General features: G+C 64.5%; 59 protein-coding genes and 1 other RNA gene (1 of these 60 cut by a window edge). 36 read left to right on the top strand and 24 right to left on the bottom strand.

Features of this window, described 5'->3' with window-relative positions; translation table 11 throughout:
• Positions 1–973, top strand: the 3' portion of a protein-coding gene (locus BST27_RS04325; RefSeq protein ID WP_069419131.1) for an amidohydrolase family protein. It extends 323 nt beyond the left edge of the window; the window shows 973 of its 1,296 coding nt (coding positions 324–1,296); its start codon lies beyond the left edge, outside the window; its stop codon occupies positions 971–973.
• Between the two features lie 4 nt (positions 974–977).
• Here the strand turns inward: BST27_RS04325 and BST27_RS04320 are convergent, their stop codons facing one another.
• Both BST27_RS04320 and BST27_RS04315 read right to left on the bottom strand, forming a co-directional pair.
• Entirely contained in the window at positions 978–1,910 is a 933-nt protein-coding gene (locus tag BST27_RS04320) for an SMP-30/gluconolactonase/LRE family protein (protein ID WP_069419130.1), read from the bottom strand.
• Positions 1,907–2,479, bottom strand: coding sequence for a nuclear transport factor 2 family protein (locus BST27_RS04315; RefSeq protein WP_232007267.1), 573 nt, complete (start codon positions 2,477–2,479; stop codon positions 1,907–1,909). The genes BST27_RS04320 and BST27_RS04315 overlap by 4 nt, the downstream gene beginning before the upstream one ends.
• A 106-nt stretch (positions 2,480–2,585) precedes the next feature.
• Here BST27_RS04315 and BST27_RS04310 point away from each other — a divergent pair, with 106 nt between their 5' ends.
• On the top strand, positions 2,586–3,443 hold the full coding sequence (locus BST27_RS04310; protein ID WP_069419129.1) for a mycofactocin-coupled SDR family oxidoreductase: 858 nt from the start codon (positions 2,586–2,588) through the stop codon (positions 3,441–3,443).
• A 23-nt stretch (positions 3,444–3,466) separates the two neighbouring features.
• Here the strand turns inward: BST27_RS04310 and BST27_RS04305 are convergent, their stop codons facing one another.
• The gene (locus tag BST27_RS04305) at positions 3,467–4,228 is read right to left on the bottom strand and encodes an enoyl-CoA hydratase/isomerase family protein (protein ID WP_069419209.1); all 762 of its coding nucleotides are present in this window, start codon (positions 4,226–4,228) and stop codon (positions 3,467–3,469) included.
• A 35-nt stretch (positions 4,229–4,263) separates the two neighbouring features.
• Positions 4,264–5,460 (bottom strand): cytochrome P450, encoded by a 1,197-nt coding sequence (locus tag BST27_RS04300; RefSeq protein ID WP_069419208.1) that lies wholly within the window; start codon positions 5,458–5,460, stop codon positions 4,264–4,266.
• Positions 5,461–5,561: 101 nt separating this feature from the next.
• Here BST27_RS04300 and BST27_RS04295 point away from each other — a divergent pair, with 101 nt between their 5' ends.
• Both BST27_RS04295 and BST27_RS04290 read left to right on the top strand, forming a co-directional pair.
• The gene (locus BST27_RS04295; RefSeq protein WP_069419128.1) at positions 5,562–6,374 is read left to right on the top strand and encodes an enoyl-CoA hydratase-related protein; all 813 of its coding nucleotides are present in this window, start codon (positions 5,562–5,564) and stop codon (positions 6,372–6,374) included.
• A 2-nt stretch (positions 6,375–6,376) separates the two neighbouring features.
• Complete coding sequence (locus BST27_RS04290; protein WP_069419127.1) at positions 6,377–7,579, top strand: acyl-CoA dehydrogenase family protein; 1,203 nt, start codon at positions 6,377–6,379, stop codon at positions 7,577–7,579.
• Between the two features lie 30 nt (positions 7,580–7,609).
• Here the strand turns inward: BST27_RS04290 and BST27_RS04285 are convergent, their stop codons facing one another.
• From BST27_RS04285 to BST27_RS04240, 10 genes are all read right to left on the bottom strand, one after another.
• Positions 7,610–8,374 (bottom strand): enoyl-CoA hydratase/isomerase family protein, encoded by a 765-nt coding sequence (locus tag BST27_RS04285; RefSeq protein ID WP_069419126.1) that lies wholly within the window; start codon positions 8,372–8,374, stop codon positions 7,610–7,612.
• A gap of 10 nt (positions 8,375–8,384) precedes the next feature.
• Complete coding sequence (locus BST27_RS04280; RefSeq protein ID WP_069419207.1) at positions 8,385–9,182, bottom strand: enoyl-CoA hydratase/isomerase family protein; 798 nt, start codon at positions 9,180–9,182, stop codon at positions 8,385–8,387.
• Between the two features lie 69 nt (positions 9,183–9,251).
• Positions 9,252–10,103 (bottom strand): enoyl-CoA hydratase/isomerase family protein, encoded by an 852-nt coding sequence (locus BST27_RS04275; protein ID WP_069419125.1) that lies wholly within the window; start codon positions 10,101–10,103, stop codon positions 9,252–9,254.
• Positions 10,100–10,333, bottom strand: a complete 234-nt coding sequence (locus tag BST27_RS04270; protein WP_079219596.1) for a biotin/lipoyl-containing protein — start codon at positions 10,331–10,333, stop codon at positions 10,100–10,102. Before BST27_RS04270 ends, BST27_RS04275 begins: the two co-directional genes overlap by 4 nt.
• Entirely contained in the window at positions 10,330–12,348 is a 2,019-nt protein-coding gene (locus BST27_RS04265) for an alpha-ketoacid dehydrogenase subunit alpha/beta (RefSeq protein ID WP_079219604.1), read from the bottom strand. The genes BST27_RS04270 and BST27_RS04265 overlap by 4 nt, the downstream gene beginning before the upstream one ends.
• A 44-nt stretch (positions 12,349–12,392) precedes the next feature.
• On the bottom strand, positions 12,393–12,806 hold the full coding sequence (locus tag BST27_RS04260) for a nuclear transport factor 2 family protein (RefSeq protein WP_079219597.1): 414 nt from the start codon (positions 12,804–12,806) through the stop codon (positions 12,393–12,395).
• The gene (locus BST27_RS04255) at positions 12,803–13,201 is read right to left on the bottom strand and encodes a Zn-ribbon domain-containing OB-fold protein (protein WP_069419123.1); all 399 of its coding nucleotides are present in this window, start codon (positions 13,199–13,201) and stop codon (positions 12,803–12,805) included. The genes BST27_RS04260 and BST27_RS04255 overlap by 4 nt, the downstream gene beginning before the upstream one ends.
• Positions 13,198–14,370: an acetyl-CoA acetyltransferase gene (locus tag BST27_RS04250; protein ID WP_069419122.1), complete on the bottom strand. Its 1,173-nt coding sequence runs from the start codon at positions 14,368–14,370 to the stop codon at positions 13,198–13,200. The genes BST27_RS04255 and BST27_RS04250 overlap by 4 nt, the downstream gene beginning before the upstream one ends.
• A gap of 13 nt (positions 14,371–14,383) precedes the next feature.
• Complete coding sequence (locus BST27_RS04245; protein WP_069419121.1) at positions 14,384–15,886, bottom strand: class I adenylate-forming enzyme family protein; 1,503 nt, start codon at positions 15,884–15,886, stop codon at positions 14,384–14,386.
• Complete coding sequence (locus BST27_RS04240) at positions 15,883–16,953, bottom strand: LLM class flavin-dependent oxidoreductase (protein WP_069419120.1); 1,071 nt, start codon at positions 16,951–16,953, stop codon at positions 15,883–15,885. Before BST27_RS04240 ends, BST27_RS04245 begins: the two co-directional genes overlap by 4 nt.
• Positions 16,954–17,018: 65 nt before the next feature.
• Here BST27_RS04240 and BST27_RS04235 point away from each other — a divergent pair, with 65 nt between their 5' ends.
• Genes BST27_RS04235 through BST27_RS04205 form a run of 7 tightly spaced genes read left to right on the top strand, consistent with a single transcriptional unit; the run spans position 17,019 to position 23,538 of the window.
• Positions 17,019–17,900, top strand: coding sequence for a MaoC/PaaZ C-terminal domain-containing protein (locus tag BST27_RS04235; RefSeq protein ID WP_079219598.1), 882 nt, complete (start codon positions 17,019–17,021; stop codon positions 17,898–17,900).
• A gap of 2 nt (positions 17,901–17,902) precedes the next feature.
• Positions 17,903–18,535 carry a TetR/AcrR family transcriptional regulator gene (locus BST27_RS04230; RefSeq protein ID WP_069419204.1) on the top strand — a complete coding sequence of 211 codons (633 nt, stop codon included), beginning with the start codon at positions 17,903–17,905 and terminating at the stop codon, positions 18,533–18,535.
• Positions 18,516–19,274: an SDR family NAD(P)-dependent oxidoreductase gene (locus BST27_RS04225; RefSeq protein WP_232007266.1), complete on the top strand. Its 759-nt coding sequence runs from the start codon at positions 18,516–18,518 to the stop codon at positions 19,272–19,274. Before BST27_RS04230 ends, BST27_RS04225 begins: the two co-directional genes overlap by 20 nt.
• A gap of 44 nt (positions 19,275–19,318) precedes the next feature.
• Positions 19,319–20,086 (top strand): enoyl-CoA hydratase/isomerase family protein, encoded by a 768-nt coding sequence (locus tag BST27_RS04220; protein WP_069419202.1) that lies wholly within the window; start codon positions 19,319–19,321, stop codon positions 20,084–20,086.
• Entirely contained in the window at positions 20,083–21,759 is a 1,677-nt protein-coding gene (locus tag BST27_RS04215) for a class I adenylate-forming enzyme family protein (RefSeq protein ID WP_079219599.1), read from the top strand. Before BST27_RS04220 ends, BST27_RS04215 begins: the two co-directional genes overlap by 4 nt.
• Positions 21,756–22,418, top strand: a complete 663-nt coding sequence (locus BST27_RS04210) for a nuclear transport factor 2 family protein (RefSeq protein ID WP_069419118.1) — start codon at positions 21,756–21,758, stop codon at positions 22,416–22,418. Before BST27_RS04215 ends, BST27_RS04210 begins: the two co-directional genes overlap by 4 nt.
• Complete coding sequence (locus BST27_RS04205) at positions 22,411–23,538, top strand: acyl-CoA dehydrogenase family protein (RefSeq protein ID WP_069419117.1); 1,128 nt, start codon at positions 22,411–22,413, stop codon at positions 23,536–23,538. The genes BST27_RS04210 and BST27_RS04205 overlap by 8 nt, the downstream gene beginning before the upstream one ends.
• Positions 23,539–23,541: 3 nt before the next feature.
• Here BST27_RS04205 and BST27_RS04200 read toward each other — a convergent pair whose 3' ends face one another.
• Positions 23,542–24,351, bottom strand: coding sequence for an SDR family NAD(P)-dependent oxidoreductase (locus BST27_RS04200; protein WP_069419116.1), 810 nt, complete (start codon positions 24,349–24,351; stop codon positions 23,542–23,544).
• A gap of 184 nt (positions 24,352–24,535) precedes the next feature.
• Here BST27_RS04200 and BST27_RS04195 point away from each other — a divergent pair, with 184 nt between their 5' ends.
• The 5 genes from BST27_RS04195 to BST27_RS04175 all read left to right on the top strand — a co-directional run bounded on the left by BST27_RS04195 (position 24,536) and on the right by BST27_RS04175 (position 28,956).
• Entirely contained in the window at positions 24,536–25,165 is a 630-nt protein-coding gene (locus tag BST27_RS04195; RefSeq protein WP_249025692.1) for a TetR/AcrR family transcriptional regulator, read from the top strand.
• 8 nt (positions 25,166–25,173) lie between these two features.
• Positions 25,174–25,941: an SDR family NAD(P)-dependent oxidoreductase gene (locus BST27_RS04190; protein WP_069419200.1), complete on the top strand. Its 768-nt coding sequence runs from the start codon at positions 25,174–25,176 to the stop codon at positions 25,939–25,941.
• A 10-nt stretch (positions 25,942–25,951) separates the two neighbouring features.
• On the top strand, positions 25,952–27,232 hold the full coding sequence (locus tag BST27_RS04185) for a DUF427 domain-containing protein (RefSeq protein WP_069419114.1): 1,281 nt from the start codon (positions 25,952–25,954) through the stop codon (positions 27,230–27,232).
• 70 nt (positions 27,233–27,302) lie between these two features.
• On the top strand, positions 27,303–28,616 hold the full coding sequence (locus BST27_RS04180) for a cytochrome P450 (protein ID WP_232007265.1): 1,314 nt from the start codon (positions 27,303–27,305) through the stop codon (positions 28,614–28,616).
• 31 nt (positions 28,617–28,647) lie between these two features.
• On the top strand, positions 28,648–28,956 hold the full coding sequence (locus tag BST27_RS04175; protein WP_069419112.1) for a hypothetical protein: 309 nt from the start codon (positions 28,648–28,650) through the stop codon (positions 28,954–28,956).
• On the opposite strand, the gene BST27_RS04170 is transcribed toward BST27_RS04175, so the two are convergent.
• Positions 28,940–29,548, bottom strand: a complete 609-nt coding sequence (locus BST27_RS04170; RefSeq protein ID WP_069419111.1) for a TetR/AcrR family transcriptional regulator — start codon at positions 29,546–29,548, stop codon at positions 28,940–28,942. The two genes, BST27_RS04175 and BST27_RS04170, sit on opposite strands and share 17 nt — an antisense overlap.
• Before the next feature lie 264 nt (positions 29,549–29,812).
• Here BST27_RS04170 and BST27_RS04165 point away from each other — a divergent pair, with 264 nt between their 5' ends.
• From BST27_RS04165 to BST27_RS04155, 4 genes are all read left to right on the top strand, one after another.
• On the top strand, positions 29,813–30,568 hold the full coding sequence (locus tag BST27_RS04165; RefSeq protein ID WP_249025691.1) for an SDR family NAD(P)-dependent oxidoreductase: 756 nt from the start codon (positions 29,813–29,815) through the stop codon (positions 30,566–30,568).
• Between the two features lie 105 nt (positions 30,569–30,673).
• On the top strand, positions 30,674–31,501 hold the full coding sequence (locus BST27_RS04160) for an SDR family NAD(P)-dependent oxidoreductase (protein ID WP_232007264.1): 828 nt from the start codon (positions 30,674–30,676) through the stop codon (positions 31,499–31,501).
• A gap of 14 nt (positions 31,502–31,515) precedes the next feature.
• Positions 31,516–31,944: a Zn-ribbon domain-containing OB-fold protein gene (locus BST27_RS31210; RefSeq protein WP_069419109.1), complete on the top strand. Its 429-nt coding sequence runs from the start codon at positions 31,516–31,518 to the stop codon at positions 31,942–31,944.
• Positions 31,941–33,116 (top strand): thiolase family protein, encoded by a 1,176-nt coding sequence (locus BST27_RS04155; RefSeq protein ID WP_069419108.1) that lies wholly within the window; start codon positions 31,941–31,943, stop codon positions 33,114–33,116. The genes BST27_RS31210 and BST27_RS04155 overlap by 4 nt, the downstream gene beginning before the upstream one ends.
• 23 nt (positions 33,117–33,139) lie before the next feature.
• Here the strand turns inward: BST27_RS04155 and BST27_RS04150 are convergent, their stop codons facing one another.
• Genes BST27_RS04150 through BST27_RS04140 form a run of 3 tightly spaced genes read right to left on the bottom strand, consistent with a single transcriptional unit; the run spans position 33,140 to position 36,909 of the window.
• Positions 33,140–33,937: a slipin family protein gene (locus BST27_RS04150; protein WP_069419107.1), complete on the bottom strand. Its 798-nt coding sequence runs from the start codon at positions 33,935–33,937 to the stop codon at positions 33,140–33,142.
• Positions 33,934–34,560: a hypothetical protein gene (locus BST27_RS04145; protein ID WP_069419106.1), complete on the bottom strand. Its 627-nt coding sequence runs from the start codon at positions 34,558–34,560 to the stop codon at positions 33,934–33,936. The genes BST27_RS04150 and BST27_RS04145 overlap by 4 nt, the downstream gene beginning before the upstream one ends.
• A 3-nt stretch (positions 34,561–34,563) precedes the next feature.
• Complete coding sequence (locus BST27_RS04140) at positions 34,564–36,909, bottom strand: nitric-oxide reductase large subunit (protein WP_069419105.1); 2,346 nt, start codon at positions 36,907–36,909, stop codon at positions 34,564–34,566.
• 237 nt (positions 36,910–37,146) lie between these two features.
• Between BST27_RS04140 and BST27_RS04135 the strand changes: the two genes are divergently transcribed.
• Genes BST27_RS04135 through BST27_RS04125 form a run of 3 tightly spaced genes read left to right on the top strand, consistent with a single transcriptional unit; the run spans position 37,147 to position 40,339 of the window.
• A complete protein-coding gene (locus BST27_RS04135; RefSeq protein ID WP_069419104.1) occupies positions 37,147–37,953 on the top strand; it encodes a universal stress protein in 807 nt (268 codons plus the stop codon).
• 30 nt (positions 37,954–37,983) lie between these two features.
• Positions 37,984–38,634 carry a hypoxia response regulator transcription factor DosR/DevR gene (gene dosR / locus BST27_RS04130; RefSeq protein WP_069419103.1) on the top strand — a complete coding sequence of 217 codons (651 nt, stop codon included), beginning with the start codon at positions 37,984–37,986 and terminating at the stop codon, positions 38,632–38,634.
• Positions 38,627–40,339, top strand: a complete 1,713-nt coding sequence (locus BST27_RS04125) for a GAF domain-containing sensor histidine kinase (protein ID WP_069419102.1) — start codon at positions 38,627–38,629, stop codon at positions 40,337–40,339. The genes dosR and BST27_RS04125 overlap by 8 nt, the downstream gene beginning before the upstream one ends.
• Here the strand turns inward: BST27_RS04125 and BST27_RS04120 are convergent.
• A complete protein-coding gene (locus tag BST27_RS04120; RefSeq protein WP_069419101.1) occupies positions 40,319–41,326 on the bottom strand; it encodes an Acg family FMN-binding oxidoreductase in 1,008 nt (335 codons plus the stop codon). The two genes, BST27_RS04125 and BST27_RS04120, sit on opposite strands and share 21 nt — an antisense overlap.
• Positions 41,327–41,526: 200 nt before the next feature.
• Here BST27_RS04120 and BST27_RS04115 point away from each other — a divergent pair, with 200 nt between their 5' ends.
• A complete protein-coding gene (locus BST27_RS04115) occupies positions 41,527–42,918 on the top strand; it encodes a WS/DGAT/MGAT family O-acyltransferase (RefSeq protein ID WP_069419100.1) in 1,392 nt (463 codons plus the stop codon).
• A gap of 3 nt (positions 42,919–42,921) precedes the next feature.
• On the top strand, positions 42,922–43,332 hold the full coding sequence (locus BST27_RS04110) for a group III truncated hemoglobin (protein ID WP_069419099.1): 411 nt from the start codon (positions 42,922–42,924) through the stop codon (positions 43,330–43,332).
• Here BST27_RS04110 and BST27_RS04105 read toward each other — a convergent pair.
• Both BST27_RS04105 and BST27_RS04100 read right to left on the bottom strand, forming a co-directional pair.
• Positions 43,329–43,757 carry a pyridoxamine 5'-phosphate oxidase family protein gene (locus BST27_RS04105; RefSeq protein ID WP_069419098.1) on the bottom strand — a complete coding sequence of 143 codons (429 nt, stop codon included), beginning with the start codon at positions 43,755–43,757 and terminating at the stop codon, positions 43,329–43,331. The two genes, BST27_RS04110 and BST27_RS04105, sit on opposite strands and share 4 nt — an antisense overlap.
• A complete protein-coding gene (locus BST27_RS04100; protein ID WP_069419097.1) occupies positions 43,754–44,734 on the bottom strand; it encodes an Acg family FMN-binding oxidoreductase in 981 nt (326 codons plus the stop codon). Before BST27_RS04100 ends, BST27_RS04105 begins: the two co-directional genes overlap by 4 nt.
• A gap of 203 nt (positions 44,735–44,937) precedes the next feature.
• Between BST27_RS04100 and BST27_RS04095 the strand changes: the two genes are divergently transcribed.
• Positions 44,938–45,138: a hypothetical protein gene (locus BST27_RS04095; protein ID WP_069419096.1), complete on the top strand. Its 201-nt coding sequence runs from the start codon at positions 44,938–44,940 to the stop codon at positions 45,136–45,138.
• 5 nt (positions 45,139–45,143) lie between these two features.
• Positions 45,144–46,730, top strand: coding sequence for an FAD-binding oxidoreductase (locus BST27_RS04090; protein WP_069419095.1), 1,587 nt, complete (start codon positions 45,144–45,146; stop codon positions 46,728–46,730).
• Here the strand turns inward: BST27_RS04090 and BST27_RS04085 are convergent, their stop codons facing one another.
• Positions 46,731–48,092 carry an FAD-dependent oxidoreductase gene (locus BST27_RS04085; protein ID WP_069419094.1) on the bottom strand — a complete coding sequence of 454 codons (1,362 nt, stop codon included), beginning with the start codon at positions 48,090–48,092 and terminating at the stop codon, positions 46,731–46,733.
• Positions 48,093–48,214: 122 nt separating this feature from the next.
• On the opposite strand from BST27_RS04085, the gene prfB reads away from it, so the two are divergent.
• The 9 genes from prfB to BST27_RS04035 all read left to right on the top strand — a co-directional run bounded on the left by prfB (position 48,215) and on the right by BST27_RS04035 (position 55,677).
• The gene (gene prfB / locus BST27_RS04080) at positions 48,215–49,333 is read left to right on the top strand and encodes a peptide chain release factor 2 (protein ID WP_069419197.1); all 1,119 of its coding nucleotides are present in this window, start codon (positions 48,215–48,217) and stop codon (positions 49,331–49,333) included.
• Positions 49,320–50,300 (top strand): mechanosensitive ion channel family protein, encoded by a 981-nt coding sequence (locus BST27_RS04075; protein ID WP_232007263.1) that lies wholly within the window; start codon positions 49,320–49,322, stop codon positions 50,298–50,300. Before prfB ends, BST27_RS04075 begins: the two co-directional genes overlap by 14 nt.
• 8 nt (positions 50,301–50,308) lie before the next feature.
• The gene (locus tag BST27_RS04070; RefSeq protein ID WP_211285305.1) at positions 50,309–50,713 is read left to right on the top strand and encodes an Rv3103c family proline-rich protein; all 405 of its coding nucleotides are present in this window, start codon (positions 50,309–50,311) and stop codon (positions 50,711–50,713) included.
• Between the two features lie 43 nt (positions 50,714–50,756).
• Positions 50,757–51,449, top strand: coding sequence for a cell division ATP-binding protein FtsE (gene ftsE, locus BST27_RS04065; protein ID WP_069419196.1), 693 nt, complete (start codon positions 50,757–50,759; stop codon positions 51,447–51,449).
• Positions 51,450–52,346: a permease-like cell division protein FtsX gene (gene ftsX / locus BST27_RS04060; RefSeq protein WP_069419092.1), complete on the top strand. Its 897-nt coding sequence runs from the start codon at positions 51,450–51,452 to the stop codon at positions 52,344–52,346.
• 2 nt (positions 52,347–52,348) lie between these two features.
• Positions 52,349–52,831 (top strand): SsrA-binding protein SmpB, encoded by a 483-nt coding sequence (gene smpB, locus BST27_RS04055; RefSeq protein WP_069419091.1) that lies wholly within the window; start codon positions 52,349–52,351, stop codon positions 52,829–52,831.
• Between the two features lie 424 nt (positions 52,832–53,255).
• Positions 53,256–54,098 (top strand): maleylpyruvate isomerase family mycothiol-dependent enzyme, encoded by an 843-nt coding sequence (locus BST27_RS04045; RefSeq protein WP_069419195.1) that lies wholly within the window; start codon positions 53,256–53,258, stop codon positions 54,096–54,098.
• A gap of 370 nt (positions 54,099–54,468) precedes the next feature.
• Positions 54,469–54,836: a transfer-messenger RNA gene (gene ssrA / locus BST27_RS04040) on the top strand.
• 466 nt (positions 54,837–55,302) lie between these two features.
• Positions 55,303–55,677 (top strand): FKBP-type peptidyl-prolyl cis-trans isomerase, encoded by a 375-nt coding sequence (locus BST27_RS04035; RefSeq protein ID WP_069419090.1) that lies wholly within the window; start codon positions 55,303–55,305, stop codon positions 55,675–55,677.
• Positions 55,678–56,144: 467 nt separating this feature from the next.
• On the opposite strand, the gene BST27_RS04030 is transcribed toward BST27_RS04035, so the two are convergent.
• A partial coding sequence (locus BST27_RS04030; protein WP_139805007.1) for a response regulator transcription factor occupies positions 56,145–56,395 on the bottom strand: 251 nt, incomplete at its 5' end.

Raw genomic sequence — 56,395 nt, 5'->3', positions numbered from 1 at the left:
GTGCTTTCCGTCATTTCCGCGGTTCTGCGGCACAGTGTTCCTCGAGGGTGAGGACAAGGAACTGGCCCTGCTCAGCGTCAAGGCGTGGAACGACTTCTCGCTCGACGAGTGGTGCGCCACCGACCCAGCCCGGTTCATCCCGATGGCCATCACGCCGCTGTGGGATGCGTCGCTCATCGTCGCAGAGATCGAGCGGGTGGCCGCCAAGGGTGCGCGCGCGATCGGCCTGCCCGACAACCCGACCAACCTGAAACTACCCAGCTACCACACCGCTTATTGGGAGCCGGTGTGGTCGGCGTTGGAGGAGACCAACCTGACGGCGGTAATGCATTTCGGCAGTGGCGGATTCCCGCCCCAGACCGCGCCCGAGGCGCCGTTCGCGGTGATGATCACATTGATGGGCACCACCTCGATGGCGGCGGCCACCGAGCTCATCTTCTCGCCCGTGTTTCACAAGCATCCGAACCTCAAGGTCGCGTTCTCCGAGGGTGGTGTCGGCTGGATGCCCTACCTCGTCGAACGCGCCGACTACGTCTGGCGCAAACACAAGTACTATCAGAACATCCACCCGACCGTCGCGCCGTCAGAACTGTTCCGCCGCAACATCTCCGGATGTTTCATCGAAGACGAGGTCGGGATGGGGATGCGCCACCAGATCGGGATTGACAACATCACCTGGGAATGCGATTACCCGCACTCCGACTCGTTCTGGCCGAAGAGCCGTGCGCGCGCCGAGGAGATGCTGGCCGATGTCCCCGACGAGGAGGCCGCCAAGATCGTCGAACTGAACGCCCGTCGGTGGTACGCCTTCCCAGAAGAGGGATTCAAGTCCTGTACCGCAGACTCCGGCTGGCGTCCGAACGGCGGCAACCCGCCCGAGTACGACTATGACGAGATCATGGCAGCGCACGGCGGGATAGGCTTTGAGGCCTTCATCAACAAGATGGAGGAGCAGAAGGCTCAGAAAGCCTGACGGGTCAACCGGCCAAACCCGCTGCCTGCAACCAATTCTCGACTGCCATGAGACGGCCCGTCGACGCGAGGGTCATGAACAACGTCTTTCCGTCGCTGCTCAATGTCACGTTGGTTGTCATGGGGTCGTCGGCCGGGAGGGAGCCCAACAGCTCACCGGTGGGGGAGAAGACCGTGACACCGCCCGTCCCGAGCGTGGCGACCAGGACGCGACCGGCTTCGTCGACGCAGACTCCGTCCGCCCCGCCGATGTTGAGCGGGCCGCCACTGGGCACCGTCGTCAGTCCGCGGGCCGCGGCAACGACTCCGGGACGCTCGAGTTCGAACTCCCAGATGCGTCGCGTCCGTGTCTCCGCCACATACAGCACCGCGCCGTCGGCCGAAAGCGCCACGCCGTTGGGCATTTCCAGCGGATAGACGATTTCGCGCAGGCCATCCTCGACGGTGCCGTAAAGCAGCCCGGTCATGCTGCGCATGCGGCCTCGCGTGGTTCCGCCGTCGGTCACATAGAAGCCGCCTTGGCCGTCAATACAGATATCGCTGGGTCGCACCAGCGGCAGCACCTTCCCCGAGCGCGTGGTGAATTCTGTGACCAGCGTGCTGACGTGACCATCTGGGGCGACGATTTGCAATGCGGGCGGTACCGGGTGATCGGGCGGACCTACCGGGCGGTAAAGCCGCACGCACCCCTCGAACTCATACGGCCACGGCCCGAGGCCGAACCGCGATCCTCCGTTCTGGCACACCACCAGTCGCCCGTCGGGGAGCCTACCGACCCCGTTTGGTCCGCCTCCGGTGACGGCGACAGTCTCGGTTGCCCCGTCGGGGAGAACCCGGGTGATGCGGCCGGCCGCCATCTCCGACACGATGACCGAGCCATCCCCGTAGGCTATCGGGCTCTCGGGAAAAGCCAAGCCCTCGGATATGCACCGGATCATCGCGATGGCTCGTTGTGCTGCGGCGGCGCAACAACTTTGGTCGCGTCGTGCCAGGCGAGGAAAAGTGGATCGGACAGCGGCAGATCTCCCACGCCGATTTGGTTTGCTGGCCACCCGGCGGCCCGTTGCGTCAGCGGCGATGTCTCTCGGCGGGCACCGTAGTAGAGGCGGTGCCTGCGGTGCAGGAAACACCACCGCCCCGCATGCTTCTCGTAGCGGTCGTCGTACCTGATGAGTTGTTCGACGAACCCCTCGGAGCGGGTCTGTGCGAAGCACTGTGCCCAGACCTGCCCGTGTCCGCGGTCCTCACCGTCGAGCTCGATGAGGTGGTTGGCGACGAGAATGACCGCGAAGACACTTTCCTCGAGGCTTCGTGTCATCAGCAACCGCAGCCCGTCACGGCCCCCGCCGTACTCGCCGAACCGGGCGTGCGGAACGAACAGATCAGCCATCGCCTCAACATCGCGGGTCTCGATCGCGGCGGCGTAGCGATAGGCAAGCTGGCGAATCTCCTCGCGTGCCAACATGTCCCGCACCGCTGCTGCGCCGAGCACCCCTTCCTCTGGCAAGGTGCGACCTCGAATCACGTAAGCTGGCGTAAGTGACAGATTAACACTGAGTGTTCTATCATCCAATGAGTTCGCGGGGTTTGCGCATCCGCAGATGGAGGAGCATATGCAGCGTCTGAGCGGCAAGGTGGCCGTGATCACGGGAGCGGCGCGAGGACAGGGGCGAAGCCACGCCGTGCACCTTGCGGATGAGGGCGCCGACATCATCGCGCTGGACATCTGCGCCGACATCGAGACCAATCAGTATCCACTGGCTACCCGCGAGGATCTGGACGAGACCGTCAAGCTCGTCGAAAAGTCAGGTCGGAGGGCGATATCTGCTGTCGTCGATGTACGTGATCGCGTTTCGTTGAAGAAGGCGATCGACGAAGCTGTCGCGGAGTTGGGCGGCCTGCACGTTGTCGTGGCGAACGCGGGAATTTGCCCACTGGGCAACAATGTTCCGTCGCGGGGATTCGCGGACGCGTTCGACGTCGACTTTGTCGGTGTCGTGAATACGGTGCACGCGAGCATCGACCACTTGCGGGCGGGTGCCTCGATCATCGTGACCGGTTCGGTGGCGGGGCTTGTCCCGCAAAAGGATCTGGCCACTGGGGGTGGGCCACAGGGGCCCGGCGGCGCCGGCTACGGGCTCGCCAAGAAGATGCTGGGGGAGTACACCAAGGGGCTTGCCCTGACATTGGCGCCCGAGCAGATTCGCATCAACACCGTTCACCCGACCAACGTCAACACCGGGATGTTGCACAACTCGGCGATGTACCGGACATTTCGTCCGGACCTGCCTGAACCGAGCAAAGAGGACGCCGAAATCGTCTTCCCGCTGCTGCAGCTCATGCCCGTCCCGTGGGTAGAGCCCGAGGACGTCTCCCACATGGTGGTCTACCTGGCCTCCAACGAATCCCGCTATGTCACCGGTCAGCAGCTGTTCATCGACGCGGGCGCGGGCCTGAAAATGGGCATTTAACAGCCGAACTCGTCAAAAGCCCGTCAGCGGCCGCGGAATTCGGGGTCGCGTCGTTCGACAAAGGCTGCCATTCCTTCGGCAACATCGTCGGTGGCGGCGACCTGTTCCACGAGCAGCGCCTCGGTTCGAAAGGCCGCATCACGATCGACGTCCAGTGCGTGATTGAGCATCGCCTTGGCGGCAGCGAAAGCGCGCGTCGGTCCTTGCGCGAGGCGTTGTGCCCAGGCGGTCGCCTCGCTAGGGAGATCGCCGTCGGGCACCACTTTGTTGACCAGGCCGATTCGGTAGGCTTCGGGCGCGGTCAGTGTTTCGCCGAAAAACAGCAGTTGTTTGGCGACGTTAAAGGGCACCTTGCGGGCCAGCAGATAGGCGGCGCCGCCGTCGGGCGCCAGACCGCGGCGCGTGAAAAGCGCCATCAGACGGGCGCTTTCGGTGGCAACTATGAGGTCGCAGGCCAGCGCCATACTGGCGCCGATTCCGGCGGCGACGCCATTGAGCGCGCAGAGCACCGGCTTCTCGCAATCGAGCAGTGCCGAGACCACCGCTTGTGAACCCGAACGCAAGATGCGCGCCGCGTCGCCGGCGATGCGGTCTTTCCTCGGTTGCATCCCAGGGTCGCGCAAATTTGGTCCAGTACAGAAGTGTTTGTCTCCGGTGCCGGTGAGCACCACGGCCCGCACGTCGGGATTCTCGGTGGCATCAGCGAGATTTTCGATCAGGCTGCGCTGCATGGCACGCGTGACCGAGTTGCCGACGTCTGGCCGGTCGAGGATCAGCCAACGCACCCCATCCTCGGTGCGTACGACCACATCGGGAGTGATCACAGTCGGATGGGCACGCTGGCCGGGCCGCGCACCGAATTGGTGTGCACATATCGCACCGCATCTTCGTCGACGTCCCACGTGGGAAACCGCGCAAGCGTCTCCTCCAGCGCCACTCGGGCTTCCAGGCGCGCAAGTGCGGCACCCAGGCAGAAATGTGACCCGTGGCCGAAGCTGATGTGGCGGATTCCGGTTCGTTCAACATCGAAAACATCCGGGTTCTCGTACTGGCGCTCGTCGCGACCGGCCGACCCGGTCAGTAACGCCACCCGCGAGCCCTTGGGTATGAGCTGACCATGGAAGGTGACGTCGCGTTCGGTGTAACGGCCTTGTACCGGCGACGGCGCGTCATAACGAAGCAGTTCCTCGACGGCGTTGCCGATCAACTGGGGATTGTCGACCAGCTTGACCCGCTGCTCTGGATTGCGCCAGAGCGTCAGAGCCGCCCAGCCCAGTAGCCGCGCCACCGTCTCGTTACCCGCGACGTTGATCATGGCGATGAACATCAACAACTCGGTGTCGTCCAGGCGACGAGTCTCGCGGTCGGGCTGGACCAGGTCGGAAACCATCAGATTGCCGACGATATCGTCGGTCGGGTTGCCCCGGCGTTGCTGGATCTGGGCGGTGTAATAGCTGAACAGCTTGACGTTGGCCTCCCGGCCCGCCTCGCTGAGCTGCGGCGAGCCGTCATCGCGGTGGACCTGGGCATCCGACCATTCCCGGAGGTTGTCGTGATCCTCCTCGGGAAATCCTAGTAGGGAGCTGATCACCATCACCGGCAACTTCATCGAGAAATCGCGCACGTAGTCGAAGCCGCCGCTCCCGACGAAGGGGTCCAGGTAGCCGCGACACAGCCCGCGGATATGCTCCTCGAGTTCTGCGATCTTGGTCCGAAAGAACGTGCGGTTGACCATCTTTCGCAACGCGGTGTGATCGGGGGGATCCATCATGATCATCGCTCTGGGCGATGGCCAGGGTTCATCAGTGATGGCGTCCAACGTGATGCCGTGCTGCGAGGAGAAGGTCTCGGTGTCCAGTGACGCCTCCAGGACGTCGGAGAACCTGCTCAACGCGTAGAAGTTGTATTCCTCGTTGCGATACACCGGCGCTTCGTCGCGCAATCGTTTCCACACCGCGTACGGGTCAACATGCAGGGCACGGTCGAAAGGATCCCAACGCAAGTCCGTCGTGGTCATCAGCACCGCCCTTCCGCAAAGAACAGTAATACATTATATGTGTAGTTGCACTATCGTGGTGCTAAGGGCTCCCCGCCCTGTCGAGAGGACGAACAGATAACGTGGAAACGCAAGAGCTCGAGCATGTCGTCTACGAAAAAGACGGTCCCATCGCGCGGATCATTCTGAACAATCCGGATGCCGCCAATGCCCAGACCTCCGAAATGGTCCACAGCGTCAACCACGCCTTAGACGATGCGCAGTACGACTACAACATCAAGGTTGTCATCATCAAGGCCAACGGCAGGGGCTTCTGCTCGGGTCACGTGCCCACTGGCGCCTACCCCGAGTTCAAGGCCGAGTTCGAAGCATCGGGGAAAATTTGGCGATCGGCCGCGCAGTTGTTTTTGTGGCCGGTCCTCAAGCTTTGGGAGTTCCCCAAGCCGGTGATCGCTCAGGTGCACGGTTACGCGATCGGCGGAGGCACCACCTGGGCGCTGATCCCCGAGATCACCGTGTGCTCGGAGGACGCCTGGTTCCAGATGCCACTGGTTCCCGGATTCGGACTGCCGGGCGCCGAAACGATGTTCGAGCCATGGGTATTCATGAACTACAAACGTGCTGCGGAGTACCTCTACACCGCACAGCGGTTGACCGCCGCCGAGGCGCTGGAGTTTGGTTTGGTCAACAGGGTGGTTCCCGCTGATGAACTCGAAAGCACCGTCGAGGAATTGGCCGCGCAGATCGCCAAGGCCCCGCTGATCACGTTGCAAGCGGTCAAGTCCGGCGTCATCCGGGCCTGGGAAACCATGGGCTTCCGCACCCATCAGCAGGCCAGTAATGATCTGCAGGCAATGGTGACCGGTAGCGCGGAGTTCCAGCAATTCCTGGCACAACTGATGAAGAAGGGCTCGAAACCCACTGATCGGATCTGAGCATGCCCCTTAAGCCGATCATCCGTTTTGGCGGGGACGAGAAGACCGAATCGCTGCGAGCTTCGGTCCGGGAATGGCTTGCCCGTAACCTGCCCGACGAATTCCGCCGTACCGCAGCCAATCCCGACTACCTACCGCGCGACGCGCACGAACGCGCCGTCTCGTTCTGCCGGGAACTACACGCGCAAGGATGGTTCGTGCCGCACTGGCCGGCCGAATACGGCGGGGGCGGGCGAGGCGTCGTCGAACAGGTCGTCATCCGCGAGGAACTCGCCTATGCGGGGGCGCCGCTGGTGAATACCAACGGCGTGAACATGCTGGCGCCCATATTGTTCAGATACGGTACGGCCGAACAGAAGGCGGAACACCTGCCGGCCATCGCGCGCTCGGAACGTATGTGGGCACAAGGGTATTCCGAACCCGAGGCCGGATCGGATCTGGCGGCGCTGCGTATGACCGCCCGACGTGATGGCGACCATTACATCCTCGATGGGCAGAAGACGTGGACCAGCAACGGGGTTCTCGCCGATTGGATTTTCGTGCTGGCCCGCACAACGCCGGTCGGCGAAAAGCGCCAGGCGGGCATCTCCTTCTTCTTGGTCGACCTGAACACTCCCGGTATCACCCGCCGGCCGATCAGGTCGATGACCGGCTATCCCACTTTTGCCGAGGAGTTTTTCGACGGCGTCCGGGTACCGGCTGCCAATCTCGTTGGGGCCGAGGGACAGGGTTGGACGGTTGGCAAAGCGCTGCTGGACGTGGAGCGATCGAATATCACCCGGGCCGCGCAGGCGCAGCGCTATCTCGACGAACTGATCGACTGGTGTCACGCGCAACGAGGCGCGCCGCACGATCCGCTCGCTGATCCGAACACCCGCATCGCACTGGCCCGGGCCTTCGAACGTGTCGAAGTTGGTCGCGCGCTGTCCTATCGGGTGGCGACCCTGCAAGCCGCGGGCGCCCTGGATCCCGCCCTGCCGTCCCTGTCCAAGCTGTACCACTCCGAACTGACCGCCGAACTTCGCTCGCTCGGAGCCCAGATACTCGGTCCCGCAGGCGAACTCCTGCCCGATGATCCGGACGCCCTGCTCCACGGCCACTTCTCCGAGGGACTGTTGCTGTCGTTGCTGCACTCGATCGGTGGGGGGACCAGCGAGATCCAGCGCGATTTGATCTCGACGTCCGGCTTGGGCCTGCCCCGCTGAGGCCCCTGAGGCCCCTGAGGCCCCCTGAGGCTAGGAGAAGGCGGTTCGCGCGTCTGCCGCGGCCGAGCGTTGCTGTGCCACGGTCGCCATCGCCAGTTCGAGCGGCAGGAACGATGCCAGTTGAGCGCTTTCGGCCGAATTGATAAGCCTCTTGGTCATTTCCACCGCACCGGGGTCGGCCTTCATCAACTCGATGGCGATGTCACGCGCACGGTCGATTGCCGTCCCTGGTTCCACCAAATCGGTAACTAGTCCGATCCGTTCGGCTTCGACGGCAGGCAATCTGCCACCGCGAAGCAACAGCGATGCCGCGCGGTGGCGACCCAGTTGCTCCGTGAGACGCCAGGCCAGTCCGCCGTCGGGCACCACCGCGCGTGCCACGAACGGCGCGGCGAAGAACGCGTCGGAGGCACACACCACGAGGTCGCACGACAGGGCCAGGCTCCAACCGAGGCCGACCGCGGCGCCCTCGACCGCAGCGATCGTCGGCACTGGAAGTGCCCTGAGTTGCGCCATGACCCGTTGTGCGTGTTCGACGCGGCCGGCGGGCGCCAAAGGTCCATCACCGTGTGCCGGGCCGGTTTTCAAATCCCCACCGGCGCAGAAGAATCCATTTGATCCGGCGAGAACCACGGCGCGGCTGCGGTCTTCGACGGCAGCGCCGAGCAGCGCCGACAGCTCGGTCCACGACTCGTAGCGCAAAGCGTTGCGCTGGCGGGGCCGGTTGAGCAACAGTGTCGTGACACCGTCGTGGTCCTCGCGCAGGATTAATGCAGCGTCCGCGGTGTCGTCCATGGCCTGTGCGTTACCGGTTGAGGAACTTGTCGATCGCGGCGCGGTGCTCGGGAGTGGTGAAACACTCCGTCTCGGCCGATATTCCGTACTCAAGAATGCCGGTAATTGCGCGCTGCGCATGTAGATTCAAGGTCCGCTTGGTGTCCTGAACCGCCCGCGCGGGTAGCGCCGCAAGGCGGTGTGCCACCGCGAGGCCCTCTTGCTTGATCTCGGCGTGCGGCACCACCCGGTTGGCCAGGCCCAACTCGACGGCCTTCTCCGCCTTGATGCGCTCGCCGAGCATCAGGTACTCCTTGGCCTTGATCAGGCTCATCAACAATGGCCACAGCACCGACCCGCCGTCGCCGGCGACCAGGCCGCTCGCGACGTGGGTATCGGCGAAGAATGCCCGGTCGGAGATCAGCACGATGTCACACAACACGGCGATGCTGCAGCCGAATCCGACCGCCGGCCCGTTCACTGCAGCGACAACGGGCAGCGGAAAGTCGATCATGTCACGCACAATTCGCCGAGCGTCACGCATCCCGGCGCGGCGAGTGACCGGGTTGTTGACATGAGTTTCCAGCCACTCCACCAGGTTTCCGCCCGCGGAGAAGTAGTCTCCCGTGCCGGTGATCAGGACCGCGCGGGCGTCGGGGTCCTCGGCGAGCGAGGCCCACAGTCGGGTGAACGCGGTGTGCATCGTGTTGTTGACCGCGTTGGCGTTGTCCGGGTTGTTCAGCGTCACGATCCGGACTGGCCCGTCCGCAGCAACCAGGATTTCGTTGCATCCGGTCAGTTCCGAGGTGCCGCGCGGTATGTCCGTCATCATGCTGAATGATAGAACAAATAGTGTCTATTTGTCATGCAGGCCATGTTGATTCACGTCGATGTGACGTCAGTCGGGCTGGGGTGGCAGGTAGATCGGACGACGTGTCTGCACGAAGGCGGCACGGTCATCATTGGCCGGCGGCCATTCCGGTGATCTCTTCTGCAGGAACGCGGTAAAGGCTTCGATCTGCTCGGCGGTGCCGATGGACGACCAGTAACCGGTGACGTCGACGGGGGGTAAGGCGCGGGCCATCTCGCGTTTCATTGCTGCCCGTGCGGCGGGGCCGGTCTTGCGAACTCGATCGAGCAGAGTGTCGACCTCGGAAAGCAGCGTGTCGTGCGGCACGACCTTGCCGACCAGACCGAGTCGCTCCGCCTCGACCGCATCGATCCAATCATTGCCGTAAATAAGGTGATTGGCCCGTAGCGTGCCCAGTCGCTGTGGCAGCCGTGCGGCAACGAAGGCCTCGTACACGCCGCGGGTGAGGTCTGGCACGCGGAATCGAGCTTTGTCGGAGGCGATAACCAGATCCGCGAACAACGTCATGACCAGACCCCCACCGAGCGCGATGCCGTTGACGGCGCATACGACGAGTTTGGGGATCTTGCCCAACGTTTCGAACGGCGTCCCGTCATAGGACTCGGTGAAGGCATCCCACCGCCGGTCCGGGTTATGGTCGGCGTTCATATCTCCGCCGGCGCAAAAGGTTTCGCCAACGCCGGTGATTACCAGGAAATTCAAGGCGGGCTCGTCGGCGACGATCATGGCTGCCCGTTTGATTCCGTGATAGCCGTCCGCGGTGACGGCGTTCTTCTTTTCGGGCCGGTTGATCGTGACGGTCAACGTGTCGCCCTCGATCCGTCCGACGAGCTCAGGCGCGGCCAGGTCCACCTCGGTCGAATGCGGTAGCGCGGTCATTTGTCGTCGATTACCGCGAGGAGGGTACCTACGTCGTAGGACTGGCCGACGTCGACCTTCCAGCCAACCACGCCGCTGGCCGGAGCTTCGATGTCCATCTCGACCTTGTCCGTGGCAATTTGATAAAGCAAGTCGCCCTCCGCAACTCGCGCGCCGTCGGCCACGTAGCGCTCGATCAATTCGGCTTCGGTGATCGCGTCACCCGGCTTGGGCATACGCACCTCTATCACACGATCCTCCTGACGGCGTCGACGACCCGGGCGGCGTCCGGGCGGCAAGCGGCTTCCAGGGTGGCCGCCCGCGGCACCGGTGTGTAGCTGCCGGCCACCCGTTGAATGGGTCTTTCGAGAACGCCGAACAATTCGGCCCCCACCGCGGCTGCGATCTCAGCGCCGGGTCCGCAGAACCCCACCGACTCGTGTGTTACGACCAGGCGGCGCGTCTTGCGGACCGATTCGAGCACTGTGGTCAGATCCAACGGCACGAGGGTCCGCAAGTCGACCACCTCGACCGAGACACCCTCGGCCGCAAGGCGATCAGCCGCATCCAACGCCGCGTGCACCATAGATCCGTAGGTGCAGATGGTCGCGTCGCTGCCGACGCGCTTGATGTCGGCCTGCCCCAACGGGATCACATAGTCGGCGGTCGGCACCGGTCCTTTTCCGCCTCCGTAAAACAGCTTCATCGACTCGACGAACAGGCAAGGATCGTCCTCTGCGAGACACGCATTGAGCAGCCCGGCGGCGTCTGCGGCGGTACTGGGCCAGACGACCTTGATGCCCGGGGTGTGCATCGCCCAGGCTTCGAATGCTTGCGAGTGCTGCGGGCCCGCGGCGGTGCCCACCATGACGCGGATGATCATCGGCGCGCCCTGCCGGCCGCCGGACATGTATCGAATCTTGGCCGCATGGTTGGCGATTTGGTCCATGGCGACTCCGAGGAAGTCCATGAACATCAGCTCCGCGACCGGCCGCAGTCCGCCGAGGGCTGCCCCGATTGCGGCGCCGATGATCGAACTCTCGGCGATCGGGGTGTCGCGGACCCGGTCGGCACCGTACTTCGTCGATAGCCCTGCGGTGATTTTGAACATGCCACCCGCTGGGTCGGCGATGTCTTCCCCGAGCAGCACGATCGATTCGTCCGCGGCCATGGCGCGGTCCAGCGTGCGGTGAATCGCTTGCACCAGGCCGAGATTCTCGGTGTCGCCGTCCGGCAGGCTGGCGCGCTGGGCCACGGGTGGGGCCAATTCGGTGCCGTCCGCGGCGAAGACGTCGCGGTCGAGTTCGTCGACCGCTGTCGGTTCGGCGTCGCGCGCAGCGGCGAAGGCCGCATCGATCTCGGCTATCAGCTCGGCATCGACGCGGTCCAGTTCGGCCTCAGTGGCCGAACCGTTGTCGATGAGATGTCGCCGGTACCGCGCGAATGGGGGGTCGGCGCGCTTGGCCGCAAGCTCTTCGGGGTCGGCATAGGTCATCTGGTCGCCGAAGTAATGCCCCTGGAGGCGGTAGGCGACGGCCTCGACGAAGGACGGGCCGCCACCAGAGCGCGCACGCTCGACGGCCTGCGCCACCGCCTGGTAGACGGCGTGCGGATCGGTGCCATCGACGGTCACGCCCGGCATCTGGTAGCCCGCGGCGCGATCGGACAGTCGCGTCGAACGCGTATAGCCAGCCACGGGGGTGCATTCGGCCCACGCGTTGTTCTGGCAAAAGAACACCACGGGTAGCGCCCACAACGCCGCCATGTTCATCGCTTCGTGGACGTAGCCGATACTGGTCGCGCCGTCTCCGAAGCTCACCAGCACGATTCGTCCGGTGGATTGCATGGCTTGGGCCAGGGCAATTCCGTTGGCGATCAGGGGTCCCGCGCCGACGATGCCGGTGGTCCAAGCGATTCCGTGGTCAGGGTCGAAGATGCCCATCGCCCCGGCCTTGCCTTTCGACAAGCCGGTGCTGCGCCCGAGAATCTCGGCAAAATATTTCGGCAGGTCGATCCCTTTGGCAACCACGTCGCCGAGGCCTCGATAAGTGGTGACCAGCTGATCGTCGTGTGCGAGGGCCAAAGCCGCGCCCGCCGACATCGCTTCCTGGCCCTCCACGGGCCAGTAACTCATCGCGATCTCGCCCGATGACAGCCCTTTTCGGACCCGTCGGTCACTGTGGTGCACCTTGCTCATCAGCCGGTACAACTCCAGAGCTGGGTCGCTGCTCAACGATGGAATCCCGGCATCTACCTGCGTGGCCACCACTTGCTCCTTCGCGATGTGCGCTCAGCGGCGAGTTTACAATATTACGAAGTTTGTTCATTCGTCCGACCGGCTGCCGCCAGTTGCTCTGCCAGCAACATCCGGTCGAAATAGCAGCGCTCGAGGATCAGGTCGGGTCCGGCGAAACCGAACAAATTCACACTCAACATGTCGATCGAAGTGCCGGGTGCGGTTGTTCGGGTCTCCACGATCAGTCCGTGTTCGCCGTGATAGATCGCCTCGGCGGTGTAGTGCAGCGACGGCAGGTCTTCCCACTGCTTCAACAGCATGGCGCGCACCGCGTCATGTCCGTCGAAAACCACGCCGGTAGGGATGATCTCGTAGCGCGGTCGGGTGAAGGTGGCCAGCGCCGCGTCCGCGTCCCGCGCATTCTCGGCGGCGACGTGGCGTAGCACCAGGTCCTCGCGAACCCGTTGCAGACCGGCATCCGGAATCATCGCTGCCGCTCGAACACCGCAAGATTGCGACCGTCATCCAGCGGTACCCACGCCAGTCCGACGCGCTCGCCCACCGCAGGCGGCGGGCCAAACACATTGGACATCAGCCGAACTCCCTCGTCGAGATCCACCAAGACCACCGAGTAGGGGACCTTGTCGGCGAGCGCGGGTAGCGCCGCGCGGTGGTGCACGCTCACCGCGTACACGACACCGCCTCCGCTCAGTCTTTCCCACTGTAGCGACGATCCCCCGCAGTGCGGGCAGACGAACCGTGGGTACCACACCAGGCGACTGCATGATTCGCACCGCTGCATCGTCAATTCGTGTCGTCGGGTGGCGTCCCAGAACGGTGCCGAAACAGCACTCGGTTCGGGGACCGGCAGTGCAGCGCTCACAGTGTGTCCTCCGTTCCGAGAATCACGGTCGAGGTCGCCGACAACACCCCGCCGGTGCCGTGTGCTACCGCGGTCTTCGCGTTGGGCACCTGTCGTTCGCCGCACTCACCCCGCAGTTGCCGGGCGGCCTCGACGAGCAGGAAGGCGCCGAACGCGCCCGGGTGGGTGTAGGCGAGTCCGCCGCCGGTCGTCTGGCCGGGCAGTGTCCCCCCGGGCGCCAAAGCACCGTCGCCGACGAATGCTCCACCTTCGCCCTTGGGGCAGAAGCCAAGGTCTTCGAGGGCGAGCAGGACCGTGATGGTGAACGAGTCATAGAGTTCGACGACGTCGATGTCACCGGGATCGAGCCGGGCGGTCTGGAAGGCGGCCGGGCCGGAGACCGCCCCGGGGGTGACCGTCAGATCCGGCATCTGCGAGATCATCGCGTGCGACGCGCTAGAGGCCGCGCCCAGAACGAACGCCGGCGGCCTGGCCAGGTCGCGGGCGCGTGCTGCGCTGGTGAGCACGATCGCCGCGGCGCCGTCGGTCACCAGGCAGCATTCCAGCTTGTGCAGCGGTTCGGCGATGAACCCGGAAGCCAGGACATCGTCCACGGTGATCGGGTCGCGCAGGTAGGCGCGTGGGTTCAGGGCGGCCCACCGTCTGGTGTCGACGGCGATCTGAGCCAGCTGCTCGGCGGTGGTTCCGTAGGTTGCCATGTGGCGGTTGGCGGCCAGGGCGTAGGCGCTGATCGGCAGCATCACTCCGAATGGCGTCTCCCACTCGAGGCGCTCCGGGGTGGCGAAGACGCCGAGTCCCTTCTCGCCCCGTTTCCGGGCCGCGCGCGGCGTGGATGCGTACACGATCACGACCGTCTCGGCCGCACCGGCCGCGATCGCGGCCGCGGCGTGTTCGACGTAGAGTCCGTAACTGGCACCACCGGTCTGGGTGGCGTCGGTGAATCGCGGTGTGATTCCCAGGTATTCGGCTAACTCGACGGAATGCATAAGCGTTCCCCCGGTGCAGGTGCACAGCCCGTCGACATCGCGCAGTGACAGGCCCGCGTCGGCCAGCGCGGCAGTGACCACGCGTGCCTCGAGCTCCCGCAGCGCAACGTCGATCACACCCGTCGGCGAAACCTCGTCGGCCACACCGACGATGGCGGCAGCGCCGCGGACGTCAGCAGTCACGTACGCACCCCTTTCATCCGGACAACCCACCAAACAATTCGCGGATACCAGGCTGGCTGACCTTCAGCGACGGTGTGCGGGGTAACTCGTCGACGATGATCAATTGGGCCGGAACCTGGTAGCTGCTGAGCCGTGCGCGCAGATATGCCAGGAGATCGTCCGACGTCGCCTGGCCGCCGTGGGCCAATTCGACCGCCGCCACCGGGACTTGGCCCAGGCGTTCATCGGGTAGGCCGGTGACGCCGGCGTCGCGGACCGCCGGATGCGTACGCAGGACGTTGACGATATCGGCCGGCGTGATCTTGAAGCCGCCACGAATGATGACGTCATCGCTGCGCCCGTCGATGAACACGAAACCGTCGGCATCCACCCGACCGATATCGGTGGTACGCACCCAGTCCCCGCCGGTGGTGCGCACTTCGATTCGGCCCTGCGCCCCGGGGGGCACCTCGGTGCCGTCATCGATGGAGACGACACGAATCTCGCGCCCCTGCTGCGGCCGTCCCACGCTTCCCCGCTTGGTGGACGCCCACTGCCGGTGCAGCGCGAGGTTCCAACCGGCGACGCCGCCGGCGAATTCGGTTGCCCCGTATGACGGTAAGACCGCGACGTCGTAACGCTCCTCGAACGCTGTCTGCACGTCTACCGGCAGATGTGCGGTGCCCGACGTCACCACCTCGACGCTGGAGAACACTTCCGGCGGCACGTCGGCGTCCAGCACCATCGCGAGCGCGGACGGCACCAGACTCACCGCGCGCGGGCGGTGTCGGACTACCAGGTCTGCGAAGTCGCTCACCCGAAATCGCGGTAACAGCGCAATCTTTCGGCCTTCGCAGAGGTTGTGCAGGGTCCGGAACAGGCCGGACATGTGCACCAGGGGTGCCGATACTATCGCCACACCCGAACGCAATTTGAGGTCAGGCGTTCGGTGTTTGCTGTAATGCGTGCCCGCCGCGGTCAACGTGTGCTCGAACGCGCTGTAGGACAGTGGAATCCGCTTGGGTGGACCGGTGGTGCCACTGGTCAGCATCAAGACCGCTGTGGGATCGGTGCCGACGGCGATGTTCTGGTCTGGCCGCGCTGTCGGACCTTCGAGTCCGGCGACGGGTGCTACGCGGGCCGGATGGAGCATGACCTGCAACCCCAGCGAACCGGCCGCGGCGTCGACGACGCCGGTGCGTTGCCAGTCGGTCTCCAGCGCTACCAGCGCGGCCGGTCGCAGCCCGCGGATGTCTGACGTCAGTCCGGTGTCCCCGTGCGCCGGGTTGATCGTGACGACGCAGGCACCCGCCTGCAGCACACCGAGCATTGCGCCGATCGTGGCAGGGTGGTTTCGCAATATCAAGCCGATGGGGGATCCCTCGCCCAAACCGGCTGCAGCGAGGTGTCTTTCGACGCCGGAAGCGACATCCGCCAGCGACTGCCAGGTCGACCACTCACCCTCGTACTCGATCGCGGGTGCCTCGGGGTCGAGTGCCAGAACCGCGCGGATGCGGTCGGCCAGCCGCTGGCTCAAACCGCAGCTGCCGCGAGTTCGGAGGCCGCCGGGATCACCTCTTGGGCGAACAACTTCATCGAGTCGTACACCTTGGAGCGTTCCATCGCCCCGCCGCGCGACATACGAAGAATGATGTTGCGCCAACCCATGTCGATGACGGTGCGCATCTTGCCGATGATGCGTTCCGGGTTGCCCATCAGCGTCAGGTGTGAGTTCAGCACCTGTTCGTAGCTCTGCTTGTCGTGCTTCTCAAACCAGTCCGCGTAGGCCTTGTAGTCGGCCGGTATCTCCCCGCCGCGTTCGAATGGGTTCGAATACTTGCGATGCGTCTCGATCGACAACTCCACACTCTGGCGGGGATAGCTGCGGGCGAACCCGTCGTCTTCGTGGCAGAACGCGTTCAGCAACGCCCAGACGTTGCCGGTGGCCGCGTCGAGTCCCTTCCTGGACTGCACATCCAGGTAGATGTCCAGTGCTCCCTTCAGATCCGGGTCGACCTGATAGGGGTTGCCGATGATCGCACCGTAGCCCTTGTCGGCAAGCCATTCGAAGCTCGACGGCGTCTTCATCACCGTGCCCCACACGGGAATCTTCCGCCCCGGTCGCGGATAGATGGTCACGTCCTCAATCTGGAAGTACTTGCCGTGGTAGCTGACGTTCTCCTCGGTCAGCAGGCGGTCGACGATCTCGACGCACTCCTGGTACCTGCCGGTGGCCTCATCCATCGAAATGCCGAAGCCCTTGAACTCGTGCGACTGGTAACCACGGCCAAACCCGGCGTCGAACCGGCCACCCGACAGGACGTCGACGACAGCGATCCGTTCGGCCAGTTGGATCGGGTCGTGGAAGGGCGCGACCATGCATGCGGTCCCGATCCGGATGCGCTCGGTCTGTGCGGCGATGGCCGTGGCCACCTGCGGAAGGTCGGGCAGCATGCCGTACGGAGAGAAGTGGTGCTCGGCCAGCCATACCTCGTCGTAACCGAGTTCTTCTGCCCAGCGTGCCTCCTGCAACACGTTGGCCAGCACCTCACGTTCACTGAGGTGATTGGGCTTGTCGCCGAGGATGAACACACCGAACTTCATGTTGGTCCTTCCCGCAAGATAGACCTGGCAAAACTAGTTGCAGTTACTGCCACTATATTGCACGATTGAACAAACAACGTCAATTCGTACATACCCTGGGAGACGCCGTGGGCCTGTCCGACTCCGTGGTCGGAACCGCGTTGGAATCGACGACCTTTCAGTGGGATCAGACCGATGTGATCCTCTACGCGCTAGGGGTCGGTGCTCGCCCGCCAACCGAGCTGGCCCTGCTGAACGAGGCGTTGGGTCCGGCGGTGCTGCCGACCTTTGCGCTCATTGCCAACTGGTGGGCCGTCAAGGATCTGCGGACCGTCCTTGACCTCGGTACGTTTCCGATCGTGCACTCCGCGCAGTCGCTGGAACTGCACCGGCCGATCGGGCCGCGCGGTGAACTGAGCGTGCAGGCCACGGTGTCGGCGGTGTGGGACACGGGCAAGCATGCCGTGGTGGAGCTGACCGGCCGCGGGACCGACGCGGACGGCACCGTCTTCGTCACCCGATCACAGACGATGGTGTTGGGCGCAGGCGGTTTCGGCGGTACCCGCGGACCCGCGGCGGAGCCGGATCCGGACGTCGCGCCGGACACATTCTTCGAGGACGTCATCCGTCCGGAGCAGGCAGCGATCTATCGGCTGTCCGGTGACCGCAATCAACTGCACATCGACCCAGAGGTGGCCCGCAAGTACGGCTTCGACGACGTCTTCCTGCACGGCCTGTGCACGCTGGGATTCGCCGCGCGTGCCGTCATCAACACGGTTGGCGGCGGTGACCCGCAAGCCTTGACGTCCGTGAGCTGCCGGTTCGCCAAGCCGGTCAAGCTGGATGCCCCGCTGCGCACCGAGATCTGGCAAACCGGAGACTCCGTGCGTTTCCGTACCCTGCAGGGTGATGTCGTGGCGTTGAGTTCGGGCACCGCTGTGGTAGCGGGCGTCGCGGCAGCGGGGTGATCGTGGATCAACGACGGGCACGTGGACTGCGCAACCGCCAGGCGCTGATACATGCTGCGCTGGAACTGTTTACCTTGCATGGCTACGAGGCGACCACCGTCGAACAGATTTCCGCGGCCGCGGGTGTGGCTCCGCGCACGTTCTTCCGTCACTTCGCCACCAAAGATGACATCCTGTTTGACGGATATGTCGAACGGCTCCGCGAGGCCACCCGCAGGTTTCGCGCCTCGCACTCGAGCTCGTTGTGGGGAGCGCTCTTCGAGGCGTCTTCGGCTGTTGCAGAGGCGATTATGAACCAGCCGGAGATCTTCGTGGTTCGCGCGCGGATGTACCACAGCGTGCCGCCATTGCGCGCGACCATGTTGCGGATCAACGAGGACTGGATTGACCAGCTCACCGCCGAGGTTGCCCGGTGGCTGAACAGCGATGCGGATTCAGACCTGTGGCCCCGACTGGCGGCGGCGTTGATCAACGGCGCGAATCGCGCTGCCATTGATGCCTGGGTCGCAGGTGGCGGGGAGGGCGATCTGTGCGAATTGATGGCCGAGTCCGTGGAACTGGTGCGGCCGTCCATCGAGGCGATCGAGCGCTGCGCATCGACCGGAGGACATGGGGATGGACAGCGTGTCGGCTGAAGCCCGTCCGCTCGCGGTCGTCACCGGAGGGGCGCGGGGAATTGGGGAGGCGATTGTCGCGGAGTTGATATCCGCCGGTCACCGGGTGATCGCCATGGATATCAATGCGAAAGCCATTGCACGGGCTGGTGACTCCGATGTCGCCCGATCGGGCTTGCTCATCCCGCTGGAGTTGTCCATCACCGACCGTGCCGCGGTGGAAGATGCGCTGTCCGGCCTGGCCGAACAACATGGGCCTGTCAGTGCGCTGGTCAACAACGCCGGGATGACGCTACCGGGATCGTTTCTCGATCAGACCGATGAGGACTGGGACCGCATCGTCGACGTCAACCTCAAAGGCACATTCGTCGTCTCGCAGGTTGCCGCCCGACAGATGGTGGCCGACGGCGGCGGGTCGATCGTCAACATCAGTTCGGTGTCGGCCCACGGGGTGCGGACCGGCCCGCCGGCTTACGCGGCCGCCAAGGCCGGAGTGGAAGGCCTGAGCCGACTGATGGCTGTGCAGTTGGGGGAGCACGGCATTCGGGTGAACACCGTGGTTGTTGGGACCACGGCGACACCGTGGCTGTTGTCGCGCAAGAGCGAGGAAGAATTGGCGAGGATGCGTCAGAGCACCCTGACCGGGCAGATCGGCGATCCGGGTGATGTGGCCGCAGTGGTGGCATTCTTGTGTTCACCCGCAGCAAAACACGTTACCGGTCAGTTGATTTCGGTGTCAGGGGGCCAATGGATGCCGTGAACGCCAAGCCAAACGGTCGCTACGAGTCGAGGTCAGGGGATGCCGTGGAACTGAAGAGAATCCTGTTCGAGGTCAGCGAGCACGTCGCAACGATCACCATCAACCGTCCGGAGCGACTCAACGCCACCGACGACCTGACCCGTACCGAACTCGGCACGGCTTGGGCGCGGGTGCGTGATGACCCGGACATCCGGGTCGCCATCATCACGGGCGCCGGCGACCGCGCCTTCTCCGCGGGGCAAGACATCCGCGCCACCGCGGAAAGCGGTATCCGCAACAAGGTTCCAGGTTCGCGGCTGCACCACAACGTCTGGAAACCGGTCATCTGCGCGCTCAACGGAATGGCGGTCGGCGGCGGTTTACATCAGGTCGCCGACTCCGACTTGATCATCGCCGCCGAACACGCGGAGCTGATCGACACGCACCTTGCGGTCGGCAACGTATTCGCGCTCGAGGCAGCCGTGTTGCTGCGCAGGATGCCGCTTTCGATGGTCATGCAGCTTGCGCTGATGACCAAGAAGGGGCGCATCAGCGCCCAACGCGCCCACGAGATCGGTTTGATCAACGAAGTCGTACCGGCCGATCGCCTGCAGGAGCGGGCACGCGAAATCGCCCTCGACATCGCCAAGCTTTCGCCGGCCACGGTGCAGGCGTCTGTCAAGGCGATGTGGGCCACCCTCGACGTCGGACTACATGCGGCCAACGACGTGGCGTACCGCTATGTGCTGCAGCACCAGCTGACTCATCCCGACTATCGGGAAGGGATGCTGGCCTTCGCCGAGAAACGTGAACCGCGGTGGGTCGTTGAATGACCGGCGCAAGTCAGCCAAGTCAGCCCAGCCGGCCGCGGCGAACGTTCAGCTACGACCCGCTGCCGTACCCGGCGGTTGTTCCGGCAATGCTGGCCGCCGTGGTTGCCGCCCACGGTGGTAACGACTTCATCGTCTCCGCGGCGGGTGACGGCAATGTCGAGCGGATCACCTATGCGCAGGCCGATTTCCAATCCGCAGTCATGGCCCGTCAACTGATCGCCGCGGGCGTTACCAAGGGCGTTCGGGTGGGAGTGATCGCGCCGAACGGGCCCCAGTTCGTCGTGGCTCTTCTTGCCGCGACCCGAATCGGTGCGGTGGCGGTGCCGATCAACACGTTCTTTCAGCCGCAAGAGCTGCGGTGGGTACTCCGCGACGCCGACATCCACACTTTGCTGTCCGTGGATTCGCTGTTGGGCAAGGATATGTTGGCGCGGGTGTCCGATGCCGTCGGGCCCGCAGAGAGGCTTCCGACCCCGGGTGGGCAGCTGGCGGTGGCGCTACTCCCGCAGTTACGCAACATTTTACCGCTCGGTGAAACCGACCGAAGCTGGCCGACGAGCTGGCCCCAGCCAGTGCCCGAAGCCTTCCTGCGGGCATGCGAAGCCACTGTGCGCCCGTCCGACGATCTCGTCATCATCTACACATCGGGCAGTACGTCGGATCCCAAGGGCATCATTCACACTCACGCGACCGTGATCACCCATTCGCGTTTCATCGCCACTCAGCACGAGTGGAAGCCGCATGACCGGGTCTACATTCCGATGACCTTCTTCTGGGTCGCCGGGCTGGTCTTCGGCCTGTTGGGACCCATGCAAACCGGGTTGACGATTCTCACCGAGCACAGATTCGACGCCGGCGAAGCGTTACGTCTGCTCGAATCCGAACGGGCCACCTACGCAACGGGTTTCCCGCATGTCGGGACGGCACTGGCCAACCACCCCGACTTCGCGTCCACCGATCTGTCCAGCTTGCGCGAGGGATACCATCAGGTGCTGTTACCGCCAGAATCGCGTGCTGCAGATCCTTCGCTGCGGGTAACACAACTCGGTATGACCGAAACGTGCAGTTCGCACACCTGGTGGCCGCCGCACGAACCGGTTCCGGAGGCAAAGCGCGGCTCGCTCGGCATATCCGGACCTGGCTACGAGCACCGCGTCGTCGACGAAAGCGGTGCGGTGGTGCCAAACGGCACTGTCGGTGAGATCTGCGTGCGGGGTGCTGCGATGATGCGCGGCATGGTCGGACGTCAACATGCGGAACTGTTCGACGCCGACGGCTGGTATCACACCAAGGATGCCGGGTACCTCGATGACGACGGGTTCCTGTACTTCACCGGGCGTGCGGACGAGATGATCAAGACATCAGGAGCCAATGTCGCGCCGCTTGAGGTAGAAGCGGTGCTCGGCCGTATCGACGGGGTCCGGATCGCTTACGTCGTAGGCGTTCCCGACGCCGACAAGGGCGCTTTGGTTTGCGGCGTCGTCGTGCTCAACCAGGGACGCCAAGCGTCGGCGGAAGAATTCACGGCGGCATGCCGAAAAGAACTGGCAGCGTACAAAATCCCGAAAAAGTGGGTCATTCTTCCCGACGCCGAACGGTTGCCCTACACCACCACGAACAAGATCGACAAAAATCGGCTGGTGCAGCGGCTCGCGTCTGGAGAGCTGACGTGACCGAGGGGGAGACGCTGGCCGAACTGCAGGCCCGTGTCGCGCGACTGGAGGCCCTTGACGAGATCCGACAGCTGGCGGCCAAATACGCGGTGGCCCTGGACATGCGCGACTTCGACAGCTTGGCCAATCTTTTCGTCGACGACGTCGGCGTGCCGGGCAAGCGCCGAGGCCGTGCGGCGATGCGAGAGTGGTACGACACCGAGATTCGGCGCTCGCTGATAGGCAGCGCCCACGGAATTCTCGGCCATGTGATCGACATCCACGACGCCGACACCGCCAGCGGGCTCGTTTACTCCCGCAATGACCTCGAGACCGAGTCGGCCTGGGTCATCGAACTGCTGGCATATCTGGACTCATACGTGCGGCGCGACGGTCATTGGTACTTTCTGCGACGCACACCGCTGTTCTGGTATCAGAGCGACATCACCGATCCACCAGTGGGGCCGCACAAGATCCGCTGGCCGGGCGCCGTGCGTCATGACGGTGCATTCCACGATGCATTCCCGTCCTGGGAGGCGTTCTGGAACGCCGACCCGGGACGCTTTGACGCACCCGTGCCCGCTCCGGCTGCCGTAGGGGAGTGGTTACGCACCCTGCGTCGCGGCGCCGACGTACCGCGGGTTAACCCCACCGGTAGAGCCGGAGATCCGAATGACTGACACTAACTTGAATTCCGCCTTCTCCGACGAGCAGAACGAGTTACGTCGAACGGTGCGTTCGTTCCTGGAGGCCAAGGCCAGCGAACCGCAGGTTCGTCGGCACATGGAATTGCCGCTCGGTTACGACCCGGCCCTGTGGGCTCAACTGTCCGACGAGTTGGGCCTGACCGGGCTGGCCATCCCGGAAGAATTCGGGGGGCACGGTTTCACCTTTGTCGAACTCGGCATTGTCGTGGAGGAAATGGGCCGGGCCCTGCTGCCGTCGCCGTATTTCGCATCCATAGTGCTGGGCGCCAACCTGCTCATCCATTGCGGCGATGACGCGGCCCGCCAGCGTTACCTGCCGGGAATCGCATCGGGCACCACCGTCGCGACCCTGGCGGTCACCGAGGAATCCGGCCGTTGGACGCCCGACGCTATCCAGGTGCGGGCGCGCAGGGAAGGCGACGAGTGGTTGTTGGACGGCGCCAAGACGTATGTCGTTGACGGTTGCGCCGCCGACGTACTGTTCGTGGCTGCTCGGACGGAAACCGACCTATCGCTGTTCGCGGTCGACCGGTTCGAGCGCGTCGCGCGCCGGCCGCTGTCGACCCTGGACCCGACCCGCAGGCAGGCACGCATCGAATTCTCTGCCACGCCAGCCACTTTGGTCGGGACCGACGGTAACGCGTGGCCGGTACTGATGCGGACCCTGGCGCTCGGCTCGGCGGCGCTGGCGACCGAGCAGGTCGGTGGGGCGCAGCGCTGTCTCGAGATGGCCGTCGATTATGCAAAGGTGCGCAAACAGTTCGGTAAGCCTGTCGGGTCTTTCCAGGCCATTCGGCACAAGTGCGCCGACGTGTTCGTCGATGTCGAATGTGCCCGCGGCGTAGCGCATTACGCCGTGCGCGCGGCGGCTCAGCTCTCGGCAGATCTTCCGGCGGTGGCGTCGTTGGCCAAGGCCTGCAGTTCGGACGCGTATGCGCGTGCCGCAGCGGCAAATATTCAGATTCACGGCGGGATTGGCTTTACCTGGGAACATCCCGCACATCTGTACTACAAGCGGGCGAAATCCTCGGGGCACCTACTCGGCGACGCCAACTTTCACCGCTCACTGCTCGCCGACGAGGTCGGGATCTGAAGCTCAGAAGTCGGTGCCCCCATCGATGTTGATGGCCGCACCGGTCATGAAGGCCGCCCGATCACCCAGCAGGAATGCAATCAGTTCGCCCGCTTCGTTCGGCAGGCCGCCACGCCTCAGGGCGACCCGCATGTTCCAGTCGGGATTGCTTGCCAGATGCGTATAGATCGCGTCCTCTTCTGGCACACCATATTCCGCCGCGCGCTGGGCGCGAATGAAGTCGTTCACTTCGGTGTCGAAGAGACCTGGGCACACCGTATTCACTCGGATACCGTCGGGGCCGTGCGTTTTCGCCAGAATCTTCGACAGCGTCAGCACCGCGGCCTTGAGCGCGTTATAGGGCGGAATCAAGATCTTAGGTGCCCGGACGGAATACGCGGCCGTAGTCACGATCGTCCCGCCTCCGTTGCGCTGCAAGTGCGGAATGACCGCGCGACACGAGCGGACCGTGCCCATAAGGATCAATTGGTAATACCAGTCCCACGAGTCGTCGCCGTGTTCGAGGAATGGGCCCTGCTGATTCATCGGGCCAGCGGTGACGGCGAGCCCCCGGATCGGACCCAGCGCGGCAGCCGCCTGGTCGATGGCGCGCTGGACGCCGTCACCGGTGGCGGCGATGTCAACGGCGATGCCGACCGCAGCTACGCCGTGCTGGTCGCTCAAGCGCGCGGCCCGCTCGCTGGCACGACTGCCGTCGCGAGCCAGCAGCGCCACGTTGGCTCCATTACCAGCGAGTTGCTCGGCGGCCGCGAACCCGATTCCGGTGGTGCCACCGACCAAAACGAAATTGCGCTCCGCTACGCCCAGGTCCACCCGCCGTCCCTTCTGCGCGCATCGTCCGGGGCACGGTATATGCCCCGGATCAGCATCCTGAACAACAGAACGAATTATGTCATAATGATTACCGCAATCGCGGGTCGCGTAGGGCGGTGCTGCGGCTGGCGGAACAATAGGCGCACGTTTGTCGCGTGGCACGACTATTGGTGAGCGGGTTGGCGTGGCGCGAGGAGCGAGAATGTCGACGGAACGAATCAGCGCAGAGCTCGACTCGGCCGACGAGTTCGACCGCAGGGACCAGATCCTTGAGGCGGCGAACGAATGTTTCGCCCAACTCGGCATTCAGCGGACCAGTGTTCAGGACGTTGCCCGAGTGGCGAGCGTCTCGCGCGGTACGGTGTACCGCTATTTCGAGGACCGTAACGTGTTGATCGGTGCCGCGATTGAGTTCGGTGCGCAGCGTTTTTACCGCGAGGTCGCCACTGCCATGGCAGCAAAGACCACCCTCGCCGAGCAGGTCGGTGCCATGGCGGAAACGCATGCGCGAATACTTCTCGACCATCGCACGCGCAACCGTCTGATGGCTGATGATGCGGAGTTGATGCGGATCATCATCTCCGACGGGGATACGGCTGTTCGCCGCTCGACGGCATTTCTGATGCCCTATGTCCGCGATGCACGGGAACGAGGCGAGGTCGGCGCCGGCGTCGACGTCGCGGCCGCCAGCGAATGGCTGGCGCGGATCATCTACTCGTTCGCTACCGTCAACGAGGCGCAGACATTTGACATGTCCAAACCGGATACCGTTGGGCGCTATGTCGAGACCTTCGCCGTCAACGGCCTACGGTGAGCACGGGCATGGGTGAACGGATTTTGCGCGGAAAGCGTGTCGCGGTCGTTGGTGCGTCAGCCGGCATCGGGCGCGCCTTTGCCGTGCGTGCCGGCAAGGAAGGCGCGGAATTGCTCGTCGCCGCACGCCGCCAAGGACGTCTGGGGGAAGTCGTGGCGGAGGCGGGCCGCGGTAGCACGGTGACCGCCGACGTGCGCAACGCCGACGATTGCGCGCGCATCGCAGCTGCGGCTAGCGACAGGCTGGGTGGCATCGACTTGCTGTTCATCTCAGTCGGCTACGCCCCCTTGCGGATGTTTGTCGACACCTCCGCTGCGGACTGGTTCGACGTGATGCAGACCAACGTGGTCAGCGTCCATCAAGTGATCAGGGCGTGTCTGCCGGTACTCGCGCCCGGTGCGATCGTGGGCGCACTTTCCTCGGAAACGATCGGCCAGCCCAGGCTCGGTCTCGGTGCCTATTCAACGAGCAAGGCCGCCCTGAACGAGAGCCTGAACGCTTGGCGCACAGAGCATCCCGACTTCCGTTTCTGCTGTGTCACGGTGGGTGGCACCGTGCCTACCGAGTTCACGGCGGCGTTCGACAGCGAGTTGCTGGGGACCGTCGTTCAGGACTGGATCGCGCGAGGCCTGCTGCAACAAACAATGATGTCACCCGACGAGGTCGCGGACGTGCTTGCCGGTGTCTTCGCCAGTGCGTTGAACTTTCCTGTCGTCAGTCTCGAGCAGCTGGTGTTGCGTCCGCCTGCAGCGGTGGTGAAACCTGAAATGTCGTGAAAGGTCCACGATGACAGCGCAGGTCGAATCGGCGTGGCCGGATCACCCGGACTACCGGATTGACGTCACCCGGTACCCGCACACCGGTCAGGTGTGGCATGGCGACGTCCTCGTTGCCGAGAGCGACCGCTGCCTACTGGTCACCGAGAGCGACCACGACGACCGCCTGTACTTCCCCGAGTCGGATGTTCGCTGGGATCTCTTCGTGCCGTCGGATCACAGCACTGTCTGTCCTTTCAAAGGTCGCGCGAGTTACTGGACCTTGTCCGCCGCGGACCCTGCGGTCGAGAACGTTGTCTGGGCATACCGCACGCCACTACCCGAGGTGGCCGGGATCGCCGGATACGTATCGTTCTACGACGATGTGCTGCGGGTAGTTGTTGTCGAAAGCTGGCCGGACGGCACGAAAGTTGCCATCAACTTCCCGCTGTGGGGCGACGCCGACGAGCTGCGCCGGCTTATCGATGTCGAGCCCGCAGGCGATGGCCGGTTCACCGGCCCAGCGCATGGGCCGACCCGCCGCAATGTCGTCGAGGGTGGTCAGCTGCTGGGGGAGGCCATCGTTGCCGCCTCCAAAACATTTCCAGCACAACGGGTTACATCCGCATCGATGATCTTCACCAAGGCGGCCTCATTCGATGCGCCGGTGGACCTCACCGTCGATGTACTGCGCCGCGGCAAGTCCTTCTCGTCGGCCGAAGTGCGAATCACCCAGCACGGCAAACTGCGCAGCGCCGGGATCGTCCTTGCGGACTCAGGCGCGCGCGATGTCATACGCGCCACTGAGGGGATGCCGGATGTCCCCGGCCCCGACGCAGCGGTGGCATTTCCGGGCTTCGGGATGACGGGGCGCGAAATCCGGGTGGTGGACGCGGCTTACGACCCCGATCCCGACCGGATTGGCCCTCCGGTGATCAACGTGTGGGTGCGGTTTCGGGAAGGGCCGCGGGATCGGTCCTTGCAGGCGGCCCTGCTGGCGCAGTCGACGACGCACTGGATCATCGCCGCGGGCATGCGACCCCACCGAGGTTTCGGTGAGGCCCGCGCGCACATCACGCTGTCGACCGGGATCATGAAGGCCGACATCGCCTTTCATGACGACGTCGACATCGCGGACTGGCTTTTGTACACCAACCATGCGTTCTGGGCGGGTCGTGGTCTGGTGCAAGGCGACGGGCGGGTTTTCACTCGTGACGGCCGATTGGCCGCGTCGTACACGGTGCAGGCGATGATCCGCGACTTCGCGGCGGATCCTGCCGCCATCGGTCACGACAGCAGGACGGCAATGTAACGGGCCTTGCGCGCCAGCCGCATACAAATACACATAGCCCGCTCCCGCCCTGGATAGGAGGCTCGCTGTCATGACTGCGACCACAATGGCTCTTTCCCGCAACGCTCGGGCGGCCGGTTCGATCGTCAAGCCGTTGGCAGTTTCGGCGCGCCTCAGCCTCGCGGCCGCGGTCCGCACCCGCCGGCTCGGCGAAAAGGCCTACGCCGGTGCGGATATCACCGACTACGACCCGCTGGACCCGATCACTGCGGCCGAACCCCATGAGGCGTATCGGAAGTTGCATGCAGGCGGGCGAGTGCACTACAGCCCGAAGCGCAGCACGTGGATTCTGGCCCGTCACGCCGATGTCCGTGCGGCTTTGACGGACACCGACAAGATCAACAGCACGCAGGGTGTCACCCGGATGAAGTTTTCCATGCCGACGCTGGTGATGACCGACGGCGAGCAACACGCTCAGCTGCGCAAGAAAGTACAGCCCGCATTCACCAAGCGCGCGCTGGATAGCTGGACGCCGATGATCGACGGTCTGGCCCGCGACCTGGTGGCCGACGTACTGGCGAACCCGGGGTGTGACGTCGTCCAAAGGTTGGCCATCCCGATGCCGATCAGGATGATCGCCCATATTCTCGGGGTCCCGGAGCGGGACGTCGACCAGTTCCGACGTTGGTCGGAGGCCGCGATTCGGATCCTTGACTTCGCGCCGACCCTTCCGGCGATGAGCAGATCGGTCAAGGCGGCGGGGGCAGTGATGGCGCTGCGGAGGTACTTCATGGACCAATTCGCCGCCGGCCAACTGAAGGGCGGCGACACGGTGATCGGACGCCTCGTCGACAGTAACGCCGACGGCGCGATGACCGACGACGACCTGTTCTTTTTCGCGTTGTTGTTGCTGATCGCCGGAAACGAGACGACCACCAACCTGCTCGGCGGGTTGGTCGACACACTCGCTCGCTTCCCGGAGCAGTACGACCTGATCCGGGAAAGCCCCGACCTCATCCCGTTGGCGATCGAGGAACAGCTGCGGTTCTCCACGCCGATCCAGAACCTGTACCGCTACACGGTGGCCGACTATCCAGTGGGTGACGTCACGATTCCGGCCGGTTCCCGCGTCATGCTGTCGTTCGGGGCGGCCAACCGAGATCCATTGGTTTACGACAGTCCCGACGACTACCGGGCCGACCGCAATCCTCGTATGCACGTCGCGTTCGGTTACGGCGCGCACATGTGCCTCGGGGCTCCGCTCGCCCGGCTCGAGGCGCAGGCGGTCCTGCGCGAGTTGGTCGAGAACGTGTCGAGGATTTCCATCGAGGGCACCACAACATGGTCGACCAACAGTTCACTGCGGGGTCCGACCCACTTGCCCGCGCGGCTGATACCCGCTTGATCTCCAATCGATGCAGCGAGGAAGGAATCGGATGTCACCTAGCGGCCAGACCGACCGAAATTGGTGGTCTCTGGCGGGGGCGCTCGTCGTGGGAATCGGGCTGGCCCACTTCGTCTTCCCGGCCTATTTCGACCCGATCAACAAGATCGCCTTTCCCGAACACCCCCGGCGGTACACCTACATCAACGGGGGTTTTGAGACCCTGATCGGCCTGACCCTGTTGGAGGCGAGGGAGCGGAATCGCTGGAAGGTCGTCGGCCTCGCGTACGTCTCCTACTTGCTCTTGAACCTGGTCCGTGCCAGGGGTGTATCGCGATTGCGCATCAGCGCAAGCCGTTGACGGCAAATTTCTCCACGTAGCCACGGACGGTCTCGGGCTTCGACATGTCGAAGCTGAGGCCCTGGTTTACCGTGTTGAAGGAGTAGATCATGCGGGCCAACCATTCGCTGGCGGCGGTGATATCGACTCCCGCGCCCACTTCTCCCCGCTTCTGGGCATCGCGCACATAGGGTTCCAAGAACTTTGTGGTGCGCCGAACCGCGGAGTCGCCGTCGGAGATCATGTGTCGCATGAGCTCGGAGTCATCCGCCATGAGCCGGTTGCGGGTACGGTGTTCGAGAAGGATCCTCGCATTCGTCTCGGCCATCGCACCGAGTTGTTCGGCCAGCGTGTTCTTTTGGGCCATCGCGGCGGCGACTTCGCGGTAGAAGCGTTGGGCGCCATGCTCGATGGCGGCCTCGATCAATACGTCGCGGTCGGCAAAATAACGGTAGATGGTGCCGCGGGATACTTTGGCCATCCGCGCGACGTCCTGCACACTGGTGCGATGGATGCCCAACTGGGTAAAGCAGTCGTTTGCGGCGTCGAGAATCTGTTCGCGGCGATCAAACTCGTCGGCGACCTCCGCTTCGCCAGTGGCTCGGTCCGTCAACCTGCACTCCTCCGACCAGCAGTCATAATCCAATTCTTCATGCTACGTGAGGGAGGGGCCCGACCGTTGCAGCGCACCGACCGGCCGACCGCGCCGCCGATGTAAACGATAGTTCGCCACATGTACCCTTGTTGATAATTCGGCCGACCCGGGAACGAGGTCCAAATGGCGCTACTATCGTTGGGCTGCTAGGGCTTTCGTATGGGGGTCGGGCAGGCTGGGTCGGCGAGTGTGGGACCGGCGGACTTGCGCGGTCGGACAGCGATGATCACGGGTGCCAGCGGAGGCATTGGACGGGTGCTGGCGCGGCGATACGCACAGTGCGGTGCCAACGTCGTCCTGGTTGCACGTCGGGCCGAGCAACTTGCGGAGACGGCCCGACTTGTGGCAGACGATGGCGGTGAATCGCTCACGGCGGTTGCCGACATCTGTAATGAGGATCACTGCCGCGAGGCTGTCGGCCAGGCGCTTTCGCGCTTTGGCCGCCTCGACGTGTTGGTGAACAATGCGGCGGTGCCCGGTACGGACCAGGCGGTCAGCGAAGCGACAGTCGCGAATTGGCGCGAGGTGCTCGAGACAAACCTCATCGCACCAATGGTGCTGTCCCGAGAAGCCTTGCGGCAAGCCATGATTTGCAGTGGCAGCGGAAATATTCAGTTCGTTTCTTCGGCCGCGGCGAGGCTGGTGCGCACGGGAAAGGCCCACTATGCGGCCGCGAAGTTGGGACTGAGTGCGCTCGGCCAAACGCTTGCCGTGGAGGTCGGCTCGTTGGGAATCCGTGTCAACACCATCGTGATCGGCGCCGTCGCCGGTGAGTTGGTTGACAACTACGTCGCCAGGTTGGCTGTCCAAGAGTCCGTCGCCCCGGAAAGTGTGCGGCAACGTTTGGCATCGGCGAATGCATTGGCGCGCCTGGTCGAACCGCAGGAAATTGCCGACGTCTCGGTGTGGTTGGCCTCCGACGCGGCCTCGGCGATCACCGGCCAGGACATTTTCGTGACCGCGGGCCAACAACGGTAATTGACAAGCCGGTCCTTGGCCGGCCCAGGGTATGGCCCACTAGGCAGCGCGCTGCGGATCTGCCACAATTGTATGATTGTACGGAAAGTGTTCAACTGTTACATCGTGTCAAGTCTTTTCAAGGAGTCGCCGTTGTCCCGGTTGGAAGGCCGAAACGCGTTGGTCACCGGCGGCGCTCAGGGCCTGGGCCGTGCGATCGCCCGATCGCTCGCCGGCATGGGAGCCCATGTGACCGTCGTTGACCTCAACGAGGCGAAGGGGCGCGAGTGTGTTGACAGTATTGGTGCGGCATCTGGCTCGGCGTCTTTTGTCAAGGCCAACGTTGCGCGCCGCGAAGATATTGAAGCCGCTGTGCACCAGGCAGCCGATCACGGCGACGGCCGGATCGACGTGATGGTCAACGCGGCCCAGTTCTTTGCCATGCCGAAGGCGTTGGAGCTGGTCACTGACAAGGATTGGGAGTTGTCGGAAGCGACGGGCCCAAAAGCGACGTTTCGGTTCATGCAGATCGGCTTCCCGTTCCTGCGCGCCTCCGGCCGGGCATCGGTGATCAATTTCGTGTCAGGGTCTGCACTGGGTGGCATCGCCTACACGGCGCCCTACTCGGCCGCCAAGGGTGCGGTGGCCGCGCTGACCAAGGTGGCCGCCAACGAGTGGGCGCGCCACCGGATCCGGGTCAACGCGTTGTGCCCGTTTGCCCTTACCGAGGCTCAGGAGTCGATGATCGGGACCGAATGGGACAACTACACACGGACCGCAGTCGCGTCGCCGATGAAGCGGGGCGCCGACCCCGAAACCGAGATCGCGCCGGCGGTGGCTTTTTTGGCCAGTGATGATGCGGCCTTCGTTACCGGCACGGTGCTGCATGTCGACGGCGGCATGACCGAGCTGTCGACGGTGGACTACTCGCAATCGCCGGGCGTGTTCGGGTAATCGTTCGACGACACATGACGCAGCAGTCCGACATTCAGCGGCCCTTGCCGGCGCTGACCGAGCTCAATCGGCCGTTCTGGACCTCGGGGGCCGACGGGGTGCTGCGCATGCAGCGTTGCGCCGGGTGCGGACGGCTGGTTCATCCGCCGGCCCTGCGCTGCCCGTACGACCACGCTCTGCTCGAATATGTCGACCTCAGCGGCCGGGGACGGGTCGAATCGTGGACCGTCAATCGTCATCCGTGGTTCCCCGGGTTTCCACCGCCATATCTGGTCGCCTTCGTGAACCCGGTCGAGGACACCAGGGTACGGTTGTTGACCAACCTGGTGAACGTCGATCCCGACGAGGTCACCCCAAACATGCCGGTGCAAGTCGTCTTTGAGCGTCGTGAGGACGGTGAAGACGTGGTGTACATCCCGTTGTTTGAGCCGGAACGTCAATGAAGCGCCCGCTCGATCAGGTCGTCATCAGCGGCATTGGCCAATCGGAGATCGGGCGGCGGTTGGGGCGTGACGGGTTGGAGCTCACCGTCGAGGCATGTTTGGCGGCGGTCGGAGACGCCGGCCTGACGCTGGCCGACATCGACGGCCTCACAACCTATCCGGGAGCATCACAAGCGGGTCCTGGCTTTTCCGGAGCTTCACTGCGCGACATCCATGACGCGTTGGGAATCAAGCCGAACTGGGTCGCGGGGGGAGTCGAGTCGCCAGGGCAGCTCGGCGCGGTGGTCGATGCGATGCTCGCGGTCGCCGGCGGATTGGCCAACCATGTGCTTTGTTGGCGCAGCATCTGGGAGGGCACCGCGCAAGGGGCCGGACGCCGCAGGGGCTATGGGTCCGGCGGCGGACGTCCTAGCGGAATGATGGGCTGGCAGCTGCCATTTGGTGTCACGGCAGCCAATCTCGCGGCGCTGCAGATTCGGGCGCGGATGCTGCGTTATGGATTGACCCGCGAGCAGCTTGCGTCGGTCGCCATCGTCGCGCGCGGACACGCCGCGCTGAACCCCGCGGCGATCTACACCGACCCGCTGGACCTCGATGCCTACCTCAACGGGCGAATGGTGTCCGACCCGTTGTGCATGTTCGACTGTGACATCGCCTGCGACGGCGCCACAGCATTCGTGATTTCGCGCGCCGAACACGCCGCGGGGCTGGACCATCCCGCGGTGGCGGTAGAGGCCCTGGACTGTGCCCACCACGACCGCTTCACCTGGGAAGGCGGCGAAGACATCACCCGCATCAGTTCCCGGTGGTCGTCGAACCTGTGGCAGCGCACCGATTTCACCGTCTCGGATGTCGACGTGGCCTCGCTCTATGACGGGTTCAGCGTCTTCGTCCTGTGCTGGCTGGAAGATCTCGGTTTCTGCCCGGTCGGGGAATCCGGCGCATGGGTCGCTGACACGGCCCGTATCTCCCTCGGTGGTGAGTTGCCGATAAACACCGCCGGAGGACAGTTGTCGGGCGGACGGCTCCACGGCTTCGGGCATCTGCATGAAGCGTGCCTGCAGATTCGCGGTGAAGCGGGTGCTCGACAGGTGGCTGACGCCAGTCTGGCGGCGGTCGGCGTCGGCGCAGCCAACAGCGGGACTACGGCGATGTTGCTGCGACGCGGCTGAGATCGCCGGACAACAGCGGTTTATCAGCCGTGATGATTGATGTTGTCGATTACGCCGCGCAACGCGTCCGGGTTGCGCAGAAACGGCGTGATGATGTCGACGGGCAGTGGGAAAACCACTGTCGAGTTCTGATCCGCCCCCAGCTCCAAGAGTGTTTGCAGGTACCGCAATTGCAGCGACGCGGGGCTCTTCGACAGCGTCTCCGCGGCCTCCCGCAGCTCCTCGGAGGCCTGCAGTTCGCCTCGGGCATTGATGACTTTGGCGCGTCGTTCGCGTTCGGCTTCGGCTTCGCGGGCCATGGCGCGCTGCATCGATTCGGGAATCTCGACATCTTTGATCTCGACCACGCGGACCTGCACGCCCCACGGTTCGGTCATCTTCTCGATGATCGTGCGCAGGTCGCTGTTGAGGTCTTCGCGGTGCGCCAGCAAGGTGTCCAGGTCGGCGCGGCCGAGCAGTGATCGCAGCGTCGTCTGGGCGATCTGAGAGGTGGCGACCGCGTAGTTCTCCACCGCCAGAATCGCCTTCAGCGGATCCGTCACCGCGAACATGACCACCGCGTTGACCCGGGCCGGCACGTTGTCGCGGGTAATCACCTCCTGCGGCGGAATGGTGAGCGTCACCAGCCGTTGGTCGACCCGAACCATCCTGTCCACCAACGGAATCAAGCAGCGCAAGCCGGGCTGGTAAAGCGGGCGCACATGCCCCATCCGGAACACCACGCCGCGTTCGTATTCGCGCAGCACGGTCAACGAGAAAAACGCCAGCACCGCGAGAATCGCGACTCCCACAGCGCCCAGACCAACAACCAATTCCGTCATGGTGTCCGGTCCTCCTTGCCTTCCCAGCCGCCCCAGCGGGTGGAATAGCGATCGATCGCGGCGGCCACCTGGTCCTCCATCGCGGTGCGATGCGGCAGGTAGTCCGGCGCGTTGGACGGGGTGTTCCACAGGTGATGCGCGAGTGGGGATCCGAGTAGCGCCACCACCGCGGTGGTAACCGTCAACACCAGCGCATCAGCGAGCGAGTGGTTGGTGATCAGTGTCGCCAGCGGCAACACGATGCCGAAAGCGGCCACACAGCAGGCAATTCCACGATGAAAGCGCCCGGCCTCCGAATGCGGCCAGGGATCGATCTCTCGGCTGATCTCCCGACCGTGATCCGATGACGTGCAACTCGACTTGACCGGACAACTGTTGCAGACGACCGGCAAGGCCCGATACCTCATGACGCGGTGTTTGGGATCGAATGAGCTCGGCCACAGCCAGTGGTCCTGTGGACAGATCCAGGCGTCGTGGTCGGGACGGTAGGTGAATTGTCCGGTGCGCCAACGTGCCGCACGAGCCGAGGCCCGGCGCGCCATCCCGTCGAAACTCCACCCGATGGCCAGCAATGCCAACGAATACCCGGCGATCAGCCACACCGTCGCGGTCGGTGGCGCCATGGGCTAATCCTCCGATGCCGGCGCGTCCGATGCCCGCGCGGGCACCGCGGATACCTCCGTGTACAGCGGGTGTTCGGGCAACTCGTCGACCGTCGTGCCGGACCGGTAGTGGCGCAACGCCAGCAATGCGATCCAGACGAACGGCAACACGCCTCCGACGATGAGGATGAGGTCACCGGGCAGTCGCAGCCATTCCAGGACCGCGTTACCGGGCTTGGTGATGTAGCCCAGCGACCGCGCCTCGAAGTAGCCCTCGTTGACCGACTGATAGAGCTGCATCACACCCAACGGCAGCAAGGTGACGAAGACCATCCAGGCCAGGCCAATGTTCATGCACCAGAAGGAAAGCCGGGCCAATTTCTCCGGCCACTTGTCGGCCGGAATCAGGTAGCGGAACGCGAACATCGCCAGGCCCACCGCGAGCATGCCGTAGACGCCCATCATCGCCGCGTGCCCGTGGTTGGCCGTCAGCGCGGTGCCGATCTGGTAGTAGGACACCACCGGCAGGTTGATCAGGAATCCAAAGATGCCCGCGCCCAAGAAGTTCCAGAACCCGACCGCGACGAGGAACATCACCGCCCAGCGGTGCGGGAACGGGTTGCCGTCACCGGACTGCTGACGGGCGCCCAGCTGCAGGAACGCCCATGCCTCGACCGTGAGGAAGGTCAGCGGGATGACCTCTGCCGCCGAGAAGAATGCGCCCAGCGCCATGTGCTCCACCGGCGTGCCGGAGAAGTACAGGTGGTGCATGGTGCCGATGACGCCACCTGCGGAATACAGGATCACGTCGAGGAAGATCACGCCCAGTGCGATGCGTTCGCGCACCACTCCCAACAGCACGAAGATGTAGGCCACCATCACGGTGGTGAACAGTTCGAGGAAGTCCTCGACCCACAGGTGCACCACCCAGAATCGCCAGAAGTCGGCGACCGTGTAGTGGGTGTCGCTGGTGGCGAGCAGCCCGACGGCGTAGAAGGCCGGAATCGCCAGCCCGGAGAAGAAGAACAGCCACGGCATGTTCATCTTCGACTCGCCTTTGAGCCGCGCGCGGATGCCGCGCCAGACGATCGCGATCCACACAAACAGGCCGATGACGAGCAGGATCTGCCACAGCCGCGGCAGGTCCAGGTATTCCCACTGCTGGGAGAACAAGCCGCCTTCGGGGATGACGCCGTAGATGGACAGCGCCTCGCTGATCAGAGAACCGAACACCACCAGCGCGACCGCGCCCAGCAGCACGTAGGCCAGCGTCGCTTGTCGCTTCGGTTCTCGGCGAGCGATAAACGGCACCAGGAAGATGCCACCGGCCAGGAACGCGGCCGCCGTCCAGAACAGTGCCAGTTGTAGATGCCAGGTGCGGGCCAGGTTGTAGGGCAGGATCCGGGCCAGGTCCAGCCCGAAGAACGTCGACAAATCCGCGCGGTAGTGCTCGGCGGCCGCACCCAGCAGCGTCTGCGGCAGGAACAGCACCGACACCACCGCGAAGAACCAGACGGTGGCTCGCTGTGCAGGCGTCAGGCTCACCTCGCCGGGTTGGCGGAAGGACAGGTTCGTTGCCTCGGCGCTGTGCCAACCGACCCGCTGGCTCCAGCGACCGTAGACCCCGAACAGGATTCCGATGCCGCCGAGCAGCGCCACCAGCGACAAGGCAGACCACACGATCACCGCTGCGGTGGGACCGTTGTCGACGCGTTGCTCGGCCGGCCAGTTGTTGGTGTAGGAGTACTTGTGGCCGGGTCGCTCGGCGGCCGCGGCCCAGGCGGTCCAGGCGAAAAATGCCGTGAGTTGGCGGATCTGCGTCTTGTCGGTGATCAGCTTGGGCCGCAATCCGTACTTGGTGGAGTTCTCACCGAAATACGCCGCATAGTGATTTTGGATGCGTTCAAAAGCGGCGGTTTGGTGATTAGTGAACACCAACGTCTTGTTTTCCGGGTGGTAGCGGTTGGTGCGGAATTCACTCACCACCCGATCACGGGGTTCGACGACGCCCTCGGCCCGGAATTGGTTGGCCACCTCGTCGGTCGCCATACGCAGGTATTCGGCGGTGTAGTCCGGCCCCAGGTAGGCGCCGTGGCCCAGGACCGACCCGTACTGCATCAATCCCCGGGCCTGAAACAGTTCCTGGCCCTTGATGATGTCGTCGCTGGTGAACAACACCTGGCCCGACTCGCTGACCACCCTGACTGGCATCGGCATCGCCGCTGTGTAAGTCCGGTAGGCCAGGATGCCCATGACCAGGAAACCGAAGATCATCACCAAGGCGACGCCTTGAACCCACCCTCTGCCGATGAGGGGTCGCGGGCTGGGTTCGGAGGGAGAGGGTAACGACGATATCTCTTGAGTAGCCACTGGGAGACTCCCCTCTGGGCAATTGGCTGTATCGCCAGGTCCCTGATATGCAGAGGCCCCACAAACATCAAATTCGTATATCGCCGCAATGGCAAGACTAAGTTTTTGGCCCACGTGGTCAGTAGGGACTAATGGCCCTTATCCGGTGACTAATGCCTCTGTAGCTGTCAGTTTTTCGCCCATAACTTCCGAGTTAATGCGGGATGAAGAGGCGCACGAGAGGTAGGGAAATCGATCATGGACGACATCTGTTCCGCACCGTCCGTGGTTGTCGGCATCGACGGGTCAAAGGCGGCTGTCCAAGCCGCGCTGTGGGCCGTTGACGAGGCGGTGAGCCGCGACATCCCGCTGCGCTTGGTGTACGTCATCAATGCGATCGAACTGTCCGGGGAACCCGGCAGCGACGACGCCCGGATGGCCGGAGCCCGCTTGGCGCTGCACGACGCCTCCCGGGCCGTTGCGGCGACCGGCAAGCCGGTCAAGATCGAAACCGAGATCCTGCGCGGAAAGCCGCTGAACAAGCTGCTGCACGAGTCCGCGAATGCCGCGATGATCTGCGTCGGCTCGATGGGCCTCAACCACGCTCGCCGCGGACAAGGTTCGGTGGCGGCAACGCTTGCCGGTGCCGCGCTCTGCCCGGTCGCGGTAATCCATCGGGATCCCAAGTTCGGGGCAACCCCCGAGGTCAGCGCGGTGGTGGCGGAAGTGGACAATGGTGCGGTGTTGCGTTACGCCTTCGCGGAGGCGCGGCTACGGGGAGTGCCGCTGCGAGCCATCTCGGTGCATCCAGCCGAAGCACCGGACGATGTCGGCGCGCACAGGACCGTAGAGCAGCCGCATCTGAGCCGCCGGCTGGCCAGGTGGACGCGGTTGTACCCGGACGTGCAGGTCGAATCGGAGGTTGTTCACGGCCACGCCTGCCGATACATGGCTCACCATGCGAAGACGGGTGAGTTGCTGGTCACCGATGCACACGCCGCGCAAGTGTGCAGCGTGTACAACGCCGGATGTTCCGTGTTGACTGTGCGGTGCGCCAACCTATAGCGAAGCGCAACGCGGGAGGTGCCTTAGTCAGTGGTAACAGTCTTCTTGGTCGACGACCACGAGGTGGTGCGGCGCGGCTTGATCGACTTGCTGGGCGCCGACCCCGACCTCGAAGTGGTCGGTGAAGCGGGTTCGGTCGCCGAAGCGGTAGCCAGGATTCCGGCGGCCAACCCCGATGTGGCGGTGTTGGACGTCCGGTTGCCCGACGGCAACGGCATCGAGTTGTGCCGAGACCTGTTGTCGCGCATGCCGGATCTGCGGTGCCTGATTTTGACGTCGTTCACCTCGGACGAGGCGATGTTGGACGCCATTCTGGCCGGCGCCAGCGGATATGTGGTCAAAGACATCAAAGGCATGGAATTGGCCCGGGCCGTCAAGGAAGTGGGCGCGGGTCGTTCCCTGCTGGACAATCGGGCCGCGGCTGCGCTGATGGCGAAGTTGCGTGGTGCGGCCGAGAAACCGGACCCGTTGTCGGGTCTCACCGACCAGGAGCGCACTCTGCTGGGGCTGCTCAGTGAGGGCCTGACCAACAAGCAGATCGCCGACCGGATGTTCCTGGCCGAAAAGACGGTCAAGAACTATGTTTCCAGGCTCCTCGCCAAGCTCGGCATGGAGCGTCGCACGCAAGCTGCGGTGTTCGCAGCGGAATTGAAGCGCTCGCGGTCGACGCGTGATGGATGACGGCACCAACGAAGCGGACATGCGCCCGTTCCGCGAGACACTTTCGCAGCTGCGGCTGAGGGAGCTGTTGGTCGAGGTGCAGGACCGCGTCGAGCAGATCGTGGAGGGCCGCGATCGGCTGGACGGTCTGTTGGAAGCCATGCTTGTGGTCACCTCTGGACTGGACTTGGACGCCACCCTGCGCACGATCGTGCATTCGGCGACAAACCTCGTCGATGCCCGCTACGGCGCGTTGGAGGTACACGACCGGGAGAACCGCCTGCAGCGCTTCGTCCATGAGGGCATCGATGAGAAGACGGTGCGGCGCATCGGTCATTTGCCCGAAGGGCGGGGCCTCATTCGGCTGCTCATCGAGGACCCCAAACCGCTTCGCTTGGACGATCTTTCGCAGCACCCTGCCTCGGTCGGCTTTCCACCGCATCATCCTCCGATGCGGACCTTTCTCGGCGTGCCGGTTCGGGTTCGCAATGAATCCTTCGGAACCCTGTACCTGACCGACAAGATCAGTGGGCAACCGTTCAGCGACGACGACGAGGTGTTGGTCCAGGCGCTGGCCGCTGCGGCGGGTATCGCGATCGCGAATGCCCGGCTGTACCAAGCGGCCAAGGCGCGCCAGTCGTGGATCGAGGCAACCCGGGACATCGCCACCGAATTGCTGTCCGGTGCCGAACCCGCGGCGGTCTTCCGGTTGATAGCTCAGGAAGCGCTCAAGTTGACGTCGGCCGACGCGGCGTTGGTGGCCGTGCCGCTTGACGAGAACCTGCCGACGGCCGAGGTCAGCGAGTTGCTGGTGATCGAAACGGTAGGCAGCGCTGTGGATTCCATCAATGGCCAAACCATTCCGGTGACGGGTACAGCCTTGGGAGAGGTGTTCGCCAGAGGCACTCCGCAACGGGTCGATTCGCTGACATTGGACGAGCTGGACGGCGCGGGGCCGGCGCTGCTGCTGCCGCTGCGTGCCACCGACACCGTAGCCGGTGTCGTTGTGGTGCTGCGACACGGTCGATGGGGATCATTCGGCGATGAACAGCTCGGCATGATGGCCGCTTTCGCCGACCAGGCCGCGTTGGCGTTGCAGCTGGCCACTTCTCAGCGTCGGATGCGAGAGCTCGATGTGCTCACCGACCGGGACCGCATTGCCCGTGACCTGCACGACCATGTGATACAGCGACTGTTCGCCGTGGGGCTTTCGCTGCAGGGCACCGTGCCGCGAACGCGGGAACCCGAAGTGCAGAAACGACTTTCGGAGGCCGTCGATGATCTGCAGGCTGTCATCCAGGAGATTCGGACCACCATCTTCGACCTGCACGGAGCAGCACAGGGTGTAACCCGACTACGGCAGCGAATCGACACGGCCGTCGGCCAATTCGCCGGGGCAGGCCTGCGCACCAACGTCCAATACGTCGGGCCGTTGTCGGTGGTCGACAGCACGCTGGCCGATCATGCCGAGGCGGTGGTCCGGGAAGCCGTGAGCAACGCTGCACGACATGCCCATGCGACGACGTTGACCGTTCGGGTCACCGTCGACGACGACTTGCGCATCGAAGTCAGTGACAACGGTTGTGGCCTGCCCGAAAACTTCACCGCGAGTGGTTTGACCAACCTGCGCCGACGCGCGGAGGAAGCCGGTGGAGAATTCAGCGTCGAAACCCAATCCCCAGACGGCGGAACGATATTGCGCTGGTCAGCGCCGCTCCTCCAATAGGGCGACCGCTTGGGCCGGCCACTCGACGACTTGCGCGAGGGCGCGCCGCGGCGTCGACGGTAGTGGGTCGGCATTGATCGGAGCCCAGCCCACCCGCAGCAGCATCTGCGGGTAACCGCTGGTGCCGAAGACGTCGGCGCGTACGGCTTCGCGAGTCTCGGGAATCTCCAGGGGCTCGGTGATCGGGCAGCAGGCCAATCCCTTTGCGGTCGCAGTCAGCAGGACCACGCTCGTCGCCTCGCCGGCGCGCAATCGGGCCAACCGGTCGTCCCGGTCGGTACCTAGGGCAAGGAGTGCGGCGTTGTCGTCGGCCGGTAGCACGCCGGACGGCTGGGCCAGTCCGGGTCCAGCAAAGAGACGGCCGGGAATCGGTGCTCTGGGTTCCGACACCGGTGCGTTACGCGCCGGTACGCCCGCCATGGATCCATACCGGCCGCTCCACGCCGTCAGTTCGCGCATGTAGTCGTTATTGCCGGTGTGGTCGCGGACGGCCTGCGCCACAATGGTTCTCATTTTTTCCAACGCGTCCACCTGCCGGAGCATGACACCGCAGCGCGCTGCCCGCGCGGCCAGCTGTGCCAGGTCGCCACCGGAAACCGGCCAGGAACTGTACGCGCGCCGGTCCGTCCGACGGCGCGGTATGGCGGCCGCCAACGCGATGTCGGTCTGGTCCGGAACCTGCCGCTTGACCTCGATGGTCGCCAGGTGGCGCGGATCGGCAGGATTGGGTAAGCGGTTCACCTTGGCTTGCCAGCCCAGGGACGCCAAGGCAACGACGCAGTGATGTAGCGCGACGCCGCAGCTGATGATCAGGTCACGTCCGTCCGGATCGGTGCTGTGCAGTTGTAGCTCGGGTTGGGAGAAGAGATCCAAACTCGCGGCGTTTACCCGCCAACGCCACGGTTGCGTGTTGTGGATGGAGGGTGCGCGGCCAGCCAGGGTCAGGACCGTCCGGAGCGTGGCGGCATCCGGGAACTCGGGTGTCATCGCTGCCTTTCCGACCTGACGAGACTTCCTGTCGACGACTGTGGTCATCTACCAAGTCTGGTCTGGGGATACGCCCCCCGGCAGGGGATGAAGCCCCCCTAACGAGGGACTTTCGGCCCTGCCGTGGCCCACCCGCCCGCGGGATAGTGGTACTGAGAGTTGCAGATAAATACCCGATCAACAGCTCGGAAGGTCGTGAAATGGACCACCTGACGACACTCGACGCAGGGTTCCTCAAGGCCGAAGACGCCGATTCCCGGGTCAGCCTGGCCATCGGAGGCTTGGCGGTCATCGAAGGGCCCGCCCCGCGGCAGGATGCGCTGGTGTCGGTGCTCGCCGAGCGGATCCGTGCCTGCCCGCGCTTCGGGCAGCGATTGAAGTTGCACCCGTTCGACCTCGGTGCTCCCGAATGGGTGGACGATCCCGACTTCGAAATCGAGCGGCATGTGCGGCGCGTTGCGCTGCCGCAGCCGGGCAACGACCACGAGTTGTACCGGGTGATCGCGGACGTGATGGCGCGGCGACTGGACCGGGATCGGCCGCTGTGGGAGGTCTGGGTCATCGAGGGCCTCACCGATGAGCGCTGGGCGATCCTGACCAAGATTCACCACTGCATGGCCGACGGGATCGCGGCCACCCACGTGTTGGCCGGGTTGTGCGATGACGGCATGAGTGGCATGAACCGGGACGGCTATGTTCACCAGATCCACGCGGCGAGGGAATCGACGCAATCCGATTCCGATTCCCTGAGCCTGTGGACCGCGTTGTGGAATCTGCCGGCCTCGATCGCATCGGGTGTGCTCCGCACGGCGCAGGGCGCCGGCCAGATCGCCGCCGGGTTGCTCAGTCCCGTCGGATCCCCGTTGACGGGACACCTCAGCGACCTGCGTCGGTACAGCGGCGCGCGGGTCCCATTGGCCGACATCGAGCTGATATGCCAGACGTTCGACGTAACGCTCAATGATGTTGCGTTGACCGCAATTACCGAGAGCTACCGAAATGTCCTGCTCGCGCGCGGCCAGCGACCGTATCGTGACTCGCTGCGTACCTTGGTTCCGGTGTCGGTCCGCTCGTCTGACGCGTTTGGCTACACAGACAACCGGGTCTCGCTGCTGCTGCCGAATCTGCCGGTCGACGAAGAGAATCCGGTGGAACGGCTGCAGAAGGTGCACGCTCGGCTGGGTCGCGCAAAGGCCAGCGGCCAGCGGCAGGCGGGGAACGTGTTTGTCTCCCTTGCGAATCGCGTCCCGTTTGCGTTGAGCGCCTGGGCGGTCGGCTTGTTGACGCGATTGCCCCAGCGGGGTGTCGTGACCGTGGCGACGAATGTTCCCGGGCCGCGGCGACCGCTGCGGCTCCTTGGCCGGCGGGTGCTCAGCGTATATCCGATCCCGCCGTTGGCGATGCACCTGCGGACCGGCGTGGCGATGCTCAGCTACGCCGACGAACTTTACTTCGGGATTCTTGCCGACTACGACGCCGGCGACGTCGATCAGCTGGCGCGGGGGATCGAAGCCGCGGTGGCACGGCTGGTGGCGATCAGCAAGCGCCGCAAGGCTCCTCGTCGGCGCGGGCCACTGTCTCTGGTTGTGTGACGGATGGCTCAATCGGATTTGGCCGACCGTGCCGATGTCGAGGCGCTGTTGCACCGCTTCTACGGACGGGCGTTGGTCGACGAGGTCTTGGCGGAGCCGTTTGCCGAGTTGCGGGCCACCGGCCTGGACACCCACATTCCGACGATGTGCGACTTCTGGGAAACCGTGTTGTTTCGCGCCGGCCGCTATCGCGGCAGTGCGCTGGCGCCGCATCTGAAAGTCCACCAGCAGACCCCACTGTCGCATCGGCACTTCGTACGGTGGTTGCAGATCTGGCACCACACCGTCGACGAGATGTTCCAGGGGCCCGCGGCGGAGCGAGCCAAGGTTCAGGCCGGTCGCATCGCGTGGGCGATGCTGCGTCGACTCACCGGTGACGATGCCCCCGAGCTACTAATTCGAGCTACTGGTTAAGCAACAGTCTCGTGGCAATCCGGTTCCGGACCGAAATTGAAGTGGCGGCCGGAGATTTCGGTCGGGGTTACGCGCACGAAGTGCGGCTTGCGCGTCGCGAGCCAGGGCCGTAACTGGGCGCGTTCGGCCTGCTGAATGTCCGCGTCGGTTTTCAGTAGGCGGGCGCGACCGCGAAGAATCACACTCCAACCTTCGTCCGCGTTGTGGTCATCGGCCTCGAATACCACCGTGTTGCTGGCGATGGCCGAGAACAGTTTGGTGCCTTCCGCGGTGCGGAACAGGATGGTCCGATCCTGTGCCACGTAGTTCACCGGGAAGATTTCGGGCTCGCCGGCGAAGGTAGTGACCAGTCGTCCCAGGGAAACGGAACCCAACCGCTCCCAACTTTCGTCTACGGACAGCAGAGTGATGGGTTCGTCGTTCATGGGACCAATCCTTTTTCGAGTTGCAGGACGTCGGACAGCGGTCGGCGCGGTGTAGGAGGAGACGGATTGTCGAATGGCGGGGCGATGCCCACGCGGACCAACACTTGTGGCTCGCCGCGCTGGTCGATCAAATCACGCACGATGTCGCGGCTTTCGGTCGCTTCGATCAGATGGGTCAACGTACAGGTTGCCATGCCGGCCAAGGTGCACTCCAGCAGAACGCTCGACAGCATCTCGCCGCACCGCAATGCGTCAAGTGGGGTGTCCGCAGGGGTGGACAAGACAAGGATTTTGGACCAGTCGGCACTCACCTGGGGCCGGTGGTCACGGTAGCTCCGACTCGGGAAGTCCCGGGCCAGGTCGACCCGCAGGCGGTCGGAAGGCGATGCGAGCGCACTCGGCGGGATACCGTCCGCTAGTGTGAAAGGCGAAGTCCACCAATCGAGTTCGTCATGGTACGTCCAGTCGTCGCGGCGGAACTCTTCGCTCAGTTCGGACGCCTCAACCAGGCGCGGTCGATGGGCGTCGCCCAGCACATCCAGCATGGCGACGCCCTCGTCGACGGTGCCGAGCAGGGTCGGTTCGAACGCCTCCCAGTAGCTGGGGCATTCGAACGCAAGACGATCCGTTCGTCGCTGCAGTATCGCCTCCGCGCGATTCTCCTCTGCCACCGTGACCCGTCGGAACGGTCTGAAATCGATTGCGGCCAAATGGTCGGGGTTTTTGGGGTAGGGGAAGCGGACGATATTGGCTTGCCACCCTGCGGCTGCCATTGCGACCCGGAAATGGTCCAGGACGGCGCCGCAGCTGATGATGGCCTGTCGCCCCGAAGGGTCGGTGGCCGGCACGACACGACGGCGATCGAGGTAGAGGTGAACCACGTCGTCTTCAACGAGCCACCGCCAGGGTTGGGTGTTGTGTACCGACGGAGCTCGGCAGGCCAGCCGCACCGCTTGTTTGACAACCTCTAACTCCACAGCACCGACGCTACGGCGATTGTCGAGGGCCTGATAGGGACCTTGGTCCCGAGGGTAAATACCTTGTGTCACCGCAACTTCAGCGATCTCCGACCGCGAATCACGTGCCGCCGTTTCGGTCGCTTTATGGGCGGATTCGGGGGTACTGAAAATGCTGGGTCTTTGTTGATGTGACGCGGACGAATGTCTGGCATCCTGAACGGATGGCCAAGGAAATCGATCGGGTCCGGGCGACGAGTGCGCTCGAGGTGGTTAAGCAGCACCCGCTGTTAGTGCTTTTCGCGTTATCGCCGGTGTTTGCCGGACTAGGTCTCATCTGGGCGTTCGCCGGCTCGGGGTGGGCGATCGTCACGCTCCTGGTCTTGCTGGTCGCCGGCGGGGCACTCGTCGTCCTCAAGCGCTGAGCCCCGTGCGTTCCTGGTGGGGTTGGGGCACCGTCGAGGACGCGCTCTCCCCGCGAGAGACACGCGACCTGGAGGCAAGGGTCTCCTCGATGTTGCCCGGGCACGATCTGACCGATCATCGCCCTCCGGACCCGAACGAACTGGGACTGCCGCCCCCGCGCGTCACCCCGCCGCGATCCCTCGGGGCGATCTGCTCGGATAACTCCGTCGATCGGGCCGGTCACGCCCGCGGCAAGGCATTCCGCGACGTCGCCCGCAACCTGCAGGGCCGCCTCGACCACGTTCCCGATCTGATTGTGCGTCCGCGCCGCGAGCAGGACGTGGTCGACGTGCTCGATTGGTGTACCCGCGAAGGCATCGCAGTGATCCCGTACGGCGGCGGCAGCTCGGTGGTCGGGGGAGTGGAGCCGCGCTTCGACCGTCCGGCCGTAACGGTGGACGTCTCGGTCATGAGCTCGGTCGTCGAGGTCGACCGGATCAGCCGCGCCGCGCGAATCCAGGCCGGGGCACTGGGGCCGTGGATCGAGCGACAGTTGCGCAAGCACGATCTGACGTTGCGCCATTTCCCGCAGTCCTTCGCGTTCTCCAGCCTCGGCGGGTGGCTGGCCACCCGCGCCGGCGGGCATTTCGCCACCCTCTACACGCACATCGACGACCTGACCGAGTCGATGCGGGTCGTCACTCCCGCAGGTGTCAGCGAGTCGCGACGGCTGCCGGGTTCCGGGGCCGGGCCGTCCTCCGACCGGCTGTTCCTCGGTTCGGAGGGCGCGCTGGGCATCATCACCGAGGCGTGGATGCGGTTGCAGGTGCGGCCACGGTGGCAGGTCACGGCCTCGATTGCCTTCGACAACTGGGCGGCCGCCGTTGCGGCCACCCGCACCATCGCCCAAGCCGGACTGTTTCCGGCGAACTGCCGGCTGCTAGACCCCGCCGAGGCGTTCCTCAACGCCGGTACCGCCGTCGCGGGCGGTCTGTTGGTGCTCGCGTTCGAGTCGGCGGACCACCCGATCGACCCCTGGCTGGACCGGGCCGTGCAGATCGCCGTCGAACACCGCGGCACGGTCATCTCCCGACGCAGCCGCGAGGCCGAAAAGGGAAGTGAGTCAACAGAAGATGCCTCAGCCACCTGGCGTACAGCGTTCTTGCGGATGCCGTATCAACGAGATGCGTTGGCCCGCCGGGGCGTTATCGCCGAGACCTTCGAAACCGCTTGCACCTGGACCGGATTCGACGCCTTGCACGCCGCCGTCACCGAGGCGGCCCGCACGGCGATCAAGAGTGTCTGCGGCACCGGGGTGGTGACCTGCCGCTTCACCCACGTCTACCCCGATGGGCCGGCCCCCTACTACGGCATCTATGCCGGCGGACGGTGGGGCTCCCTCGACGCGCAGTGGGACGAGATCAAGGCCGCCGTCTCCGAGGCGATCAGCGCGACCGGCGGCACCATCACTCACCATCACGCGGTAGGTCGCGACCACCGCCCGTGGTACGACCGACAGCGTCCCGATCCGTTTGCCGCGGCGCTGCGCGCGACGAAATCCGCGTTGGATCCGGCCGGGATCCTCAATCCAGGGGTGCTGCTCGATCCGTGATCAGCCGTGCCCGATGCGCAGCAACTCGGCGATGTTGGGCAGCTTGATGCGGGGCCGCCCGTGCGGCTCGCCGGCGGACCGTTCGTATTGGTCGATGGTCTGCCAGTGCGCGTGGGTGACCAGCTTCGGCTGACGGGACGCCAGCCATTCGGCGAGCCGGTCGCGGTGATCGTCGGGGAATGCCGGTAGATCACCCGATTCGGCCAGATCGCGGAGCAAGGTGTCGACGGTGTCCTGGGAGTCCTTTTTGTTGGTGCCGATCACGCCCGTCGGGCCGCGTTTGATCCAGCCGACCACGTACTCGTTGCGGCTGCCTTCCACGCGTCCGTCGGTGTTGGGAATGATTCCGCGCTTGTCGTCGAACGGCAGGCCGGGAGTTGGGACACCGCGGTAGCCCACTGAGCGCACGACGAGTTGAGCGGGCAATTCCTCGCGCTCGCCGGTGTCCTTGGCTGACACCCAGCCGTCGGCGTTGGTGACCAGCTCGTTGCGGCCCAGCACGATGGACTCGACCTTGCCGTCGCCCTTGATTTCGATGGGGGAGGTCAGGAAGCGCAACACGATGCGACGGTGGCCCGGCCGAGGTGTCTTTTCGGCATAGCCGCGCAGCACCTTGATGTTCAGATTGGTGACCTTGCCCGCCGCCTCCGCCTCCTCGTCGGTGATATCGGCCAGCTGGGCCGGATCGACGATCACGTCGACATTGTCCAACTCGCCCAGCTCACGCAGTTCGAGCGTGGTGAAGGCGCTCTGCAGCGGGCCGCGCCGGCCGATGACCACCACCTCTTCCACACCGCAGGGGCGTAACGACTCCAGCGCGTGATCGGCGATGTCGGTCTGGGCCAGCACATCGGGGTCGGTGACCAGAATCCGCGCCACGTCGATGGCCACGTTGCCGTTGCCGACGACCACAGCACGGGCGCCCGACAGATTCGGTGCCTTGTCCTCGAAGTGGGGGTGTGCGTTGTACCAGCCCACGAAGTCGACCGCCGAGATGCTGCCGGGCAGGTCCTCGCCCGGAATGTTCAGCGCCTTGTCGGACTGGGCGCCCACCGCGTAGACAACGGCGTCGTAGCGCTCGGCAAGTTCTTTGGCCTCGACGTGTTCGCCCACCTCCACGTTGCCGAAGAACCGGAACCGCGGGTCCTCGCCTGTTTTTTCGAACGTCTTGCTGATCGACTTGATCTTTGGGTGATCGGGCGCGACGCCGGAGCGCACCAGCCCCCAGGGTGTGGGCAGCATCTCCAACATGTCGATGGCGACATTGATCTCTTCGGAGGTGTCGGCGGCCTTCAACAAAGACGCCGCGGCGAAGAAGCCGGACGGGCCGGAGCCGACGATCGCAACATGATATGGGCGCATGGTCGAGCCTTCTGTTGTTTCCGGCTGTAACGCATGAGGGCTGGCATGTGGGCTGGGCGTCACAGTCGCGCGGTGCACTGGGTCATCTGATGCTAGTCGGTGTGCCGGTAACGTTGTTCGCTGTGGAACCTGACCGGCAAGCCGACATCGCAGCACTTGACTCCACCCTTACCACGGTGGAGCGGGTGCTTGACGTCGACGGTCTGAAGAGCAGGATCGAGAAGCTCGAGCACGAGGCGTCCGACCCCCACCTCTGGGATGACCAGTCTCGCGCGCAGAAGGTGACCAGCGAGCTGTCGCACGCTCAGGGCGAGTTGCGTCGCGTGGAGGAGTTGCGGCGGCGCCTGGACGATCTGCCGGTGCTGTACGAACTCGCCGCGGAGGAAGCAGGCACGGCGGCTGCCGAGGCCCTGGCGGAGGCCGACGCTGAGCTCAAGGCGCTGCGGGCCGACATCGAGGCCGCCGAAGTTCGCACCCTGTTGTCGGGCGAGTACGACGAACGTGAGGCGTTGGTCACCATCCGGTCCGGTGCCGGCGGGGTGGATGCGGCCGACTGGGCCGAAATGTTGATGCGGATGTACATCCGGTGGGCCGAGCAACATAAGTATCCCGTCGAGGTGTTCGACACCTCCTACGCTGAAGAAGCCGGAATCAAGAGCACCACTTTCGCCGTCCACGCCCCCTTCGCCTACGGCACGTTGTCGGTCGAGCAGGGCACTCACCGCCTGGTGCGGATCAGCCCGTTCGACAACCAGAGCCGGCGCCAGACCTCCTTCGCCGAGGTCGAGGTTCTGCCTGTGGTGGAAACCACAGACCACATCGACATCCCAGAGGGCGATATACGGGTTGACGTGTACCGATCCAGCGGCCCGGGCGGCCAATCGGTGAACACCACTGACTCCGCGGTTCGTTTAACACACATCCCAACGGGTATTGTCGTCACTTGTCAGAACGAGAAGTCGCAGCTGCAAAACAAGGTGGCGGCGATGCGGGTTCTGCAGGCAAAGTTGTTGGAGCGCAAGCGTTTAGAAGAACGCGCCGAACTGGACGCCTTGAAGGGCGAAGGCGGCAGTTCTTGGGGCAATCAGATGCGTTCGTACGTACTGCACCCGTATCAGATGGTCAAAGATCTGCGCACCGAGTACGAGGTGGGCAACCCGGCCGCCGTCCTGGACGGAGACATCGACGGGTTCCTGGAAGCGGGAATTCGATGGCGCAATCGAAAAGATGACGACGACTAACACGACAATCCTCGCCGCGTCCATGGGACAGCGTTGGCACGATTTCTGGCGCGGCGACATCGGTGAGTGGATCATCACCAGAGGTCTGCGGATCGTCATGCTGTTGATCGCGGCGGTCCTGGCCGCCCGCTTCGTCAACTACGTGGCGCACCGAGTGACGAGCAAGCTCGACGTCGGCTTCACCGAAAGTGATGCACTGGTGCGCTCGGAGGCCACCAAACACCGCCAGGCGGTGGCCTCGGTGATCTCCTGGGTGTCGATCGCGATCATTTGCGTGGTCGTCGCGGTGCAGATCACCGAAGTCATGAACTTCTCGGTGGGCTCACTGGTCGCACCGGCGGCTGTACTGGGTGCCGCGTTGGGCTTCGGTGCTCAGCGGGTGGTCCAGGACCTGCTGGGCGGCTTCTTCATCATCGTCGAGAAGCAGTACGGGTTCGGCGACCTGGTGGCGCTCACGGTTTCGGGTGTTTCCGCCGAAGCGCGCGGCACGGTCGAGGACGTCACGCTGCGGGTGACCAAGTTGCGGTCCAGCGATGGGGAAGTGTTCACCATTCCCAACGGTTCGATCGTGAAATCGGTCAACCTCTCCAAAGACTGGGCGCGCGCGGTTGTCGATATCCCGGTGTCGACCCATGTCGACCTGAACCGCGTCAACGAGGTCCTGCATCAGGAGTGCGAGCACGCGATCGACGACCCGGTGCTGGGCGACCTGTTGCTGGACTCGCCGACGGTGATGGGCGTGGAGAGCATCCAGATCGACACCGTCACCCTGCGGTTGGTGGCTCGCACCCTGCCCGGCAAGCAGTTCGAGGCCGGCCGGAAGCTCCGTGTGCTCGTTATCCGGGCGCTCGCCCGCGCCGGCATCATGACTGCCGCCGATGCGACGATCGGAGTCGTCGATGCCGGAGGCGTCAAGGATCCGCAGGCCACCCAGACCGAGACAACGGATTCGGTGCAACAGCGATGAAGTTACGGATGTGGCCGAAACATTTGTTCGGCCAATTTCGCACGTCAACGCTGGTTCTGATGGCGGCGTTCCTGCTGACCTGGTGGACTTACGAAACCTACAAGCCGGAGCCGGAAGCCAAGCCCACCACGCCGCCCGCGCAGGTGGTCCCGCCGGGTTACGTGCCCGATCCGGACTACACCTGGGTGCCGCGTACCCGGGTGGATCAGCCTCCGACGAACACGGAGACGCCGATAACGACCACCGAACCGCCGACGCCGAGCGAAGTGCCGACGACCACGACCACTACCACCACCACCCCGCCGTTCGCTCCGCCCACGCTGCCCTGTTTGGTGCCGGCGCTGTGTCCTCCCTCGAGTTCGGTCCCGCCGAGTCCGGGTCCGGCACCCGGTCCGATCGTGCCGGGCCGTTGATTTCGTCCGCCGGCTATGCGCACGGCTACACTGGCGTGCCGTGATGATCACCCTGGAAAATGTCACCAAGCAGTACAAATCGTCGGCACGTCCGGCGCTCGACGACATCAACGTCGAAATCGACAAGGGTGAGTTCGTCTTCCTCATCGGCCCGTCGGGTTCCGGCAAGTCGACGTTCATGCGGCTGTTGCTGGCCGCGGAGACGCCGACCAGCGGTGACGTCCGGGTGTCAAAGTTCCACGTCAACAAGCTGCGCGGCCGGAACGTCCCCAAGCTGCGCCAGGTGATCGGCTGCGTTTTCCAGGACTTCCGGTTGCTGCAGCAAAAGACCGTCTACGAGAACGTCGCCTTCGCGTTGGAGGTCATCGGCAAGCGCGCCGAAGCGATCAACAAGGTGGTGCCCGAGGTGCTGGAAACGGTCGGCCTGTCCGGCAAGGCCAACCGTCTTCCCCATGAGTTGTCGGGCGGTGAGCAGCAGCGGGTGGCGATCGCCCGCGCGTATGTCAACAGGCCTCTGGTGTTGTTGGCCGACGAGCCCACTGGCAACCTCGACCCAGATACCAGTAAGGACATCATGGATTTGTTGGAGCGGATCAACCGGATCAGCGGGACCACGGTCCTGATGGCAACGCACGACCACCACATCGTGGACTCGATGCGTCAACGTGTGGTCGAGTTGTCTCTTGGCAGGCTGGTTCGCGACGAGCAGCGTGGCGTCTACGGAATGGATCGCTGAGTGCGCGTCGGATTCCTACTCAACGAGGTCCTTACGGGCTTTCGTCGCAACGTCACCATGACCATTGCGATGATCTTGACCACCGCCATCTCCATCGGCCTGTTCGGTGGCGGCCTGTTGGTGGTCCGATTGGCCGACAACTCGAGGGCCATCTATCTCGACCGCGTCGAGACCCAGGTCTTTCTCACCGAGGACATTTCCGCCAACGACCCCAACTGCTCGGGCGAGCTGTGCAAGGCGCTGCGCAACAAGATTGAGGCGCGCAGCGACGTCAAGTCGGTGCGGTTCGTCAACCAGGAAACTGCGTACGCAGATGCGATGAAGAAGTTCCCGGAGTACCGGGAGCTTGCCGTCAAGGACTCCTTCCCGGCGTCGTTCATCGTCAAGCTGAACAACCCCGACCAGCACCCGGAATTCGCCGCGGCGATGGAAGGGCAGCCCGGGGTGCGCAGCACCTTCAACCAGAAGCAAGCGATCGACCGGCTGTTTTCCATCCTGGACGGGTTGCGCAACGCAGCATTCGCCGTGGCGCTGGTGCAGGCCATCGGCACGATCCTGTTGATCGTCAACATGGTCCAGGTAGCGGCCTATACGAGGCGCACGGAGATCGGCATCATGCGACTCGTCGGCGCCAGCCGGTGGTATACCCAGCTACCGTTCCTGGTTGAGGCGATCGTCGCCGCGCTCATCGGCGTAGTCCTCGCCATCGTCGGCTTGATAGCCGTGCGGGCGTGGTTTTTCGAGGGCGCGCTGGACCGGTTCTACCGCGCCCACCTGATCGCCAAGGTCGATAACGCCGACATCTTGTACTACATCTCGCCGGTCTTGCTGCTACTCGGCCTGTCGATGGCCGGGCTGACGGCGTACGTGACGTTGCGCCTCTACGTACGGCGGTAGCAATGGCGAAAAAGCCGCGCGCGGACGGCAAGCAGATTGTGGCCAGCAATCGCAAGGCCCGGCACAACTACTCGATCGTCCAGGTATTCGAAGCGGGCGTGGCCCTGCAAGGCACCGAGGTGAAGAGCCTGCGCGCTGGGCACGCGTCGCTGGTTGACGCGTTCGCCACCGTCGACGACGGCGAGGTCTGGCTGCGAAACCTGCACATTCCGGAGTATCGGCACGGCAGCTGGACCAATCACGATCCGCGCCGCACCCGCAAGCTGCTGCTGCATCGTCGGGAGATCGACGGCCTGATCGGCAAGCTGCGCGAAGGGAACTACGCGTTGGTGCCGTTGTCGCTGTACTTCACCGAAGGCAAGGTCAAGGTCGAGCTCGCGTTGGGCCGTGGTAAGCAAGCCCACGACAAGCGGCAGGACATCGCCAAGCGCGACGCCCAACGCGAAGTGCTGCGTGAACTGGGGCGTCGGCAAAAAGGGATGTGAGGGAGGGCCTGGGTGGCGACCCGCACTGGGCCGATGGTGGCGACCCGCCGCGCCCGGCTCCGCCGCGCTTGCGATCGCCACTAGCCGATGGTGGCCGACCCGCTGCGCCCGGCTCCGCCGCGCTTGCGATCGCCACTAGCCGATGGTGGCCGACCCGCCGCGCCCGGCTCCGCCGCGCTTGCGATCGCCACTAGCCGATGGTGGCCGACCCGCCGCGCCCGGCTCCGCCGCGCTTGCGATCGCCACTAGCCGATGGTGGCCGACCCGCCGCGCCCGGCTCCGCCGCGCTTGCGATCGCCACTAGCCGATGGTGGCCGACCCGCCGCGCCCGGCTCCGCCGCGCTTGCGATCGCCACTAGCCGATGGTGGCCGACCCGCCGCGCCCGGCTCCGCCGCGCTTGCGATCGCCACTACTATTCCGACCATGCCAGCCCCCATCACCCAACTCGACAAGTCCGCCGTCCTGGACGGCCTGTTCTCCGTGTGGGACGACATCGACACGCTGGTGGACGGCCTGCCGGAGAGCAGTTGGCAGGCGCCATCGCCGCTGCCCGGTTGGGACGTCAAGGCCCTGGTTTCGCACATCATCGGGACGGAGTCGTTTCTGGCCGGCATCGCGCCACCCCAGCCGGACATCGACGTCAAGGAGCTGCCCCATGTGCGCAACGACATCGGTGCTCTGAACGAGTGCTGGGTGCGCGCGCTGGCCGCAGAGCCCGGCACTGCGGTGCTGGAGAAGTTTCGCGAGGTGACAAAGTCGCGCCGGCAGGTTTTGGCGGACATGTCCGACGAGGACTGGAACGCCGTCACCGCGACGCCGGCCGGTATGGACGCCTATGGCCGGTTCATGCGGATTCGGGCTTTTGACTGCTGGATGCACGAGCAAGACATTCGCCTCGGGCTGCAGCGCCCTTCGTCCGACAACGATCTCGAGGGGCCAGCGTTGCCGCTGGTTCTCGACGAGATTTCGTCCTCGCTGGGTTTCGTCGTCGGAAAGCTGGCGAAAGCGCCTGACGGGTCCCGGGTCTTGTTCGAGCTGACCGGTCCACTGAGCGGCAGCATCCGCGTCGCTGTTGACGGCCGGGCCAAGGTGGTCGACGACTTCGGTGGCGCAGAGCCGACGGCGACGATCCGGCTGGATGGCTTGCAGTTCACCAGGCTCGTCGGCGGCCGGCCGCTGTGTCCCAAACGCGCTCAAGACGTCGAGTTGGCCGGCGACCGGGAGTTGGCTCAACGCATTGTGGACCGGCTGAATTTCGTCATCTGAGGGCCGCGGCTGCGGCTCCCAGTCGCGGCCGCCGCCGCTCGCGCCGAGCGTGGGCCCTTTGGCCCGCCGCGTGCGGGTTGAGGGCCACAGGCCCCACGTTCGGCGATCGCCGCCGGCGCTCGCGCCGAGGGTGGGCCCTTTGGCCCGCTGCGTGCGGGTTGAGGGCCACAGGCCCCACGTTCGACGTCGCACACGCTGCCGCCGCTCGCGCCGAGGGTGGGCCCTTTGGCCCGCCCACCTGCGCATTAGGTACTTAGAGCCCGCTTTCAGCGATCGCGAATCGATGCGCTTAACGGGAACATAATTGGTTTGCCACTGGTTGGTAGGGGCGTACCATTGATGGTCCTGCCGGAAACCGGCAGGGATGCGAGGGGCTGAACGGTTTCGACTTCGCGCATCGAATCAAGGGAAGCGTGCCGGTGCAGGCAAGAGACCACCGTAAGCGTCGTTGCAACCAATTAAGCGCCGAGTCACATCAGCGCGACTACGCTCTCGCTGCCTAAGCGACAGCTAGTCTGTCGGACCGGGAACGCCCTCGACCCGGACCCCGGCATCAGCTAGAGGGATCAACCGATGGGTTCGGTCGCGGGACTCATCGGGACACCAACAGCGACTGGGATCGTCATCCTGGCTGGTTCGCGTGACCAGGAGATCCGAGTAGAGGCACAGCGAACTGCGCACGGAGAAGCCTTGAGGGAATGCCGTAGGACCCGGGTTCGATTCCCGGCAGCTCCACCAGAAGTATGCAGTAAACGCCAGAAGGCGATTTTTGGCTGTCGTCGCCAGCACACATTCCCCAGGGGGCCGCGGTCCCGCCGCCCGCTCCGGGGATACGGAAAACTGCAGAATTGCTAGCGCATGCGCCATCAGCACCAGCTCAGACGGGCGGTGATAGCGCACCCGCCATCAACACCGAAACCAACACATATCCCCCGACTGGACACCACCACACCGCACCCTGCACCGGGGATACAGACAGTCTCCATAACCGCTAGCAGATGCGCCATCACCAGCGGCTCACACCGGCGGTGACGGAGCATGCGCGCACGGAGCAAAACCGCAGGTGAGGCTAGGTCTGTTCAAGTCGACCTTGTTTAGTGTGAATCACCATCGGGCGCCGAAGCGGTGGTCGTAATGGGGCTCTACGCCTTGCTTGCAACCACCCGTCGGCAGACCTCCCGCGACCATCTGCCAGTGTCATGAGATGACTGCTAAGAAGCCCGAGATCGATTTCCCCGGCGGGGAGCCGCCCACCGACCTGGTCATCACCGACGTCATCGAGGGCGACGGCGCGGAGGCCACCCCCGGTAGCACGGTGGTCGTGCACTACGTCGGCGTGGCCCACTCCACCGGCGAGGAGTTCGACGCTTCCTACAACCGCGGTGAGCCGCTGACGTTCCGACTCGGCGTCGGGCAGGTCATCCAGGGCTGGGACCAGGGCGTACAAGGCATGAAGGTCGGCGGTCGCCGGCAGCTGGTCATACCCTCTCACCTCGCCTACGGCGAGCGTGGCGCCGGTGGCGTCATCAAGCCCGGCGAATCGCTGATCTTCGTGGTGGACCTGCTCGACGTGAGGTAGTCACGTTCGCCAGGCCAGTGTCCTCTTTCAGCTTGGTCTGCTCGGTCCCGATGGCCTACCCATCGCTGGTGGCCGAGACCGCCCTCAAAGTGCTTGACGTTTCCCTGTCCAGCAACAATTGATGACTCCGTGGCACTAAGACCCGTGGAGCGTCTCAGCCGCCAAATACGCCGACCGGGACGACCGAGGCGATAGCCGGTGATCCTCCTGGGTGGGCTTCCCCTGCCGGTGTAGTCGGCCCCAACGTCAAGGGGCTTGCTTAGCGCGTACAACTGGAAGCGTTCATGGTGTACGCGGCGGGCAGGGGCCAAGCTAGCCGCCGTGCCCCGGGAGTTGGCGCTTAGACAGCCCCCGCCCGCAGCTTGCCATCGACTATTTGGGAGGCCGAAGTCGGTGTGCTGGCCACTACCCAGTTGGACGTAGAGGAACCCATCCCTGTCTTCACTGCGCGATCCCAACCTGTGCGTTCAGGCGCGACGGGTTGCTTCATGGGCCAGTTGCACGCGCGAGGTGAGGCCGAGCTTGGCGTAGATGTGCGTGAGGTGAGTTGACACCGTGCGCGGCGAGATGAAAAGCCTCGTGGCGATGTCATTGTTGCCGAGTCCTTCACTTACCAGCCGCACCACGTCGCGTTCGGTCGGTGTGAATGGCCATGAGAAAGTCCCCATCTGTGGCCAGTAGAAAGTCCCCACTGGTGGCCAGGTAGAAGTCCCCACTC

The sequence above is a fragment of the Mycobacterium intermedium genome, assembly GCF_002086275.1.
GTDB classification, from domain to species: Bacteria; Actinomycetota; Actinomycetes; order Mycobacteriales; family Mycobacteriaceae; genus Mycobacterium; species Mycobacterium intermedium.
The sequence above is the reverse complement of the archived record's forward strand: the minus strand, read 5'-3'. Positions and strand labels throughout refer to the sequence as shown.

What these genes read in the sequence shown, in the direction of transcription:
- BST27_RS04070 (WP_211285305.1), top strand. Translation starts at nt 50,309, where the DNA reads ATGTGGCCGAAACATTTGTTCGGCCAATTTCGCACGTCAACGCTGGTT.
- BST27_RS04115 (WP_069419100.1), top strand. Translation starts at nt 41,527, where the DNA reads ATGGACCACCTGACGACACTCGACGCAGGGTTCCTCAAGGCCGAAGAC.
- BST27_RS04165 (WP_249025691.1), top strand. Translation starts at nt 29,813, where the DNA reads ATGATCACGGGTGCCAGCGGAGGCATTGGACGGGTGCTGGCGCGGCGA.
- BST27_RS04275 (WP_069419125.1), bottom strand. Translation starts at nt 10,103, where the DNA reads ATGACCGCGCTACCGCATTCGACCGAGGTGGACCTGGCCGCGCCTGAG.
- BST27_RS04135 (WP_069419104.1), top strand. Translation starts at nt 37,147, where the DNA reads ATGGACGACATCTGTTCCGCACCGTCCGTGGTTGTCGGCATCGACGGG.
- BST27_RS04240 (WP_069419120.1), bottom strand. Translation starts at nt 16,953, where the DNA reads ATGAAGTTCGGTGTGTTCATCCTCGGCGACAAGCCCAATCACCTCAGT.
- ftsE (WP_069419196.1), top strand. Translation starts at nt 50,757, where the DNA reads ATGATCACCCTGGAAAATGTCACCAAGCAGTACAAATCGTCGGCACGT.
- BST27_RS04225 (WP_232007266.1), top strand. Translation starts at nt 18,516, where the DNA reads ATGGACAGCGTGTCGGCTGAAGCCCGTCCGCTCGCGGTCGTCACCGGA.
- BST27_RS04320 (WP_069419130.1), bottom strand. Translation starts at nt 1,910, where the DNA reads ATGATCCGGTGCATATCCGAGGGCTTGGCTTTTCCCGAGAGCCCGATA.
- BST27_RS04155 (WP_069419108.1), top strand. Translation starts at nt 31,941, where the DNA reads ATGAAGCGCCCGCTCGATCAGGTCGTCATCAGCGGCATTGGCCAATCG.
- BST27_RS04125 (WP_069419102.1), top strand. Translation starts at nt 38,627, where the DNA reads ATGGATGACGGCACCAACGAAGCGGACATGCGCCCGTTCCGCGAGACA.
- BST27_RS04175 (WP_069419112.1), top strand. Translation starts at nt 28,648, where the DNA reads ATGTCACCTAGCGGCCAGACCGACCGAAATTGGTGGTCTCTGGCGGGG.
- BST27_RS04120 (WP_069419101.1), bottom strand. Translation starts at nt 41,326, where the DNA reads ATGACACCCGAGTTCCCGGATGCCGCCACGCTCCGGACGGTCCTGACC.
- BST27_RS04150 (WP_069419107.1), bottom strand. Translation starts at nt 33,937, where the DNA reads ATGACGGAATTGGTTGTTGGTCTGGGCGCTGTGGGAGTCGCGATTCTC.
- BST27_RS04290 (WP_069419127.1), top strand. Translation starts at nt 6,377, where the DNA reads ATGCCCCTTAAGCCGATCATCCGTTTTGGCGGGGACGAGAAGACCGAA.
- BST27_RS04105 (WP_069419098.1), bottom strand. Translation starts at nt 43,757, where the DNA reads ATGAACGACGAACCCATCACTCTGCTGTCCGTAGACGAAAGTTGGGAG.
- BST27_RS04190 (WP_069419200.1), top strand. Translation starts at nt 25,174, where the DNA reads ATGGGTGAACGGATTTTGCGCGGAAAGCGTGTCGCGGTCGTTGGTGCG.
- BST27_RS31210 (WP_069419109.1), top strand. Translation starts at nt 31,516, where the DNA reads ATGACGCAGCAGTCCGACATTCAGCGGCCCTTGCCGGCGCTGACCGAG.
- BST27_RS04075 (WP_232007263.1), top strand. Translation starts at nt 49,320, where the DNA reads ATGACGACGACTAACACGACAATCCTCGCCGCGTCCATGGGACAGCGT.
- BST27_RS04180 (WP_232007265.1), top strand. Translation starts at nt 27,303, where the DNA reads ATGACTGCGACCACAATGGCTCTTTCCCGCAACGCTCGGGCGGCCGGT.
- BST27_RS04215 (WP_079219599.1), top strand. Translation starts at nt 20,083, where the DNA reads ATGACCGGCGCAAGTCAGCCAAGTCAGCCCAGCCGGCCGCGGCGAACG.
- BST27_RS04310 (WP_069419129.1), top strand. Translation starts at nt 2,586, where the DNA reads ATGCAGCGTCTGAGCGGCAAGGTGGCCGTGATCACGGGAGCGGCGCGA.
- BST27_RS04280 (WP_069419207.1), bottom strand. Translation starts at nt 9,182, where the DNA reads ATGACGGACATACCGCGCGGCACCTCGGAACTGACCGGATGCAACGAA.
- BST27_RS04300 (WP_069419208.1), bottom strand. Translation starts at nt 5,460, where the DNA reads ATGACCACGACGGACTTGCGTTGGGATCCTTTCGACCGTGCCCTGCAT.
- BST27_RS04285 (WP_069419126.1), bottom strand. Translation starts at nt 8,374, where the DNA reads ATGGACGACACCGCGGACGCTGCATTAATCCTGCGCGAGGACCACGAC.
- BST27_RS04045 (WP_069419195.1), top strand. Translation starts at nt 53,256, where the DNA reads ATGCCAGCCCCCATCACCCAACTCGACAAGTCCGCCGTCCTGGACGGC.
- BST27_RS04260 (WP_079219597.1), bottom strand. Translation starts at nt 12,806, where the DNA reads ATGATTCCGGATGCCGGTCTGCAACGGGTTCGCGAGGACCTGGTGCTA.
- BST27_RS04110 (WP_069419099.1), top strand. Translation starts at nt 42,922, where the DNA reads ATGGCTCAATCGGATTTGGCCGACCGTGCCGATGTCGAGGCGCTGTTG.
- BST27_RS04145 (WP_069419106.1), bottom strand. Translation starts at nt 34,560, where the DNA reads ATGGCGCCACCGACCGCGACGGTGTGGCTGATCGCCGGGTATTCGTTG.
- BST27_RS04035 (WP_069419090.1), top strand. Translation starts at nt 55,303, where the DNA reads ATGACTGCTAAGAAGCCCGAGATCGATTTCCCCGGCGGGGAGCCGCCC.
- BST27_RS04205 (WP_069419117.1), top strand. Translation starts at nt 22,411, where the DNA reads ATGACTGACACTAACTTGAATTCCGCCTTCTCCGACGAGCAGAACGAG.
- BST27_RS04085 (WP_069419094.1), bottom strand. Translation starts at nt 48,092, where the DNA reads ATGCGCCCATATCATGTTGCGATCGTCGGCTCCGGCCCGTCCGGCTTC.
- smpB (WP_069419091.1), top strand. Translation starts at nt 52,349, where the DNA reads ATGGCGAAAAAGCCGCGCGCGGACGGCAAGCAGATTGTGGCCAGCAAT.
- BST27_RS04185 (WP_069419114.1), top strand. Translation starts at nt 25,952, where the DNA reads ATGACAGCGCAGGTCGAATCGGCGTGGCCGGATCACCCGGACTACCGG.
- BST27_RS04095 (WP_069419096.1), top strand. Translation starts at nt 44,938, where the DNA reads ATGGCCAAGGAAATCGATCGGGTCCGGGCGACGAGTGCGCTCGAGGTG.